This window comes from Sporosarcina luteola (assembly GCF_023715585.1).
Classification (GTDB): Bacteria; Bacillota; Bacilli; order Bacillales_A; family Planococcaceae; genus Sporosarcina; species Sporosarcina luteola_D.
In genome coordinates this window covers 229,883-287,553 of the sequence record NZ_JAMBOK010000002.1, presented here as the reverse complement: position 1 = coordinate 287,553, position 57,671 = coordinate 229,883, and the positions used below count along the sequence as shown (strand labels likewise).

Annotated in this window: 58 protein-coding genes, 1 riboswitch and 2 other annotated features (2 of these 61 running past the window's edge); of the genes, 7 read left to right on the top strand and 51 right to left on the bottom strand. The window is 47.8% G+C overall.

The annotated features are described in order from the left end of the window. The 42 genes from rpmC to M3193_RS11555 all read right to left on the bottom strand — a co-directional run. On the bottom strand, positions 1-141 hold the 5' portion of the coding sequence (gene rpmC / locus M3193_RS11760) for a 50S ribosomal protein L29 (RefSeq protein WP_009499049.1). The gene continues 60 nt to the left of window position 1, outside the view; the window shows 141 of its 201 coding nt (coding positions 1-141); the start codon lies at positions 139-141; its stop codon lies beyond the left edge, outside the window. Continuing rightward, on the bottom strand, positions 131-565 hold the full coding sequence (rplP, locus tag M3193_RS11755) for a 50S ribosomal protein L16 (protein WP_060203427.1): 435 nt from the start codon (positions 563-565) through the stop codon (positions 131-133). The genes rpmC and rplP overlap by 11 nt, the downstream gene beginning before the upstream one ends. A gap of 2 nt (positions 566-567) precedes the next feature. After that, positions 568-1,224 (bottom strand): 30S ribosomal protein S3, encoded by a 657-nt coding sequence (gene rpsC / locus M3193_RS11750; RefSeq protein WP_251627881.1) that lies wholly within the window; start codon positions 1,222-1,224, stop codon positions 568-570. Between the two features lie 3 nt (positions 1,225-1,227). Next, positions 1,228-1,572 carry a 50S ribosomal protein L22 gene (rplV, locus tag M3193_RS11745; protein WP_060203423.1) on the bottom strand — a complete coding sequence of 115 codons (345 nt, stop codon included), beginning with the start codon at positions 1,570-1,572 and terminating at the stop codon, positions 1,228-1,230. Between the two features lie 19 nt (positions 1,573-1,591). Then, entirely contained in the window at positions 1,592-1,870 is a 279-nt protein-coding gene (gene rpsS, locus M3193_RS11740; protein ID WP_147057454.1) for a 30S ribosomal protein S19, read from the bottom strand. Between the two features lie 63 nt (positions 1,871-1,933). Beyond that, a complete protein-coding gene (rplB, locus tag M3193_RS11735; RefSeq protein ID WP_251627879.1) occupies positions 1,934-2,764 on the bottom strand; it encodes a 50S ribosomal protein L2 in 831 nt (276 codons plus the stop codon). Positions 2,765-2,797: 33 nt separating this feature from the next. Beyond that, the gene (gene rplW, locus M3193_RS11730; protein WP_251627877.1) at positions 2,798-3,082 is read right to left on the bottom strand and encodes a 50S ribosomal protein L23; all 285 of its coding nucleotides are present in this window, start codon (positions 3,080-3,082) and stop codon (positions 2,798-2,800) included. After that, entirely contained in the window at positions 3,082-3,705 is a 624-nt protein-coding gene (rplD, locus tag M3193_RS11725) for a 50S ribosomal protein L4 (protein WP_251627876.1), read from the bottom strand. The genes rplW and rplD overlap by 1 nt, the downstream gene beginning before the upstream one ends. A 24-nt stretch (positions 3,706-3,729) precedes the next feature. After that, entirely contained in the window at positions 3,730-4,359 is a 630-nt protein-coding gene (gene rplC, locus M3193_RS11720) for a 50S ribosomal protein L3 (RefSeq protein WP_251627874.1), read from the bottom strand. 40 nt (positions 4,360-4,399) lie between these two features. Beyond that, positions 4,400-4,708, bottom strand: a complete 309-nt coding sequence (gene rpsJ / locus M3193_RS11715) for a 30S ribosomal protein S10 (protein ID WP_060203412.1) — start codon at positions 4,706-4,708, stop codon at positions 4,400-4,402. Between the two features lie 636 nt (positions 4,709-5,344). Continuing rightward, positions 5,345-6,532, bottom strand: a complete 1,188-nt coding sequence (gene tuf, locus M3193_RS11710; protein WP_251627872.1) for an elongation factor Tu — start codon at positions 6,530-6,532, stop codon at positions 5,345-5,347. 127 nt (positions 6,533-6,659) lie between these two features. Next, positions 6,660-8,738, bottom strand: a complete 2,079-nt coding sequence (gene fusA, locus M3193_RS11705) for an elongation factor G (protein ID WP_251627870.1) — start codon at positions 8,736-8,738, stop codon at positions 6,660-6,662. 78 nt (positions 8,739-8,816) lie between these two features. Continuing rightward, positions 8,817-9,287: a 30S ribosomal protein S7 gene (gene rpsG / locus M3193_RS11700; protein ID WP_251627862.1), complete on the bottom strand. Its 471-nt coding sequence runs from the start codon at positions 9,285-9,287 to the stop codon at positions 8,817-8,819. A 41-nt stretch (positions 9,288-9,328) separates the two neighbouring features. Further along, positions 9,329-9,751: a 30S ribosomal protein S12 gene (rpsL, locus tag M3193_RS11695; RefSeq protein WP_251627860.1), complete on the bottom strand. Its 423-nt coding sequence runs from the start codon at positions 9,749-9,751 to the stop codon at positions 9,329-9,331. A gap of 103 nt (positions 9,752-9,854) precedes the next feature. Next, a complete protein-coding gene (locus tag M3193_RS11690; RefSeq protein ID WP_251627858.1) occupies positions 9,855-10,103 on the bottom strand; it encodes a ribosomal L7Ae/L30e/S12e/Gadd45 family protein in 249 nt (82 codons plus the stop codon). Positions 10,104-10,228: 125 nt separating this feature from the next. Then, positions 10,229-13,822 carry a DNA-directed RNA polymerase subunit beta' gene (rpoC, locus tag M3193_RS11685; protein ID WP_285851972.1) on the bottom strand — a complete coding sequence of 1,198 codons (3,594 nt, stop codon included), beginning with the start codon at positions 13,820-13,822 and terminating at the stop codon, positions 10,229-10,231. A 108-nt stretch (positions 13,823-13,930) separates the two neighbouring features. Then, positions 13,931-17,473 (bottom strand): DNA-directed RNA polymerase subunit beta, encoded by a 3,543-nt coding sequence (rpoB, locus tag M3193_RS11680; RefSeq protein ID WP_251627856.1) that lies wholly within the window; start codon positions 17,471-17,473, stop codon positions 13,931-13,933. A 214-nt stretch (positions 17,474-17,687) separates the two neighbouring features. Then, on the bottom strand, positions 17,688-18,296 hold the full coding sequence (locus M3193_RS11675; protein WP_251627854.1) for a class I SAM-dependent methyltransferase: 609 nt from the start codon (positions 18,294-18,296) through the stop codon (positions 17,688-17,690). A gap of 247 nt (positions 18,297-18,543) precedes the next feature. Beyond that, positions 18,544-18,909 carry a 50S ribosomal protein L7/L12 gene (rplL, locus tag M3193_RS11670; RefSeq protein ID WP_251627852.1) on the bottom strand — a complete coding sequence of 122 codons (366 nt, stop codon included), beginning with the start codon at positions 18,907-18,909 and terminating at the stop codon, positions 18,544-18,546. Positions 18,910-18,984: 75 nt separating this feature from the next. After that, positions 18,985-19,485: a 50S ribosomal protein L10 gene (rplJ, locus tag M3193_RS11665; RefSeq protein ID WP_251627850.1), complete on the bottom strand. Its 501-nt coding sequence runs from the start codon at positions 19,483-19,485 to the stop codon at positions 18,985-18,987. Between the two features lie 32 nt (positions 19,486-19,517). Then, positions 19,518-19,663: a sequence feature (ribosomal protein L10 leader region), on the bottom strand. A 46-nt stretch (positions 19,664-19,709) separates the two neighbouring features. After that, positions 19,710-20,408 carry a 50S ribosomal protein L1 gene (gene rplA, locus M3193_RS11660; RefSeq protein ID WP_251627848.1) on the bottom strand — a complete coding sequence of 233 codons (699 nt, stop codon included), beginning with the start codon at positions 20,406-20,408 and terminating at the stop codon, positions 19,710-19,712. A gap of 119 nt (positions 20,409-20,527) precedes the next feature. Continuing rightward, positions 20,528-20,953, bottom strand: coding sequence for a 50S ribosomal protein L11 (gene rplK / locus M3193_RS11655; RefSeq protein ID WP_191693394.1), 426 nt, complete (start codon positions 20,951-20,953; stop codon positions 20,528-20,530). Positions 20,954-21,122: 169 nt separating this feature from the next. After that, positions 21,123-21,656 carry a transcription termination/antitermination protein NusG gene (gene nusG / locus M3193_RS11650; protein WP_251628289.1) on the bottom strand — a complete coding sequence of 178 codons (534 nt, stop codon included), beginning with the start codon at positions 21,654-21,656 and terminating at the stop codon, positions 21,123-21,125. A gap of 158 nt (positions 21,657-21,814) precedes the next feature. After that, complete coding sequence (gene secE, locus M3193_RS11645; protein WP_251627846.1) at positions 21,815-22,000, bottom strand: preprotein translocase subunit SecE; 186 nt, start codon at positions 21,998-22,000, stop codon at positions 21,815-21,817. 40 nt (positions 22,001-22,040) lie between these two features. Further along, positions 22,041-22,190, bottom strand: a complete 150-nt coding sequence (gene rpmG, locus M3193_RS11640; protein WP_251627845.1) for a 50S ribosomal protein L33 — start codon at positions 22,188-22,190, stop codon at positions 22,041-22,043. 137 nt (positions 22,191-22,327) lie between these two features. After that, positions 22,328-22,978 (bottom strand): RNA polymerase sporulation sigma factor SigH, encoded by a 651-nt coding sequence (sigH, locus tag M3193_RS11635; RefSeq protein WP_251627844.1) that lies wholly within the window; start codon positions 22,976-22,978, stop codon positions 22,328-22,330. Between the two features lie 69 nt (positions 22,979-23,047). Continuing rightward, positions 23,048-23,563, bottom strand: coding sequence for an NYN domain-containing protein (locus M3193_RS11630; RefSeq protein WP_251627843.1), 516 nt, complete (start codon positions 23,561-23,563; stop codon positions 23,048-23,050). Further along, the gene (gene rlmB, locus M3193_RS11625; protein ID WP_251627841.1) at positions 23,560-24,318 is read right to left on the bottom strand and encodes a 23S rRNA (guanosine(2251)-2'-O)-methyltransferase RlmB; all 759 of its coding nucleotides are present in this window, start codon (positions 24,316-24,318) and stop codon (positions 23,560-23,562) included. Before rlmB ends, M3193_RS11630 begins: the two co-directional genes overlap by 4 nt. Beyond that, positions 24,315-24,746, bottom strand: coding sequence for a Mini-ribonuclease 3 (locus M3193_RS11620; RefSeq protein WP_251627839.1), 432 nt, complete (start codon positions 24,744-24,746; stop codon positions 24,315-24,317). The genes rlmB and M3193_RS11620 overlap by 4 nt, the downstream gene beginning before the upstream one ends. After that, positions 24,743-26,140: a cysteine--tRNA ligase gene (cysS, locus tag M3193_RS11615; protein WP_251627837.1), complete on the bottom strand. Its 1,398-nt coding sequence runs from the start codon at positions 26,138-26,140 to the stop codon at positions 24,743-24,745. Before cysS ends, M3193_RS11620 begins: the two co-directional genes overlap by 4 nt. Next, positions 26,121-26,789: a serine O-acetyltransferase gene (cysE, locus tag M3193_RS11610; protein ID WP_251627835.1), complete on the bottom strand. Its 669-nt coding sequence runs from the start codon at positions 26,787-26,789 to the stop codon at positions 26,121-26,123. Before cysE ends, cysS begins: the two co-directional genes overlap by 20 nt. Positions 26,790-26,848: 59 nt before the next feature. Next, positions 26,849-27,071: a binding site (T-box leader), on the bottom strand. Between the two features lie 59 nt (positions 27,072-27,130). Further along, positions 27,131-28,594 carry a glutamate--tRNA ligase gene (gene gltX, locus M3193_RS11605; RefSeq protein ID WP_251627833.1) on the bottom strand — a complete coding sequence of 488 codons (1,464 nt, stop codon included), beginning with the start codon at positions 28,592-28,594 and terminating at the stop codon, positions 27,131-27,133. Positions 28,595-28,663: 69 nt separating this feature from the next. Next, a complete protein-coding gene (ispF, locus tag M3193_RS11600) occupies positions 28,664-29,140 on the bottom strand; it encodes a 2-C-methyl-D-erythritol 2,4-cyclodiphosphate synthase (RefSeq protein WP_251627831.1) in 477 nt (158 codons plus the stop codon). Beyond that, entirely contained in the window at positions 29,137-29,835 is a 699-nt protein-coding gene (gene ispD / locus M3193_RS11595; protein WP_251627829.1) for a 2-C-methyl-D-erythritol 4-phosphate cytidylyltransferase, read from the bottom strand. Before ispD ends, ispF begins: the two co-directional genes overlap by 4 nt. 33 nt (positions 29,836-29,868) lie before the next feature. Continuing rightward, positions 29,869-30,969, bottom strand: coding sequence for a PIN/TRAM domain-containing protein (locus M3193_RS11590; protein ID WP_251627827.1), 1,101 nt, complete (start codon positions 30,967-30,969; stop codon positions 29,869-29,871). A 182-nt stretch (positions 30,970-31,151) separates the two neighbouring features. Continuing rightward, a complete protein-coding gene (gene radA, locus M3193_RS11585) occupies positions 31,152-32,522 on the bottom strand; it encodes a DNA repair protein RadA (RefSeq protein WP_251627825.1) in 1,371 nt (456 codons plus the stop codon). Positions 32,523-32,591: 69 nt separating this feature from the next. Then, positions 32,592-35,039 carry an ATP-dependent protease ATP-binding subunit ClpC gene (gene clpC / locus M3193_RS11580; protein ID WP_251627823.1) on the bottom strand — a complete coding sequence of 816 codons (2,448 nt, stop codon included), beginning with the start codon at positions 35,037-35,039 and terminating at the stop codon, positions 32,592-32,594. Between the two features lie 179 nt (positions 35,040-35,218). Further along, complete coding sequence (locus M3193_RS11575) at positions 35,219-36,301, bottom strand: protein arginine kinase (RefSeq protein ID WP_251627821.1); 1,083 nt, start codon at positions 36,299-36,301, stop codon at positions 35,219-35,221. Then, positions 36,291-36,797 (bottom strand): UvrB/UvrC motif-containing protein, encoded by a 507-nt coding sequence (locus M3193_RS11570; RefSeq protein ID WP_251627819.1) that lies wholly within the window; start codon positions 36,795-36,797, stop codon positions 36,291-36,293. The genes M3193_RS11575 and M3193_RS11570 overlap by 11 nt, the downstream gene beginning before the upstream one ends. 84 nt (positions 36,798-36,881) lie before the next feature. Then, positions 36,882-37,352: a CtsR family transcriptional regulator gene (locus tag M3193_RS11565; RefSeq protein WP_251627817.1), complete on the bottom strand. Its 471-nt coding sequence runs from the start codon at positions 37,350-37,352 to the stop codon at positions 36,882-36,884. A gap of 688 nt (positions 37,353-38,040) precedes the next feature. Beyond that, a complete protein-coding gene (locus M3193_RS11560) occupies positions 38,041-38,640 on the bottom strand; it encodes a biotin transporter BioY (RefSeq protein WP_435372045.1) in 600 nt (199 codons plus the stop codon). 129 nt (positions 38,641-38,769) lie between these two features. Beyond that, entirely contained in the window at positions 38,770-38,955 is a 186-nt protein-coding gene (locus M3193_RS11555; protein WP_251627808.1) for a histidine kinase, read from the bottom strand. A 114-nt stretch (positions 38,956-39,069) separates the two neighbouring features. After that, a riboswitch (SAM riboswitch) is annotated at positions 39,070-39,176 on the top strand. Positions 39,177-39,441: 265 nt separating this feature from the next. On the opposite strand from M3193_RS11555, the gene M3193_RS11550 reads away from it, so the two are divergent. The 3 genes from M3193_RS11550 to M3193_RS11540 are packed head-to-tail and all read left to right on the top strand — an operon-like array spanning position 39,442 to position 44,914. Then, positions 39,442-41,289, top strand: coding sequence for a bifunctional homocysteine S-methyltransferase/methylenetetrahydrofolate reductase (locus M3193_RS11550; protein ID WP_251627806.1), 1,848 nt, complete (start codon positions 39,442-39,444; stop codon positions 41,287-41,289). Then, positions 41,282-44,719 carry a methionine synthase gene (metH, locus tag M3193_RS11545; protein WP_251627804.1) on the top strand — a complete coding sequence of 1,146 codons (3,438 nt, stop codon included), beginning with the start codon at positions 41,282-41,284 and terminating at the stop codon, positions 44,717-44,719. The genes M3193_RS11550 and metH overlap by 8 nt, the downstream gene beginning before the upstream one ends. 51 nt (positions 44,720-44,770) lie before the next feature. Further along, positions 44,771-44,914, top strand: coding sequence for a hypothetical protein (locus M3193_RS11540; protein WP_251627802.1), 144 nt, complete (start codon positions 44,771-44,773; stop codon positions 44,912-44,914). A gap of 105 nt (positions 44,915-45,019) precedes the next feature. Here M3193_RS11540 and M3193_RS11535 read toward each other — a convergent pair whose 3' ends face one another. The 5 genes from M3193_RS11535 to M3193_RS11515 all read right to left on the bottom strand — a co-directional run bounded on the left by M3193_RS11535 (position 45,020) and on the right by M3193_RS11515 (position 49,994). Then, positions 45,020-45,283: a hypothetical protein gene (locus M3193_RS11535; protein ID WP_251627800.1), complete on the bottom strand. Its 264-nt coding sequence runs from the start codon at positions 45,281-45,283 to the stop codon at positions 45,020-45,022. A gap of 186 nt (positions 45,284-45,469) precedes the next feature. Further along, a complete protein-coding gene (locus M3193_RS11530) occupies positions 45,470-46,900 on the bottom strand; it encodes a cryptochrome/photolyase family protein (protein WP_251627797.1) in 1,431 nt (476 codons plus the stop codon). A gap of 24 nt (positions 46,901-46,924) precedes the next feature. Further along, positions 46,925-47,605: an ABC transporter ATP-binding protein gene (locus M3193_RS11525; protein ID WP_251627795.1), complete on the bottom strand. Its 681-nt coding sequence runs from the start codon at positions 47,603-47,605 to the stop codon at positions 46,925-46,927. Positions 47,606-47,608: 3 nt separating this feature from the next. Next, positions 47,609-48,673 carry an ABC transporter permease gene (locus tag M3193_RS11520; RefSeq protein WP_251627793.1) on the bottom strand — a complete coding sequence of 355 codons (1,065 nt, stop codon included), beginning with the start codon at positions 48,671-48,673 and terminating at the stop codon, positions 47,609-47,611. A 19-nt stretch (positions 48,674-48,692) separates the two neighbouring features. After that, positions 48,693-49,994 (bottom strand): globin-coupled sensor protein, encoded by a 1,302-nt coding sequence (locus M3193_RS11515; RefSeq protein WP_251627791.1) that lies wholly within the window; start codon positions 49,992-49,994, stop codon positions 48,693-48,695. A gap of 191 nt (positions 49,995-50,185) precedes the next feature. On the opposite strand from M3193_RS11515, the gene M3193_RS11510 reads away from it, so the two are divergent. Beyond that, positions 50,186-51,103 carry a MerR family transcriptional regulator gene (locus M3193_RS11510; protein WP_251627789.1) on the top strand — a complete coding sequence of 306 codons (918 nt, stop codon included), beginning with the start codon at positions 50,186-50,188 and terminating at the stop codon, positions 51,101-51,103. 105 nt (positions 51,104-51,208) lie between these two features. Here M3193_RS11510 and M3193_RS11505 read toward each other — a convergent pair whose 3' ends face one another. Then, positions 51,209-52,462 carry a dicarboxylate/amino acid:cation symporter gene (locus M3193_RS11505; RefSeq protein ID WP_251627787.1) on the bottom strand — a complete coding sequence of 418 codons (1,254 nt, stop codon included), beginning with the start codon at positions 52,460-52,462 and terminating at the stop codon, positions 51,209-51,211. A 154-nt stretch (positions 52,463-52,616) separates the two neighbouring features. Beyond that, on the bottom strand, positions 52,617-52,790 hold the full coding sequence (locus tag M3193_RS11500; RefSeq protein ID WP_251627785.1) for a hypothetical protein: 174 nt from the start codon (positions 52,788-52,790) through the stop codon (positions 52,617-52,619). 202 nt (positions 52,791-52,992) lie between these two features. On the opposite strand from M3193_RS11500, the gene M3193_RS11495 reads away from it, so the two are divergent. Both M3193_RS11495 and M3193_RS11490 read left to right on the top strand, forming a co-directional pair. Further along, positions 52,993-53,385, top strand: a complete 393-nt coding sequence (locus M3193_RS11495) for a thiol-disulfide oxidoreductase DCC family protein (protein WP_251627783.1) — start codon at positions 52,993-52,995, stop codon at positions 53,383-53,385. Between the two features lie 158 nt (positions 53,386-53,543). Next, a complete protein-coding gene (locus M3193_RS11490) occupies positions 53,544-54,485 on the top strand; it encodes an SGNH/GDSL hydrolase family protein (RefSeq protein ID WP_251627782.1) in 942 nt (313 codons plus the stop codon). Here the strand turns inward: M3193_RS11490 and M3193_RS11485 are convergent. Next, entirely contained in the window at positions 54,445-54,807 is a 363-nt protein-coding gene (locus M3193_RS11485; RefSeq protein WP_251627780.1) for a DUF779 domain-containing protein, read from the bottom strand. The two genes, M3193_RS11490 and M3193_RS11485, sit on opposite strands and share 41 nt — an antisense overlap. Positions 54,808-54,847: 40 nt before the next feature. After that, a complete protein-coding gene (adh, locus tag M3193_RS11480; protein WP_251627779.1) occupies positions 54,848-56,389 on the bottom strand; it encodes an aldehyde dehydrogenase in 1,542 nt (513 codons plus the stop codon). Positions 56,390-56,673: 284 nt separating this feature from the next. Here adh and M3193_RS11475 point away from each other — a divergent pair, with 284 nt between their 5' ends. Further along, positions 56,674-57,671, top strand: the 5' portion of a protein-coding gene (locus M3193_RS11475; protein WP_251627776.1) for a S1C family serine protease. It continues 160 nt past the right edge of the window; only the first 998 of its 1,158 coding nucleotides appear in the window; the start codon lies at positions 56,674-56,676; its stop codon lies beyond the right edge, outside the window.

Sequence of the window (57,671 nt, the reverse complement as noted above, 5' to 3'; positions counted from 1 at the left end):
GCGAACTTCACGGATGCGTGCAGTGTTTTCTAATTGTCCTGTCGCTAATTGGAAGCGAAGGTTGAAAAGCTCTTCTTTCAGTGATTTCACTTTTTGCTCGATTTCTGCAGTTGTTAAGTCACGGATTTCTTTAGCTTTCATTAGATTCACCACCAATTTCTTCACGTTTTACAAACTTGCTCTTCACGGGCAGTTTGTGAGATGCGAGACGAAGCGCTTCACGAGCAACCTCTTCTGACACACCTGCGATTTCAAACATTACACGACCTGGTTTCACTACTGCTACCCAGCCTTCTACAGCACCTTTACCGGAACCCATCCGGACTTCAAGAGGCTTTTTCGTATATGGCTTGTGTGGGAAAATGTTGATCCAGACTTTACCGCCACGTTTCATGTAACGAGTCATTGCGATACGAGCGGATTCGATTTGACGGTTCGTGATCCAACCTGATTCAGTTGCTTGCAGGCCAAACTCACCGAACTGCACAGATGCTCCGCCTTTAGTAGTTCCGCGCATTTTACCACGGAATACACGACGATATTTAACGCGTTTAGGCATTAACATAATTAGTTGCCTCCTTCCCCAGAGTTCTTCTTCACTGGAAGGACTTCTCCCCGGTAAATCCATACTTTTACGCCAAGCTTACCATATGTAGTGTCAGCTTCTGCGTGTGCATAGTCAATGTCTGCACGTAATGTATGAAGGGGAACAGTACCTTCACTGTAGTGTTCCGCACGAGCGATATCAGCACCGCCAAGACGTCCGGAAACTTGAGTTTTAATTCCTTTTGCACCAGAACGGATTGTACGTTGAATTGCTTGTTTTTGAGCACGACGGAATGAAACACGGCTTTCCAATTGGCGTGCAATTGATTCTGCAACCAACTTCGCGTCAAGATCAGCACGTTTGATTTCTACAATGTTGATGTGTACACGCTTGCCAGTAATGTCGTTCAACGATTTACGAAGTGCTTCTACTTCAGAACCGCCTTTACCGATCACCATACCCGGCTTCGCAGTGTGGATTGTAATATTGACACGCTTTGCGGCACGTTCGATTTCCACTTTGGAAACTGCAGCTTCGACAAGGCGTTTTTCGATGTACTCACGGATTTTCAAGTCTTCATGTAGAAGATTCGCATAGTCTTTTTCTGCATACCATTTCGAATCCCAATCACGAATGATGCCAACCCGCAAACCATTAGGATGTACTTTTTGACCCACGAATTACCCCTCCTTCTTTTCGGATACCACTACTGTAATGTGGCTAGTACGTTTGTTGATCGCACTTGCACGGCCTTGTGCACGTGGACGGAAACGTTTCATTGTTGGACCTTCATCAACGAAAACTTCGCTGACGATCATGTTCTCAACATCCATCTCATAGTTGTGTTCAGCGTTAGCGATTGCTGATTTCAATACTTTTTCTACAACCGGCGATGCCGCTTTAGGCGTCAGGCGTAGAATCGCGACAGCTTCACCGATTTTCTTGCCCCGGATAAGATCAACGACCAAACGGACTTTGCGAGGAGCAATACGGACTGTGCGGGCAGTAGCTTTTGCTTGTTGCATCAGAATAACCTCCTCTCAATTAACGTCTTGTTTTCTTATCGTCAGCGCCATGACCTTTGTATGTGCGCGTAGGTACGAATTCACCGAGTTTGTGACCAACCATATCTTCAGTCACATAGACAGGTACGTGCTTGCGTCCGTCATATACTGCAATCGTCAATCCGATGAAGGATGGGAAAATTGTGGAACGGCGAGACCAAGTTTTAATGACCTGTTTCTTTTGTGCATCTTTTTGAGCGTCGACCTTTTTTAGTAGATGATCATCTGCAAAAGGTCCTTTCTTCAAGCTGCGGCCCATGGAAAAACCTCCCTCCGTGATGAGTGTACTACGGTCCTCTTACCGAACCGCAGTGTCATCACATTATTTTTTACGGCGACGAACGATAAGTTTGTCGGATTTGTTGTTCTTTTTACGAGTTTTGAAACCAAGAGTTGGTTTACCCCAAGGTGTAACTGGGCTTGGACGACCAATTGGAGTACGTCCTTCACCACCACCGTGTGGGTGATCGTTAGGGTTCATGACAGATCCACGTACAGTTGGACGTTTGCCCATCCAGCGTGAACGACCTGCTTTACCAATGTTGATCAATTCGTGTTGCTCGTTACCTACTTGACCGATTGTTGCACGGCAAGTCGATAGGATCATACGAACTTCTCCTGATTGCAGACGAATGATTACGTATTTGCCTTCACGTCCTAGAAGTTGAGCGGAAGTACCAGCAGAACGTACCAATTGTCCACCTTTACCAGGTTTCATTTCGATGTTATGAATTGTAGAACCCATCGGAATGTTTTCGAGTGGAAGAGCGTTCCCTATGCGGATGTCCGCTTCAGGTCCTGACATGACAGTCATGCCCACTTCCAAACCTTTTGGAGCAAGGATATAACGTTTTTCTCCATCAACATAGTTGATTAGAGCGATATTAGCAGAACGGTTAGGATCGTATTCGATCGTGGCAACGCGTCCTGGAATGCCATCTTTCCGACGTTGGAAATCGATGACACGGTATTGGCGCTTATGGCCTCCACCTTGGTGACGAACAGTAGTCCTACCTTGGTTGTTACGGCCGCCTTTCCGTTTTACCGGTTCAAGCAATGATTTTTCCGGCTTGTCTGTAGTGATCGCAGAGAAGTCAGAGCTAGTCATGTTACGACGTCCGTTGGAGGTAGGTTTGTATTTCTTAATCGCCATTGGTGTTCCCTCCTTTGTTTATTTACGAACCAATTACATTTCGAATAGTTCGATGTCTTTTGAATCAGCAGTCAACGTTACGATAGCTTTGCGGCGTTTGTTAGTGTAGCCGGCATGCTTGCCCATACGTTTGAACTTGCCTTTGTAGTTTTGCACGTTGACTTTCTCAACTTTCACTCCGAAGATTTCTTCGACAGCTTGCTTCACATGTGTTTTGTTAGCGCGCGTATCGATTTCGAAAGTGTACTTTTTAAATTCCATTTGTTCTGAAGAACGCTCGGTAATGACCGGACGCTTTAGGACATCACGTGCTTCCATTAACCAAGCACCTCCTCAATTTTTTGGACTGCATCTTTTGTGATGACAAGCTTGTCATGAGCGACAAGGTCAAGCACATTGATGCCGTTTGCTGTAACAACACTGATTCCAGGAATGTTGCGAGCGGACAATGCCACTGCTTCGTCAAGATCAGCTGTTACGAACAATGCTTTTCTATCGATAGAAAGATCTGCAAGGACCTTTGTGAACTCTTTTGTTTTTGGTGCATCGAATGTAAGAGCGTCCAATACGATGATTTCCTCGTCGCGTACTTTTGTAGAAAGCGCTGAAAGGAGTGCCAAGCGACGAACTTTCTTAGGAAGCTTGTAGCTGTAGCTTCTTTGTGTTGGACCAAATACGATACCGCCTCCACGCCATTGTGGTGAACGGATTGAACCTTGACGTGCACGTCCAGTTCCTTTTTGGCGCCATGGTTTACGGCCACCGCCAGCAACTTCCGCGCGAGTTTTTACTTTATGGTTCCCTTGGCGCAATGATGCACGTTGTTGAACCAATGCTTCAAATAGGACAGCTTCATTTGGCTCGATTCCGAAGATTGCTTCGTTCAACTCGATGTCGCCAACTGAAGAACCTGTCTGACTTAGTACGGATACTTTAGGCATTATGTTTCCTCCTTCCTTTAAGAATTAGTTCCCTTTGATTGCGCTTTTCACTGTGATCAGTGATTTGCGTGCTCCTGGAACATTACCTTTAACTAGTAGCAAGTTGCGCTCAGCGTCAACTCGTACGATTTCAAGGTTTTGGATTGTAATAGTGTCTCCACCAGTACGTCCTGGCAATTTCTTACCTTTGAATACACGCTGTCCGTCAACCGCACCTAGTGAACCCGGTGCACGGTGGAAACGGGAACCGTGACTCATTGGTCCGCGTGAGTATCCGTGGCGTTTGATAACACCTTGGAACCCTTTACCTTTTGATACTCCTGTAATATCGACGATATCGCCTTCAGCGAATGTATCGACTTTGACTTCCTGACCAACTTCATACCCTGCTACGTCAAATCCGCGGAATTCGCGAATGAAGCGCTTAGGTGCCGTTTCAGCTTTTGCAACGTGGCCTTTTTCAGGTTTGTTTGCAAGCTTTTCACGTTTGTCGTCGAATCCAAGCTGGATTGCTTCGTAACCGTCCGTTTCGTTCGTCTTCTTTTGAAGAACAACGTTTGGAGCAGCTTCAATCACAGTCACTGGAATGAGATCGCCGTTTTCAGCAAAGATTTGCGTCATGCCGACTTTTCTCCCTAAGATTCCTTTGGTCATTTGTCACACCTCCTGATTTTAATAAGTTTTATTTTATCAATTAAAGTTTGATTTCAATGTCAACGCCAGATGGCAGATCGAGTTTCATCAACGCATCGACAGTTTGTGGTGTCGGGTTAACGATATCGATAAGACGTTTGTGCGTACGCATTTCGAACTGCTCGCGCGAATCTTTGTACTTATGTACCGCACGAAGAACTGTATAAACAGATCTTTCAGTTGGAAGTGGAATCGGACCTGACACACTTGCACCTGAACGTTTTGCTGTTTCTACAATCTTTTCAGCTGACTGATCAAGGATTCTGTGATCATATGCTTTTAAACGGATACGAATCTTCTGTTTTGCCATTATTTTCCCTCCTTCTCGCCTATTTTCTAGACATTCTCCACGAAAATTTCCCACACACTTGCCATGGCAAAGCGGCCGGGTGTGTCGGCAACCTCTCGCTTCATCGCAGTCAAAGACCAACATTCAACATTATACACAATGAAAAAGAATCCCGCAACCCTTTTGGTGAAATTCTTTTCGCAGCTTTTTTATTATAATAGGATGCTACTCATAATACAACTGTTTTGTGCGATTTTAAGTGAGAACTAGCTGGTTTTTTAGCGAAGTATGGCTCGTTTTTCGATAGGATTTAAATCATCAAGAACATTGGGTATTAAATGGACCTTGGATGTGATGGAATGGATCCTTGTAGAAATGAAAGAATGGACCTTACTCGCGCATTAGAATGGCCATTGTTTAAAAGAATGGACCTGGCACGCGATAGAATGGGCATTGTTCGATTAATTGAGCCTTGATCAAATAAATTAGACCTCGCTAGATTAATGGAGCCTAGACGAAAATCAATAAGTACTCCCCCATTCACCGCGTCTGCAATCCATAATTAACCTACTACTCTTTCGCGCCAAAATGTTTTGACCAACCAAGAAACTTCCTCAAATAAAAAAACCCCGCACCGGTGCGGGGTTTTAAAAGTTATTACTTTTCGATTGTTGCTACAACGCCAGCGCCTACTGTACGTCCACCTTCACGGATTGAGAATTTAGTACCTTCTTCAATCGCGATTGGAGCGATAAGTTCAACTGTCATTTCAACGTTGTCGCCAGGCATAACCATTTCCACGCCTTCTGGAAGTTGGATGATACCAGTTACGTCAGTTGTACGGAAGTAGAACTGTGGGCGGTAGTTAGAGAAGAATGGAGTATGACGTCCACCCTCTTCTTTTGATAGAACGTAAACTTCTGATTTAAATTTAGTGTGTGGAGTGATTGTACCTGGCTTAGCAAGTACTTGTCCACGCTCGATGTCTTCACGGGATACACCACGAAGAAGTGCACCGATGTTGTCGCCAGCTTCTGCATAGTCAAGAAGCTTACGGAACATTTCAACACCTGTTACAGTAGTTGATTTTGGCTCTTCAGTCAAACCGATGATGTCTACAACGTCACCGATTTTAACTACTCCACGCTCAACACGTCCAGTAGCAACTGTACCGCGTCCTGTGATTGAGAATACGTCCTCAACAGGCATCATGAATGGTTTTTCAGTATCACGTGGTGGTGTTGGGATGTACTCGTCAACTGCGTTCATAAGCTCAACGATTTTCTCTTCCCACTCAGGCTCACCTTCTAGAGCTTTAAGAGCAGAACCTTTGATGACAGGAATGTCGTCGCCAGGGAACTCATACTCAGAAAGAAGGTCACGGATTTCCATTTCGACTAGCTCAAGAAGCTCTTCGTCGTCAACCATGTCACATTTGTTCATGAATACAACTAGGTAAGGAACACCTACTTGACGTGAAAGAAGGATGTGCTCACGAGTTTGTGGCATTGGGCCGTCAGCTGCAGAAACAACTAGGATTCCGCCGTCCATTTGAGCAGCACCTGTGATCATGTTCTTAACGTAGTCAGCGTGACCTGGGCAGTCAACGTGCGCGTAGTGACGCTTTGCAGTTTCATACTCGATGTGTGATGTATTGATTGTGATTCCACGCTCTTTTTCTTCTGGCGCGTTATCTACGTCAGCGTAAGATTTCGCTGTTCCACCCATTTTTTTCGAAAGAACTGTTGCGATTGCAGCAGTCAAAGTTGTTTTACCATGGTCAACGTGACCGATTGTTCCAACGTTAGCATGCTCCTTGGAGCGATCGAATTTCTCTTTACCCATTGTGGAATTCCTCCTTAAAAATATGAATGTATTTTAGTTTGTATAAGCATGGATGCTGGAGAAACAATTCCCTCCAACTATCCATATCTTACAAGTAATCAATAATAGAAACAAGGATGAAGTTTAATTATTCACCTTTATTTTTCTTGATGACTTCTTCTGCAACTGATTTCGGAACGTCTTCATAGTGATCGAATGACATGGAGAATACTCCACGGCCTTGTGTATTCGAACGAAGTGAAGTTGCGTAACCGAACATCTCTGCAAGTGGAACCATTGCACGGACAACTTGTGCGTTACCGCGAGCGTCCATACCTTCCACGCGACCGCGGCGTGAAGTGATATCACCCATGATGTCGCCCATGTATTCTTCAGGAATGATGACTTCAACTTTCATCATCGGCTCGAGAAGAACTGGATTACATTTTGCAGCTGCATTTTTAAGTGCCATGGAAGCAGCGATCTTGAACGCCATCTCGTTGGAGTCGACGTCATGGTAAGAGCCATCGAAGAGACGAGCTTTTACGTCGATCAACGGATAACCTGCAAGAACACCATTGTTCAGGGAGTCACGAACACCCGCTTCGACGGATCCGATGTATTCACGAGGAACAACACCACCGACGACAGCATTGATGAATTCGAAACCTTTTCCTTCTTCGTTTGGCGAGAACTCGATCCAAACGTGACCGTATTGACCACGACCACCGGATTGGCGGACGAACTTACCTTCAACTTCCGCAGCAGTGCGGAATGTCTCACGATAAGAAACTTGTGGTGCACCTACGTTTGCATCTACCTTGAACTCACGACGTAGACGGTCAACGATGATATCAAGGTGAAGTTCACCCATACCAGCGATGATGACTTCGCCTGTTTCTTGGTCAGTGTGCGCACGGAAAGTCGGGTCTTCCTCTTGCAGCTTCGCAAGGGCGTTACCCATCTTATCTTGGTCACCTTTAGTCTTCGGTTCGATTGCAACAGAGATAACCGGCTCTGGGAATTCCATGGACTCAAGGATGATCGGTGCTTTGTCGTCACAAAGCGTGTCACCTGTTCCAGTGTCTTTCAAACCGACTGCTGCCGCAATTTCTCCTGAATGAACTTCAGAGATTTCTTCACGGGAGTTTGCGTGCATTTGCAGGATACGTCCTACACGCTCACGCTTGCCTTTTGTAGAGTTCATAACATATGAACCCGACTGAAGGACACCAGAATACACACGGAAGAATGTAAGCTTACCAACATAAGGGTCTGTCATAACTTTGAACGCTAGAGCGGAGAACGGCTCTTCGTCGCTGGAATGACGCTCTTCTTCTTCTTCTGTATCCGGGTTGACACCCATCATTGGAGGAATGTCGATTGGTGATGGCAAGTAGTCGACAACTGCGTCGAGGACTAATTGAACACCTTTGTTTTTGAAAGCCGTACCGCAAACAACAGGGTAGAATTCTACCGCAAGTGTCGCTTTACGGATTGCAGTTTTGATTTCCTCGACTGTCAGCTCTTCGCCGCCGAGGTATTTTTCCATAAGATCTTCATCAAAGTCAACGATTGCTTCGACCAATTTCTCACGGTACTCTTCAGCTTGCTCACGGTATTCTTCCGGAATATCTTCAACTGACGTATCCGTTCCGAGGTCGTTACCGTACATAGTAGCTTTCATTTCGACGAGGTCGATGATGCCGCTGAAATTATCTTCAGCACCAATCGGGAGTTGGATAGGAACCGCATTCGCTTGTAGACGATCATGAAGAGTGCCTACAGAGTAAAGGAAGTCCGCACCCGTTTTGTCCATCTTGTTAACGAAAACAAGACGTGGAACTTTGTAGTTTGTCGCTTGGCGCCAAACAGTTTCTGTTTGCGGCTCAACGCCTGATTGAGCGTCAAGTACCGTTACAGCCCCATCCAATACACGAAGTGAACGTTCAACTTCAACAGTGAAGTCTACGTGTCCTGGTGTATCGATGATGTTAACACGGTGGCCTTTCCATGCAGCTGTTGTTGCAGCAGAAGTGATCGTGATTCCACGCTCTTGCTCCTGCTCCATCCAGTCCATTTGGGAAGCCCCTTCGTGCGTTTCACCAATCTTATGGATCTTACCTGTGTAAAAAAGGATCCGCTCAGTCGTCGTCGTCTTACCAGCGTCGATGTGAGCCATGATACCAATGTTACGAGTATTCTCTAAGGAGAACTCTCTAGCCATTTTGTATAACTCCTTCCGTTTCGGATTAAGGTGTCAATCAATCACGCATAAGCGCGAATATAGATAAACCGTCCGATCTTACCAACGATAGTGAGCGAATGCTTTGTTCGCTTCTGCCATCTTGTGCATTTCTTCACGGCGTTTCACGGAAGCACCTGTATTGTTGGAAGCATCAAGGATTTCATTCGCAAGACGTTCTTCCATCGTTTTCTCACCACGTGAGCGGGAGTAGTTTACAAGGTAACGCAATCCGAGAGTTGTACGGCGCTCTGGACGAACTTCGACCGGAACTTGGTAGTTCGCACCACCGACACGGCGAGCACGTACTTCAAGCACTGGCATAACATTATTCAATGCCGCTTCAAATACTTCTATAGGGTCTTTACCTGAGCGTTCTTGAACAAGTTCAAACGCACCATAGAGGATTTTTTGTGATGTACCTTTTTTACCGTCTACCATCATTTTATTGATTAGACGAGTGACAAGCTTCGAATTGTAAATCGGATCTGGTAATACGTCGCGTTTTGCAACAGGACCTTTACGAGGCATATTGTTTTCCTCCTTTCGAAATAATCATTTCGTTTTCGTAATTAGTTTTTCTTTTCTTTAGGTCTTTTCGCACCGTATTGTGAACGGCTTTGCATACGGCCAGTAACTCCAGCAGTATCAAGCGCTCCACGTACGATGTGGTAACGAACACCCGGTAAGTCTTTTACACGTCCTCCGCGGATAAGAACAACGCTGTGCTCTTGAAGGTTGTGACCTTCACCAGGGATATATGCGTTCACTTCCAAAGTGTTTGTCAAACGAACACGCGCATATTTACGAAGAGCCGAGTTTGGTTTCTTCGGAGTCATTGTACCCACACGAGTACAAACACCTCTTTTTTGTGGCGAGTTGACATTTGTCATCGACTTTTTGAAGCTGTTATAGCTTTTTCCGAGTGCTGGTGCCTTGGAACTGTCCGATTTCGATTTACGAGGTTTACGGACCAATTGGTTAATTGTAGGCATCGGATTTCCTCCTTTCATTGTGCTTTTTGTAAGACCACACATCCAGGTGGTTCATTTTTGGGGTAAAAACAAAGTCTTTGTGTGTTTCATCACACAAAAACTATCATACAGTAATGGCGACGACGGACGCACCGACTTGAATGCCGCATGCCCGACCGAGTTTCTCCCTCGATTCGACATAACTTACTCGGATGCCGTTCTTGGCTGCTTCTCCGATAACCGGTTCGACTAGCTTTCCTTCGACATCTTCCGCAATGACGACTTCCTTCACCACGCCAGATTTTATCGCTTTCACTGTTTGCTTTGTACCGATGATTGTCTTCTTTGCCTGCTCGACTTTTTCATAAGACATTCGTGCATCCTCCAAAGTACAGACATTCAACTATCAACCTTTTGTATATTACCATCTGTGAAGATGCATGTCAACAATTAATAAAAAAGGGGAGAGGAAAATTTCTCTCCCCTTTCATTAATCAATTACTCAATTACCGCTGCTGCCGCCTTTTCTTCTTGTTCCATCTGGATCTGGCGGTAGCGCTGCATGCCCGTTCCGGCTGGAACAAGCTTACCGATGATAACGTTCTCCTTAAGGCCGAGCAATTCATCCGTTTTTCCTTTGATCGCTGCATCTGTTAGGACGCGAGTCGTCTCCTGGAAGGATGCTGCCGACAAGAAGGATTCCGTTTCAAGCGATGCTTTCGTAATACCGAGAATGACCGGACGTGATGTAGCCGGCACTTTCCCGCTTTTCAGCACTTTGGCGTTCGCTTCGGAGAATTGGTGGATGTCGAGCAACGATCCCGGAAGTAGATCCGTGTCACCCGCTTCGATGACACGCACTTTACGAAGCATCTGGCGGACCATCACTTCAACGTGCTTATCACCGATTTCTACACCTTGCATACGGTATACTTTCTGAACTTCTTTTAGAAGGTATTCTTGTACAGTCGCTACATCTTTGACGATGATCAATTCTTTCGGATCGATGGAACCTTCAGTAATGCTGTCCCCACGATCGATTGAATCGCCGACTTGCACTTTCAAGCGGGCATTGTATGGAGCAAGATACTTGCGCGTCTCAACTTCCCCTTGAATTGTAATTTCCTTCTGCCCTTCCCGGATTTCATCAATCTCTGTGACTTCACCTTTAATCTCAGAGATGACTGCTTGCCCTTTCGGATTCCGGGATTCGAAAATCTCCTGGATACGAGGTAGACCGGATGTGATGTCATCCCCAGCAACCCCACCAGTATGGAATGTACGCATCGTAAGCTGTGTACCAGGCTCACCGATTGATTGTGCAGCGATGATTCCGACCGCTTCGCCAACTTCAACCGCTTCCCCTGTTGCAAGGTTGATGCCGTAACATTTTTTACAAATACCGTGTTTTGTATTACAAGTGAACGCAGAGCGGATTGTAACTGTTTCGATGCCTGCATTGATGATTGCTGCTGCAAGATCGGCAGTGACAAGACCATCTTTCGGAACAATCACTTCGCCCGTTTCCGGGTGACGGATCGTCTTCTTCGTATGACGGCCTTCAATACGCTCTTCCAATGTTTCGATGACTTCTGTTCCTTCAGTAAGCGCGCTGATTTGCAGACCTCTGTCCGTTCCACAATCGTCTTCGCGTACGATGACATCTTGCGCAACGTCTACGAGACGACGTGTCAAGTAACCGGAGTCGGCAGTTTTCAACGCTGTATCCGCAAGACCTTTACGGGCACCGTGAGTAGAGATGAAGTACTCGAGTACTGTCAATCCTTCACGGAACGAAGACTTGATTGGCAACTCGATGATCCGTCCTGCCGGGTTGGCCATCAGTCCCCGCATTCCCGCGAGCTGTGTAAAGTTGGACGCGTTACCACGGGCACCTGAGTCACTCATCATGTAAATAGGGTTTGTATTTTCAAGAGAGTCCATCAGTTTATCCTGGATGACGTCCTTGGCATTACTCCAGTAGGAAATGACACGATCATAACGCTCTTCTTCCGTAATTAGGCCACGGCGGAATTGCTGCGTCACTTTATCCACTTTATCTTGAGCTTCTTTCAAGATATCGTCTTTGTTCGGCAATACGACGATATCTGAGATACCGACCGTGATGCCTGCGCGAGTTGAATATTTAAAGCCTAGGTTTTTCATCCGGTCAAGCATTCTCGAAGTTTCCGTAATATGGAACTTCTTGAAGATTTCCGCGATGATATTTCCAAGGATCTTTTTACGGAAAGGAAGGACAATCTCCGCGTTTTGAATATGCTCTCTAATATTTACTGTTCCATCAATGAAATATTTATCCGGCGTTTCAATCTGTAGATTGTGATCTGTCGGTTCATTGATGTATGGGAACGTCTCAGGAAGGATTTCATTGAAAATGAGCTTCCCGATTGTCGTCAATAAAAGCTTGCGATTCTGTTCTTCAGTAAATGTAGGGTTGTTCAACGAACCAGCTTGGACGGCGATTCTCGTATGCAAATGGACATGGCCAGTTTGATATGCAATCAAAGCCTCATTCATATTGCTGAAAATCGACCCTTCGCCGATAGACCCTGCCCTTTCCAACGTAAGGTAGTAGTTGCCCAACACCATATCCTGTGATGGCGTTACGACCGGTTTACCGTCTTTCGGGTTCAGGATGTTTTGCGCTGCAAGCATGAGCAGACGCGCCTCGGCTTGTGCTTCTGCCGAAAGTGGAACGTGAACTGCCATTTGGTCTCCGTCGAAGTCGGCGTTATAAGCCGTACAGACGAGTGGATGAAGTTGGATTGCACGGCCTTCGACCAATAACGGTTCGAATGCCTGGATTCCGAGTCTATGAAGGGTCGGAGCACGGTTCAGTAAGACCGGATGCTCTTTAATGACATCTTCAAGGACATCCCAAACTTCAGAATGCAGTCGTTCGATCTTGCGTTTCGCGCTCTTGATGTTATGGGCGAGTCCGCGTTCGACCAATTCCTTCATAACGAAAGGCTTGAACAATTCAATGGCCATCTCTTTCGGAAGACCACATTGATACATTTTCAGGTTTGGCCCAACAACGATAACCGAACGGCCTGAATAATCGACCCGTTTACCCAAGAGGTTTTGACGGAAGCGACCTTGCTTCCCTTTCAACATATGGGAGAGGGATTTCAACGGACGATTCCCTGGTCCTGTAACCGGACGTCCGCGTCGTCCGTTATCAACGAGCGCATCGACAGCTTCCTGGAGCATACGTTTTTCGTTCTGCACGATGATGCCAGGAGCGCCAAGGTCAAGAAGACGCTTCAAACGGTTATTCCGGTTAATGACTCTCCGGTAAAGATCGTTCAAATCGGAAGTGGCAAAACGACCGCCGTCCAATTGAACCATCGGGCGCAATTCAGGAGGGATGACCGGCAACACTTCGAGAACCATCCATTCCGGACGGTTTCCAGAGTTACGGAAAGATTCGACGACTTCCAAGCGTCTGATCGCACGTGTACGACGTTGACCTTGAACTGTCTTCAACTCTTCCTTCAGACTTTCCGTTTCTTTATCCAAATCAATTGCCATTAGAAGCTGCTCAATCGCCTCTGCACCCATGAGAGCCTGGAATTTCGAGCCGTACTTTTCACGGTAGAGCCTAAACTCCTTCTCGGAAAGCAATTGTTTTCGTTCAAGTGGCGTATCTGCAGGATCGACAACGACGTAAGATGCGAAATAAATGATTTCTTCCAACGCACGTGGTGTCATATCAAGAATAAGGCCCATTCTGCTCGGGATTCCTTTGAAATACCAAATATGCGTTACCGGTGCTGCAAGTTCAATATGTCCCATACGTTCACGGCGCACTTTTTGACGAGTTACTTCAACGCCGCATCGATCACAGACAACGCCTTTGTAACGGACGCGCTTATATTTCCCACAATGACATTCCCAGTCTTTCGTAGGACCGAAGATTCTTTCACAGAACAGACCGTCTTTTTCGGGCTTTAACGTACGATAGTTGATCGTTTCGGGTTTTTTCACTTCACCGTAAGACCAAGAACGAATTTTATCCGGTGAAGCAAGGCCGATTTTCATATACTCAAAATTGTTTACATCTATCAAGGAGCCTACCTCCCTCTTATCTTATCTCCGCGATGGACTCACATCTTTATCAGTAAGATAGAGGAGCGTTCCGAGCTCCCCTATCCAATTGCACAGACTATATTTCAATTAAACCGTTTGATCTTCAGCCATGAGATTCAATGCATCTGTTGGTTGCATATCATCGTCATCATCGAGATCGCGCATTTCAATTTCTTCGAATTCCTCTGTCAGCATCTTCACATCCAAGCCAAGGCTCTGAAGTTCTTTGATCAATACTTTGAACGACTCAGGGACGCCCGGTTGAGGGACGCTTTGCCCTTTGACGATCGCTTCGTACGTCTTCACACGGCCGACAACGTCATCTGACTTGACAGTAAGGATTTCTTGCAGTGTATAAGCGGCACCATAAGCTTCAAGCGCCCATACTTCCATCTCCCCGAAACGCTGACCGCCGAATTGGGCTTTCCCTCCGAGCGGTTGTTGCGTAACAAGCGAGTAAGGTCCAGTCGACCGAGCATGAAGCTTGTCGTCGACCATATGTGCGAGTTTGATCAAATACATGACGCCGACTGATACACGGCTGTCAAATGGCTCGCCTGAACGGCCATCGTAAAGGATCGTCTTTCCGTCACGGTTCATACCCGCTTCTTCCATGGTGCTCCATACATCTTCTTCATTCGCTCCGTCAAATACAGGCGAAGCCATATGAATACCAAGGTTCCGAGCAGCCATTCCAAGATGCATTTCCAATACCTGACCGATATTCATACGGGAAGGTACGCCAAGTGGGTTCAACATGACGTCAATTGGCGTGCCGTCCGGAAGGTATGGCATATCCGATTCAGGCAAGATGCGTGAAATAACCCCTTTGTTACCGTGGCGTCCAGCCATCTTATCCCCTACGGAGATCTTACGCTTCTGGACGATATATGCACGGACGAGCTGATTGACGCCTGGCGGCAATTCGTCTCCGTCTTCACGATTGAACACTTTCACGTCCAAGACGATTCCGCCGGCTCCATGTGGAACACGCAATGAAGTATCACGTACTTCTCGTGCTTTTTCACCGAAGATCGCATGAAGAAGTCTTTCTTCAGCTGTCAGTTCAGTTACCCCTTTTGGCGTCACCTTTCCGACGAGGATGTCACCGTCGCGGACTTCTGCACCAATACGGATAATACCACGGTCATCCAAGTTGCGAAGGGCTTCTTCCCCAACGTTCGGAATATCCCTTGTAATCTCTTCAGGTCCAAGTTTCGTATCCCGTGCTTCCGATTCGTACTCTTCGATATGGATGGATGTAAAGACATCATCTTTCACAAGACGTTCGCTCATGATGATCGCATCTTCATAGTTGTAACCATCCCATGTCATGAAGGCTGTAAGAACGTTTCGGCCCAAAGCAAGCTCCCCGCTGTCCATCGAAGGTCCGTCTGCAAGGATATCGCGCGGTTGTACACGATCTCCAACGCTGACGATCGGACGCTGGTTATAGCATGTCCCTTGGTTGGAGCGGATGAAATTATCGAGACGATAAATCGTCAAGTCGCCCTTCACTTCTTTGCCGTCCACAGTTTCAATGCGGCGGATCCGTATTTCACTCGCCTCGACGTGTTCGACGATGCCGTGGTATTTTGCAATAACCGCAGCTCCGGAGTCACGTGCTGATACGTGTTCCATACCGGTTCCGACTAACGGTGCTTCCGGATTCAACAAAGGTACAGCTTGCCGTTGCATGTTCGCGCCCATCAAGGCACGGTTGGAGTCATCGTTTTCAAGGAACGGAATACATGCTGTCGCTGCAGAGACGACTTGCTTCGGAGATACATCCATATAGTCGATCTGCTCACGTTTGAATACCGTGTTATCCCCTTGGAAACGTCCGACCACTTCTTCGTTGACGTAGGAACCATCTTCGTTAAGCGGCGCATTCGCCTGCGCAACGACATAGTTATCCTCAATATCCGCAGTCAAATAGTCAATTTGGTGAGTAACGCGTCCAGTTTCAGGGTCAACCTTCCGATAAGGAGTTTCAATGAAACCAAACTTATTTACTCTCGCAAACGTTGAAAGGGAGTTAATCAATCCGATGTTCGGCCCTTCCGGCGTTTCAATCGGACACATGCGTCCGTAGTGGGAGTAATGGACGTCACGGACTTCCATGCCCGCACGCTCCCTTGTCAATCCGCCTGGTCCTAACGCTGATAGACGTCGCTTATGCGTCAATTCGGCAAGCGGATTCGTCTGATCCATGAATTGAGACAGCTGAGAGCTGCCAAAGAATTCTTTGATGGAAGCGATGACCGGTCTAATATTGATCAATTGTTGAGGCACAATCGATTGAGTGTCGTTGATGGACATACGTTCTTTTACGACGCGTTCCATACGAGATAGTCCAATACGGAATTGGTTTTGAAGCAATTCGCCGACCGAACGCAGACGACGGTTTCCAAGATGGTCAATATCGTCCGTATTTCCAACTCCATGGAGCAAGTTGAAGAAATAGCTGATGGAAGCGACAATGTCCGCAGGCGTCACATGCTTCACCGACTCATCGATGCTTGCATTCGAGATGACATTGATCTCTTGCTTCTCTTCACTTTTCGGAGCATAGATCTTGATTGTCTGGATTGTGATATCTTCTTCCAAGACACCGCCGACATGTGTTATTTCCTGGATGCCGACACCTTTTTCAAGATGAGGCAGCAAACGATCCAGCGTGCGGCGATCTAGCAGCTGATCTTTTTCAACTAGAATTTCGCCGGTCTCAGGGTCTGCAAGTGTTTCTGCAACAGTTTGGTTGAACAGACGGTTTTGCAGATGAAGTTTTTTGTTCATTTTATAACGGCCGACATTCGCCAAGTCATACCTTTTCGGGTCGAAGAAGCGGGGGTACAGCAAGCTTCTCGCGCTGTCCAACGTCGGAGGTTCACCAGGACGAAGGCGCTCGTAGATTTCAAGCAAGGCTTTTTCCGAAGTTTCCGTATTATCCTTTTCAAGCGTGTTGCGCAAGTACTCATTGTCTCCGATCAGTTCAATGATTTCTTGATCAGTCGAAAATCCGAGTGCTCGAAGAAGGACGGTAATCGGCAACTTACGAGTGCGGTCAATCCGGACATGCACTACGTCTTTTGCGTCTGTCTCGTATTCAAGCCATGCTCCTCGGTTCGGAATGACAGTTGCAGCAAAGCCGCGCTTGCCGTTCTTATCTGTCTTATCATTGAAGTAGACACTCGGGGACCTTACGAGCTGGGATACGATGACCCTTTCCGCACCATTGATGATGAACGTTCCGTTTTCAGTCATAAGCGGGAAGTCACCCATGAAAACGTCCTGTTCTTTCACTTCTTCCGTTTCCTTGTTATGCAAACGCACTTTTACGCGCAACGGTGCTGCATACGTAACGTCACGCTCTTTAGATTCATCAACAGGGTATTTCGGTTCACCAAGTTGATAATCAATGAATTCCAACGAAAGATTACCTGTGAAATCCTGGATTGGAGAAATATCACGGAACATTTCCCGTAATCCTTCTTCCAAGAACCACTCATAAGATGCCGTCTGGATTTCAATCAAATTCGGCAGCTCGAGAACTTCATTGATCCGCGCGAAACTTCTGCGCTGACGGTGTTGACCATACTGAACTAAATGACCTGTCAACTCTTTCACCCCTCAAAACAATATTAGTCCTTTGCGAAATCATAAAAATAGTGTATGATATCGAAAAAAACAAAAAGAAAACGAGTTCTGGCAAGAGCTCATTTTCGGTTTAACAATCTTTTATCCATTGCCAGTATGCCTTAGATTTCCAAATCTTATGCAAAAGGGCACACGACCGCATTATATTATTTATGCATTTTACAATACTAGCACAAGAAAACACTCAGGTCAATGTTTTTTGGGCTTTAAGTATGAAATATCCTTTTTTCTTTTCCACAGTTTCCACGTTTCCGAAGATTTGCGTCAAATGCGCCATTGTGGAGGGAGCCCCTTGCTTCTTCTGAATGACGACCCACAATTCTCCTCCGACAGCCAATTTAGAAAAAGCACCGTCGTAAATTTTGAATACCGTCTCTTTTCCTGCCCGGATTGGCGGGTTCGTCAATATCGCAGCGAAACCCTCTGCCTCTACAGCCGATAATGCATCACTCGAGTAGATTGACACATTCCCTATGTTGTTCAGTTTGGCATTTTCATTGGCAAGCGCCATCGCCCTTTCGTTGACATCGACCATATGGACGTTCCGGTCCGGAAAAGATGCGGCGATCGATAATCCGATAGGTCCATATCCGCAGCCGACATCCAACACAGCCCCTGCCACGATTGGCATTACGAAAGATTCCGCTAGCAGGCGTGAACCGAAATCCACTTCCCTTTTGCTGAAGACTCCCGCGTCCGTCTTGAATCGAAGCCGAGTGTTGCGCAATATTGCTTGCCATTCCTTCGGATCACTTTTCACTATTGGATTTTTAGAGTAGTAATGTTCAGCCATATTGATTCTCCTTCCTCCCGAAAGGTTGCCCATTTATTTCTATTTTCATTATTAGATAGGCTTATTAAAAGTTAATAAAGTAGATATAAAGGAGATTCCGTGATTGCAGCGAAAGCCGTAACGAAGAACGGCTTTTGCGAGTAAAAGCGCAGCGTTACGAGCACTACAAATCAACAGTTTCCGTTTAGATAAAAAAACGAAGAAAAGCCCGTCCAAAATGACGAGCCTTTCTTCATTTATTCAAAAATTACTTAACTTCTACGCCAGCGCCAACTTCTTCAAGTTTCGCTTTCATTTCTTCTGCTTCTTCTTTAGAAACGCCTTCTTTGATTGCTTTAGGAGCGTTATCAACTACTTCTTTCGCTTCTTTCAAGCCTAGGCCAGTGATTTCGCGAACAACTTTGATAACTTTAATTTTTTGGTCTCCTGCAGATGCAAGAACTACGTCGAATTCAGTTTGCTCAGCAGCCGCTTCACCAGCACCTGCTCCGCCCATCATTGCAACTGGAGCTGCAGCTGTTACGCCGAATTCCTCTTCGATAGCTTTTACAAGGTCGTTCAATTCAAGAACTGTCATTTCTTTAATCGCGTCAAGGATTTGTTGATTAGTCATTATATTTTCCTCCTAATAGGTTTTAGTTTGTCGGGAATTATCCCGCAGATTTTCGTTCAGGCTGCTTGAGTAAACTTAAGCGCCTTGTTCCTCTTTTTGCTCTGCAACAGCTTTTGTTGCAAGCGCGAAGTTGCGCATTGGAGCTTGTAGAACGCTGAGTAGCATGGAAAGAAGTCCTTCGCGGGATGGAAGTTCAGCCAATGCTTTGATATCTTCAACAGAAGCGACATTTCCTTCGATCACGCCTGCTTTGATTTCAAGCTTATCGTTCTTCTTAGCGAAGTCGTTAAGGATTTTAGCAGGAGCAACTACATCTTCTGTCGAGAATGCGATTGCGTTTGGTCCTACCAAATGCTCATTCAACCCTTCAAGTCCAGCTGTTTCAGCAGCACGGCGTGACATTGAGTTTTTGTAAACTTTGAAGTCGATGCCTGCTTCACGAAGCTGTTTACGAAGTTCCGTAACCTGGCTCACGTTTAGACCACGGTAGTCGACTACGACAACGGAAACTGCTGATTGCAATTTACCTGAGATCTCTTCAACTATCGCTTGTTTTGCTTCTAATACTTTGCTCATCTTGACACCTCCTGTAAGAATTCGGGTCATTTATACCGATATGAAAAGCCCTCGCGATCCACAAAGTAGACCTCGAGGGCAGAAAAGTCGTCATCTTTAACATAAAGAGCGTCTTGTCCTCGGCAGGATGATTAAGCTGTGAAGCCCCTGCTGTCTACGGTACAAATGATTTATTTTGCAACAAACGAAATCTTACTATAAGATTTCAAGCTTGTCAACGTTTTTTATTTTACAACTACAGTTGACGGATCAACTTTGACCGCAGGACCCATTGTAGTCGTGATATTCACAGACTTCATGTAAGTTCCTTTAGCTGCAGCTGGTTTAGCTTTTTGGATTGTTTCAAAAACAGTTTTGAAGTTTTCTTCAAGCTTTTCGTTGTCGAAAGATGCTTTTCCGATTGGAGCGTGGATAATTCCAGCTTTGTCCGCACGGTATTCAACTTTACCTGCTTTGATTTCCGCAACAGCTTTAGCAACATCAAATGTTACTGTGCCTGTTTTCGGGTTTGGCATTAAGCCTTTCGGTCCCAATACGCGACCGATTTTACCAACTTCGCCCATCATGTCCGGAGTTGCAACGATAACGTCGAAATCGAACCAGCCTTGTTGGATTTTAGTGATGTACTCTGCATCGCCTGCATAGTCTGCACCAGCAGCTTCCGCTTCTTTCAATTTTTCGCCTTTCGCGAAAACTAGAACGCGTTGAGTTTTACCAGTACCGTTCGGAAGCACGACTGCTCCACGGATTTGCTGGTCATTTTTACGAGTGTCGATTCCTAGACGGAATGCGACTTCGACAGTTGCATCGAAGTTGACTGTGCTTGTTTTCTTCGCAAGCTCAATCGCTTCTTTCAAGTCATACACTTGCGTGCGATCTACAAGCTTCGCCGCTTCAGTGAACTTTTTACCTCTTTTAGCCATTAAAATTTCCTCCTCGTTTGTGGTTTTAACGGATTGAACCTCCCACGAATAAGGGTTGCGTGTTCCGAGGAACAAGCGCAACCCCCACTACAAAGAAACAGAACATGGTTTCATCGCGATCAGTCTTCGATCGTGATTCCCATACTGCGTGCAGTACCTTCAACCATTGCCATCGCCGCTTCAACCGATGCTGCGTTAAGGTCTTCCATTTTTTGTTCTGCAATTTCGCGAACTTTATCACGTTTTACAGTAGCTACCTTCTTTTTATTCGGTTCGCCTGAACCTTTTTGAAGATTAGCTGCAACTTTCAGCAATACTGCTGCTGGTGGAGTTTTTGTAATGAATGTGAATGAACGATCCTCAAATACAGTTATTTCAACAGGAATGATTAGACCTGCTTGATCCGCTGTACGTGCGTTGAAATCTTTACAGAATCCCATGATGTTGACACCTGCTTGACCTAGTGCCGGTCCAACCGGTGGAGCTGGGTTAGCTTTACCTGCAGGGATTTGCAATTTCACGATTTTGGTTACTTTTTTAGCCACGAGACACACCTCCTTAAGTCCGTGATGTGGTAATTGGGTTGCCCCTCCCACTCAATATGTGCCTGCCGGTCGCCCGGTAGAATTTGGTTAATCCGTCCAGTCTGTTTTGATTACAGTCTGACCTTTGAAATGATACCACTATTATGCTTGTCTTGCAAGTGGTAATCTCTTATATTTTTTCAACTTGTTCAAAGTCAAGTTCCATGATCGTTTCTCTTCCGAACATGTCGACAGAAACGCGGACCTTCCCTTTGTCCTGATCGATCTCTTCAACTTTCCCTTGGAAGTGCGCGAATGGCCCTTCAAGCACCTCGATCATTTCGCCGATTTGGAAGTCAGCTTCGGCTTTCCGTTCTTTCATGCCCATTTGTTTAAGGATGAAATCGACCTCTTCCGGTAAGAGCGGCGTTGGTTTTGCACCACCGCCTGAAGAACCGATGAAGCCCGTGACTCCAGGCGTGTTCCGGACGACGTACCAGGAATCATCCGTCATGATGATTTCCACGAGGACATACCCCGGGAATGTCTTTTTCATGACTGTCCGCTTTTTACCGTCTTTGAAGTCCGTTTCCTGTTCTTCAGGGATGACGACGCGGAATATTTTATCTTGCATACCCATCGTCTCGACGCGTTTTTCCAGGTTGGCTTTCACCTTGTTTTCATATCCTGAATACGTGTGGACGACGTACCAATTTTTCTCCATTTCCATAATGACGTAGGACTGTGTGTCCGTCCCTCCTTTTCTGAACTGCATTACTCGTATGTTTGCCAAAGGCTCTATAATTTTTTCCGAGAAATGAAAAAACCCGTTCATGTGACAAGACGGGATATTTTTCAACAAGGATTATTCATGCTGTCCTATTATAACGCAATATACCATTCCATTGCTTTTGAAATGCCCAAATCGACTAGACCAAAATAAACTGCCATGAAAACGACTGTCGTGATAACAACGATCGTATAACGTGTCAGTTCTTTCTTTTTCGGCCAGCTGACTTTCCGCATTTCAGAGACGACATCTTTTAAAAAGCCGGTTATCTTACCCATTCAGTCGTAGACCTCCGAATACTAAAATATAGTACTGCCACTAGATTGTTTGTTTATGCTCTGTATGTTCATTGCATTGATTGCAAAACTTCTTCACTGTAAACCGGACTGTTGTCTGTTTATTCCCCGTAGGGATGACGTAGTTTCGTGACCCGCAGCGATCACAGCATAAAATCAGTTTTTTAGACATTTCTTCACCTTGAATTTCCATCGTGCAACTATTGTCGACAGTCTACGTATATAGTCATTGCCTTGCTAAAGAGTACCATCTAATTTTCATGATGTCAACAGGATGGAAATTGATTGGCAGACTGTCACGGACATGCTTCAATGCACGACATCCACTTGCATGTGACGTTCCAGTTTGCGCTTGATGCGCTGGAGTGCATTGTCCACGGATTTGACTTGTCGATTCAATTCGTCCGAAATCTCCTGATAGGATTGACCTTCCAAATAGAGTGATAGGACCTGCTTTTCGAGTCCACTCAACACTTTATTGATTTCCCCTTCCATATGGATGAATTCTTCCTTATGGATCATCAAATCCTCTGGATCATCGAGCACTGATCCGGTGAGGACATCTAGCAATGTACGGTCGGATTCTTCATCGAATACAGGCTTGTCCAAAGATACCGAAGTATTCAGGGGAATGTGCTTCTGCCTTGTCGCCGTCTTGATGGCTGTAATGATTTGCCTGGTGATACACAGCTCAGCAAATGCCCGGAATGAAGCAAGCCGATCCGTTCTGAAATCGCGGATCGCTTTATAGAGGCCGATCATCCCTTCCTGAATGATATCCTCCCGGTCACCGCCCATCATGAAATATGAGCGCGCTTTCATTTTAACGAAAGATTGATATTTGGTAATAAGAAAATCCAGTGCGTCCGTGCTGCCCTCATGAATACGAACTAAAAGCTCTTCATCGGATAGCCCGGTGAAATCAGATGGTCCCCCTTGAACGTAAACATTTCCCGCCAATCACCACACCCCGATTCGTTATTGCCATTTCAATTAGTATACCGTATGGAAAATTTTTACGTCAACCGTTCATTTCATTCCGCGACGCCATTTTTCAAATATTTCTGCCACCTCGTCGGACAGTTGAATCTTGGAGAACGGCCTTTCCTCTTGGATTTCTTTCACTTTTTTTGTGATCAATTTATCGATTTCATTCATTTCAATTTCTAGTTCGCGAGCCGATTTCCGCAGTGCGCCTTGCGCAAAAATGACCCATTGCTCCGTCAAATCGGAGGTGGCTACGTGGATTTGGACCCGGCGCCCGCTCAGCTCGGATACCAACTTTTCGATCCGCTCATCGGCAGTTTCATTTTCACGGGTGAAAACGACTTCGACATTATGCTTCCAGTTCTTCTTTTCAGTCCCCCGCATCAAGTGCGCATCAAACAGGACGATGACTCGCCATCCCGTATGCGCCTTGTATTCGGCCATTCTTTCAATAAGCCGGTCGCGGGCTTCGGCAAGGCTTACAAGCTTCAGCTTACTCAATTCCTGCCATGCCCCGATGATGTTATATCCATCGACGAGCAATATATCCTTTTTCATGACCCCGGCGTTAAGGGCTTGCGTTTCCGTAACACTTCGTACATTAGCAAGGATGCTGCGACAGAGGCATTCAATGATGTTACATGCCCGACCATCGGCAGATGATAGAGGAAGTCACATTTCTCCTTTAAGATGCGGGACATCCCTTTACCCTCGCTGCCGATGATGATGGCAAGTGGCAGGGTGGCATCCATCGAACGATAATCTTGCGAACCTTGAGCGTCCGTCCCAGCAATCCAGACTCCCGCCTTCTTCAATTCTTCCACCGTCTGGGAGAGGTTGTTCACACGGACGACCGGAATATGCTCGATCGCCCCAGTCGAAGCTTTTGCGACAACCCCTGTCAAACCGACAGAGCGCCGTTTCGGGATGATGATGCCGTGCACGCCAGAGGCATCCGCCGTCCTGAGTATCGAGCCCAGATTATGCGGGTCTTCCAGTTCATCCAGGATGAGGAAAAACGGGTCCTCGCCGCGGTCTTTCGCGACCGCAAACAAATCATCGAGCTCTGCATAAGAGTAGGCGGCAACCGAGGCGATGATGCCTTGATGATTCACGTCTAGCATGCCGTCCAGCTTCTGTTTCGGCACCGCTTGGACGATGATTCCCGATTGTTTCGCGAGGGACAAAATCTCCCCGATGCTTTTTTTATTCAACCCTTCGGCAATCCAGATCTTATTCAGTTCCCTGCCGGAACGAAGTGCTTCCACGACTGGGTTTTTGCCGCCGATCAATTCTGATTCCTGATTTGTCATGATGCGCCCTCCTCGTTAGGATTTTCGATGAACTGCATTGTATTCCCAATGATTTCCCCGACCCGTTCAGTTCTCCCAAGCAGATATAAATAACCGAGGACCGCCTCGAATCCGGAACTGTAATTATACGTTACCACGTCTGTATTCTTCGGTACCGAGCCGGACTTCGCATTCCGTCCGCGACGCAGGACCGCTTCCTCCTCTTCGGTCAGGAAGCCTGTTTCCTGCATCATCTTTACAGCGGAGGCCTGCGCTTTTGCGGAGACATACCGCGTCGCCTCTTTATGGAGAATGTTCGGCTTCACGCGGCCAGAGCGCAGCAAGTGCTCGCGGACCGCCTGCTCGTAAACCGCATCCCCCATATAGGCGAGTGCAAGTGCGTTCAGTTGCTTTACATCGATGTCACGCAACGTATACACATCGTTCATCCTCTCTTCCACCGCGTGCCTTGGGCGGTATCCTCCAGGATGATCCCTTTTTCCTTCAATAGATCCCTAATTTCGTCTGCACGGCTGAAATTCCGTTCTTTGCGAGCAGTCAAGCGCTCCTCGATAAGCCCTTCAATTTCCTCGTCCAACAGTTCCTCCCCGTTGAACGGCAAGCCGAGAACTTCCATCAGTCGGTCAAATGCTGAAATGAAATAGTCGAGTACGGCTGTTTGTGTGTTTTTCTCCAATAAATAGACGTTAGCCGTTTTTACGAGTTCGAAAACGGCGGCTATAGCATTTGCCGTATTGAAATCGTCATCCATTGCAGTTTCAAACAGGCGGACGGCCTCATCAACCTTATGCGTCCAGATGTCCTGCTGGTCGCCCAAATCAGCGGACGTGCCCAATCGGTGCTTTAAGTTGTTATACGCCGTTTGGATGCGGTCTAAGCCATTTGCCGCGCTTTCGACGAGATCTTGCGAGAAGTTGACCGGATGACGGTAATGAACGGACAGCATGAAGAAACGGAGCACCTTCGGATCGATCTGTTTCCGGATATCGTGGACGAGAATGAAATTCCCGAGCGACTTCGACATCTTTTCATTATCGATATTAATATAGCCGTTATGCATCCAGTACCGGGCGAACTGCTTCCCAGTCATCGCTTCAGACTGCGCAATTTCATTCTCGTGGTGCGGGAATGTCAGATCCTGCCCGCCCGCATGGATGTCGATCGTATCGCCCAAATGCTCCCTCGCCATGACAGAACACTCGATATGCCAGCCCGGACGACCTTTACCCCACGGGCTCTCCCAAGCAATTTCCCCTTCCTTCGCCGCTTTCCATAAGGCGAAATCGAGAGAATTCTCTTTAATGCCGCTCTCTTCGATGCGCGCACCTACCCTCAGCTCATCGATCGACTGATGGGACAGTTTGCCGTAACCGTCGAACTTGCGCGTCCTGTAATAGACATCACCTTGCGCTTCATAAGCGTAACCTTTTTCAACCAGCACTTTGATGAAAGCGACAATGTCGTCGATATGCTCCGTCACACGCGGATGGGCATCCGCTTTGCCGCAGCCGAGAGCTCCGACATCCTCGAAATACGCATTGATGAAGCGTTCGGTCAATTCCCCGACCTCTTCACCCAGCTCATTCGCCGTGTTGATGATTTTGTCGTCGACATCTGTGAAGTTGGACACATAATTGACGTCATAGCCGCTATACTGCAAATACCTGCGGACTGTATCAAACACGATGACCGGTCTTGCATTCCCGATATGAATGTAGTTGTAGACGGTCGGTCCGCACACATACATTTTTACTTTCCCTTCCTCCAGTGGAATGAAAGGCTCCTTCTTCCGTGTCAATGTATTATATATTTGAATACTCATCGGTTTTCCCTTCTTTCTTCTCAAGTTCTTCAATCCGTCGTTTCAAATATGCAATTTCTTCTTCCAACCGGTTGCACGTATCCGCAACCGGGTCCGGCAAGTTTTGGTGATCATGTTTATCCTTCACCCGTACGCCATTCGTTATGACGACTTTGCCAGGAATTCCGACAACTGTCGAATCGTCCGGTACATCAATCAGAACAACAGACCCTGCACCGATCTTACTGTTATCACCAATTGTAATGGAGCCGAGCACTTTCGCTCCCGAAGCTACAAGTACATTATTGCCAAGAGTCGGGTGACGCTTTCCTTTTTCCTTGCCAGTCCCCCCCAATGTCACACCTTGGTATAAGGTTACGTCATCGCCGATTTCACAAGTCTCACCTATGACGATCCCCATGCCGTGGTCAATGAACAGACGCCTGCCAATCGTCGCGCCCGGATGGATTTCAATGCCTGTGAAAAATCGGCTAATCTGGGAGATGAGCCTTGCCAGAAACAACAGGTTCTTCTTATAGAGCGCGTGTGCGATCCGGTGCGCCCACACTGCGTGGAGGCCGGAATACGTAAGCACCACCTCGAACGTGCTACGCGCGGCCGGATCTTGTTCAAATATGCAATGGATGTCTTCCTTCATCCTACGAAACACTGTTTTTGACCCCCGTTCCAATCTTTCATGAACGCAAAAAGCGCCCCTGTCCATAACTAGACAGAGACGCATCGAATGCGCGGTTCCACTCCGCTTGAAAGGAGGTATAATCCCCTTCCCGCTTGACGCCTGTAACGCTGGCGATGCGTCCGGCCTACTTCTTCGTTCGGCACGGCGCTCAAAGGGGCATTTCCACATTGCAGAGGCACGGGTCACTTGCAGCCGGTGATGACCCTCTCTGAAGAACATGCGATGTGTACTTCTCCTTGTCAAAGCTTTCGTTCTTTTACATGAATGTACGTTAATTGTACCTAGAAAATGCCTAAAGTCAACTAAATCAATTACGACTGAGCGAATTTAGAAACTCGTTCAACCGCTTTTTCCTTTCCGATCAACGCGATGGAATCCGGCAATTCCGGACCGTGCGTCTGCCCCGTCGTTACAACGCGGATCGGCATGAATAGATTCTTCCCTTTATGGCCCGTTTCCTTTTGCACCTCTTTGATGGCTGCTTTAATTGAAGCAGGATCAAATGATTCAAGGGCGGTTAACTGGCGCTGGAAGGATGCCATCACTTCCGGAACTTGTTCGCCCGAAAGGACTTCCTTGGATTGTTCATCATATTCCAAGTGGTCATTGAAGAATTGGGCGGTCAGTTCTACGATTTCTGCACCATAGCTCAACTGCGCCTGGTAAAGGGCGATTAAATCGTGCACCCAGTCGCGCTCTTCTTCCGTCATTTCTTCGCTTACACGTCCTGCTGCTTGAAGATGCGGCAATGTCAATTCGATAACTTCATCCAAGCTGAGCTTCTTCACGTATTGGTTATTCATCCATGTAAGCTTCGTCTTATCGAACATGGATGGCGATTTGGATAGACGGCTTTCGTCGAAAAGCTTGATCAATTCATCACGCGTGAAGATCTCTTCTTCCCCGCCCGGCGACCAGCCGAGCAATGCGAAGAAGTTGAACATCGCTTCCGGCAAATAGCCGAGGTCCTTGTATTGGGAAATGAATTGAATGATCGATTCATCCCGCTTCGAAAGCTTTTTACGATCTTCATTGACAATTAACGTCATATGCCCGAAACGCGGATACTCCCAGCCGAATACATCGTACACCATTAATTGCTTAGGTGTATTCGTCAGGTGCTCTTCGCCGCGGAAGACGTGCGAGATTTTCATCAGATGGTCATCGATGACAACTGCGAAGTTATATGTCGGAATGCCGTTCGCTTTCACTAGCACCCAGTCGCCGACGTCTTTCGATTCGAATGCTACTTCTCCACGAACGAGGTCATCCACTGTATAGGTTACATTTTCAGGCACCCGCATGCGGATTGTGTATGGCATGCCCGCAGCTTCCTTATCAGCAACTTCATCGGCAGTCAGATGGCGGCAAGTCCCGCTATACATCGGCGCTGCGATTCCTGAAGCCTTCTGCTTTTCGCGCTCCGCCTCCAACTCCTCCGTCGTACAGAAACATTTGTAAGCTTGGCCGCCGTCAAGCATATCCTTGGCATATTTCGTGTAGAGGTAAAGGCGCTCCATCTGGCGGTAAGGACCATACTCCCCGCCAATATCGACGGACTCGTCATGATGGATCCCCAACCATTTCAGGTTATCCAGCTGGGAAAGTTCGCCCGCTTCGATATTCCGTTCCGTGTCGGTATCCTCGATGCGGATGATGAATTTCCCCCCATGATGTTTTGCGAATAGGTAATTGAACAATGCTGTCCGGGCTCCGCCGATATGTAAATGGCCGGTCGGACTCGGCGCATAACGTACACGTACTTCTGTTGTCATTTGAGTGCATCTCCGTTCTTGATTAATTCAAGTGTCATTTTATCACTGCTTCGTCCAATTTGAAAGGACTCAATCTTTTAAGAGAAGGATAGTAGCCATTGAGGCGATCCCTTCTTCCCTGCCGACAAATCCAAGTTGTTCGGTTGTTGTCGCCTTGACATTCACCTGTGTCACATCCGCCTTCAGTAATTCTGCAATGCGCGCGCGGATCGTTTCGATATGCGGGGCCATTTTCGGCTTTTGCGCCATGATCGTGCAATCGATATTGCCCAGCCGGTAGCCCTTCGACTCTACGATCTCCCATACTTTTTGAAGAAGGATCGCTGAATCCGCATCCTTGAATGCCTCATCCGTATCGGGGAAATGCCTGCCGATATCCCCCTCCCCGACTGCGCCGAGCGCAGCGTCTGTCACTGTATGCAAGAGCACGTCCGCATCCGAATGCCCTGTCAATCCTCTCTCATAAGGAATGGTAATGCCGCCGATGATCAATGGCCGGCCTTCCTCAAATTGATGCACATCAAACCCTTGTCCTATCCGAATCATTGGAAATCCTCCTGCCGTCTATGTTTCAAGAGGACCTCGCCAAACAGGAGGTCCTCCTTCGTCGTCATTTTAATATTGTCATACGTACTTTCTACAACTCTCACCGGATGCCCCAGCCGTTCCACGATCATCGATTCATCCGTACCGAGGAACCCCTCGGCTTCGGCTTTCTCTGACGCTTTCTTCAAAAGGTCGTAGCGGAACGCTTGCGGCGTCTGGATTGCCCAAAGCTTAGCACGGTCCACTGTCTCCTCGACGATGCCGCCAGGCGCAACCTTCATCGTATCCTTCACTTGGACACCAGCAATTGCGGCGCCATGCTCTTCGGCTACGTTTACAAGCTCACGGATGACATCCCGTTTGATGAAAGGCCTCGCAGCATCATGCACGAGGACAACCCCTCCATTTGGATGAGCCGCAATGCAAGCCGCAACGCTTTGCTGCCGCTCCGCTCCGCCTTCAACGAGTTGTGCCACTTTCGTAATACCGAAACGTTCGAGCATTTCTTCGATATGGAGCTTTTCCTCGCCTTTCACGGAGAGGATCATCCCCGCGCAATCCGGATCCTGTTCGAACACATCCAAAGTGTGTATGAGGATCGGCTTGCCTGCCATCTCCAAGAATAGCTTGTTGACCCCGGCACCCATACGCCGTCCGCTCCCAGCTGCCGGGAGCATCACTGTATATGTCTTCATCTTTGTTCCTCATCTTTCTTCATCAATGCGCTTTTAATGCGCCTTTGCAGTTTTGCCGTTCTTCGGCTTGGCGAAGATCATTCGGCCCGCAGAGGTCTGCAGTACGCTCGTTACGACGACATCAATCGCATTGCCGATATGCGTTCTGCCATCTTCAATCACAATCATCGTGCCATCATCCAAATAGGCGACACCTTGATTATGCTCCTTGCCATCCTTTATAACGACGACATGCATCTCTTCACCGGGAATGACGACAGGCTTCACCGCATTTGCAAGATCATTGATGTTCAATACTGCTACACCGTGCAGATCCGCCACTTTATTCAGATTGAAATCGTTTGTCACGACCTGGCCATTCATGCTTTTCGCAAGACGGACAAGCTTGAGATCAACTTCCGCAACATCAGCGAAATCTTCGTCGGTAATAAAAATGCTCGGTCCGTCATCCGTCTGCAGACGCTTCAGGACATCAAGCCCACGCCGTCCTTTTGTACGCTTTAATGAATCGGATGAATCGGCGATGTGCTGAAGCTCGGTCAATACGAATTGCGGGACGACGAGAAGCCCTTCCAGAAATCCTGTTGACGCGATATCCGCAATCCTTCCGTCAATAATGACACTCGTATCCAGAATCTTATGATGCTTGGAATCCGCCTGTGCCCCTTCTCCGCCATCCCTTTTCTTAGGATTGCCGTTCTTAGCTGCAAAGATCGCGTGGGAAAATTCCTCACGTTTCTTTGATCCAACCTGAAAACCAAGGTATCCAAGAAGGATGGAAAGCACAATCGGCATGATGGATGTGATGAACGGAATTTCCAAAGCACTTAAACCGAAACTTGCAAGAAAGGCAACAAGCAAACCGACCATCAGACCGATCGTTCCGAATAATAAATCGAAAATGGGAGCCTTCAACAGACGGTCTTCCATCCACTTAATGAAATTCACAATCGGGTCCGCGATGAAAAGGCTCAGCAAATATAACAAGAACGCTCCTAGGACAGCAGCTACGTAAGGATTGTCAATCATCGGCTTTGAAGTAAAAGAAGATAAAGTGAATAAGTACGGTAAGAATAATACGCCGAGTGTCCCTCCGATCAGCAGCAGTCCAATTTGAACTACTCTTTTCAACATGTACAACACCTCCATTCCATTTCTGATAACTATACACGTTTTTGATGCTCTTCGCCGTTTTGAGCCATCACAATCAATGTTTTTCCGACAACTATAGGACACGAAAAAGCTTGCGAAGTTCCTCGCGCAGCAAAAACAGGGAAATAGGACTCCCGATAAAAAAGTCCCATCCCTTTTCATTTTTACGAAAACGCGATGTTCAATGCCTCACTTATCGTTTCGACGCCGACGACTTGAATCCCTTCCGGAAAATCCCATCCGCCGATATTCGATGATGGAATGATGACCTTTTCGAACCCAAGCTTCGCCGCCTCCGTCACCCGCTGTTCGATACGGGAAACACGGCGCACCTCACCCGTCAACCCAACCTCTCCGATGAAGCAGTCCGTCACTCCCGCCGCCGCATCCCGATAGCTTGAAACGATGCTGACGAGGACAGCCAAATCAATTGCCGGCTCATCAAGCTTTACGCCGCCGGCAACCTTAATATACGCGTCCTGCGCTTGCAAAAGCATGCCCATCCGCTTTTCAAGGACAGCCATCAGGAGCGATACGCGATTCTGATCGATTCCGGTCGCCATTCGCTTCGGATAATTGAAGCTGGATGGTGTCACAAGCGCCTGGATTTCAACGAGGATCGGACGGGTCCCTTCCATCGAGGCGACGACAGTCGATCCCGCTCCTCCCTGGGACCTTTCCCGTAAAAACAACTCGGAAGGATTCAAAACTTCCTTTAACCCGGATTGCAGCATCTCAAAGATCGCGATTTCATTTGTCGAGCCAAAGCGGTTCTTCACACTTCGCAAGATCCGGTACGTATGATGCCGCTCCCCCTCAAAATAGAGAACAGTATCCACCATATGCTCGAGAAGACGCGGACCTGCAATTTGTCCGTCTTTCGTCACATGGCCGACGATGAAAATGGCGATATTCTGCGTCTTCGCGATACGCATCAGCTCAGCCGTACATTCCCGCACTTGCGAAACACTGCCTGGAGCGGATGTCACTTCGGGATGGTGGATTGTCTGGATCGAGTCTGCAATGACAAATTTCGGTTGCACGTCATTGATCGTTTCATGTATCTTCGCCAAATCCGTCTCCGCATAAATATAAAGTTCATCCGACGCAACGCCGAGACGTTCAGCGCGCAGCTTTGTCTGTCTGATGGACTCCTCGCCAGATATGTAAAGGACGCGCTGCTTTTGATTGGCGAGAAGGGAAGACACTTGCAGGAGCAACGTCGATTTCCCTATACCCGGATCCCCGCCGATCAAGATGAGCGAACCCGGGACGATTCCGCCGCCGAGCACCCGGTTCAGTTCTCCAAGCTCCGTCTTGACCCTCGGTTCTTCCATTGTTTCAATCGCGCTGATCGGCATCGCTTTCTGTTGGATGTTCGCTGTGTGCTGAAACGCACCGCGTGGACCCTTGCTTACAATTTCGACTTCCTCGTCCATCGTATTCCATTCGCCGCAGCCAGGACATCTTCCCATCCACTTCGGCGATTCATACCCACAGTCCCTGCACATGAATTTCGTTTTCCGCTTTGCCATTTGTACCTCCATACACGAAAAGGACAGCCCTTTCCCGTAGATAGCGAACTCTACGGGAGGGCCATCCTATTATTGTTTTTCTGTCACTGCTACTCGATCCGTTTTGACTACGAACTCGCCATCCTCTACATCGACGATGACTTTTCCACCTGTCAGCACGGTTCCACTCAACAACTCTTCTGATAGACGGTCTTCGACATGCTTCTGCAAAGCCCGGCGCAACGGTCGCGCACCGTAATCCGGGTCATAACCCACTTCAGAGATTTTGTGTTTCGCTTCATCCGTCAGCTCGAGCGTAATATCCTGCTCCGCAAGACGCTTCGTCAACTCGTTCGACATGAGGGAGACAATTTCACGCAAGTGTTCCTTCTCAAGCGAGTGGAAGACGATCATTTCATCGACACGGTTCAAGAACTCCGGACGGAACGCTTTTTTCAACGCCTCAAGCATTGTCGATTTCATGCCCTCATAATCGCGTTCCCCATCTTGCAGATTGAAACCGACGTAACGGTTCGATTTCAATGTTTCCGCTCCTACGTTTGACGTCATGATGACGACGGTATTGCGGAAGTCGACTGTACGGCCTTTGGAATCCGTCAATCTCCCATCCTCAAGCACTTGCAATAGAATATTGAAGACGTCAGGATGCGCTTTTTCAATCTCATCGAGGAGGACGACTGAATACGGCTTTCTGCGGACCTTTTCAGTCAATTGACCGCCTTCGTCATAACCGACGTATCCTGGAGGCGATCCGACAAGCCGCGACGTCGCATGCTTCTCCATATACTCGGACATATCGATGCGGATCATCGCATCCTCATCCCCGAACATCGCTTCAGCCAACGCCCTTGCAAGCTCAGTCTTCCCGACACCAGTAGGTCCGAGGAAGATGAATGAGCCGATCGGCCGCTTCGGATCCTTCAACCCTGCGCGGGCTCTCCGGATCGCTCGTGAAATCGCTGTTACGGCTTCCTTCTGCCCGATGACACGTTCATGCAGAAGCTCTTCCATATTCAACAGCTTGGCAGTTTCCGTTTCAGCGATTTTGGCAACCGGAACTCCCGTCCACATTGCGACAACTTCCGCAATGTCGTTCACTGTCACTTCCGATTCCTTTTTCCCTTGCTTCTCTTTCCATTCCGTCTTGGTCTTTTCAAGCTCTTCTTTCATTTTCTGCTCTTTATCGCGGAATGATGCGGCCTTTTCGAATTCCTGGCTTTGCACCGCGGCATTCTTTTCGTGGCGGATCGCCTCGAGCTTCGCTTCAAGCTCCTTCAGATTCGGTGGCGTCGTATACGAACGAAGACGCACTTTCGAGCCAGCTTCATCGATCAAGTCGATTGCTTTATCCGGCAGGAAACGGTCCGAAATGTACCTGTCAGACATCTTCGCAGCCGCCTCGATCGCTTCGTCCGTGATTTTCACACGGTGATGCGCTTCATATCGGTCACGCAAACCTTTGATGATCAAAATCGTTTCTTCAACAGTTGGTTCATCAACTTGAATCGGTTGGAAACGCCTTTCAAGCGCAGCGTCCTTTTCAATATATTTACGGTATTCATCAAGCGTCGTCGCCCCAATGCATTGCAATTCCCCGCGTGCAAGTGACGGCTTCAGGATGTTGGATGCGTCGATCGCCCCTTCAGCTCCTCCAGCCCCGATCAGTGTATGCAATTCATCAATGAATAGAATGATATTGCCGGCCTGACGGATCTCCTCCATCACTTTTTTCATGCGGTCCTCGAATTCGCCGCGGTATTTTGTACCCGCAACAACCGTCCCCATATCCAGTGTCATGACGCGCTTGTCACGTAGGATTTCAGGAACTTCATTGTTGACGATTTGAAGCGCAAGCCCTTCTGCGATGGCGGTTTTACCGACACCCGGCTCACCGATCAGCACAGGGTTGTTCTTCGTACGGCGCGCCAATACTTCGATCACACGTGTAATTTCCTTGCTTCGGCCGATGACCGGATCAAGCGTCCCTTCACGTGCCACTTCTGTCAAATCTCGGGCAAGGCTGTCGAGCGTCGGCGTCGAGGCGGATGAGGAAGTGCCTTGATTGCCGACAGAGCTGTCATTGCTTCCGAGCAATTGGAGCACTTGCTGCCTTGCACGATTCAAGCTGACGCCTGCATTATTCAATACACGGGCAGCCACCCCTTCCCCTTCACGGATAAGTGCAAGCAAAATATGCTCCGTGCCGATATACGAATGGCCGAGCTTCCTTGATTCATCGACAGAAAGCTCAATGACCTTTTTCGCTCTTGGCGTGTAATGAACGATTGGTCCGACTTCCTTCGATCCGGCGCCGACGAGGCTTTCCACCCCTTTTTCAATCGTATCGAAACTGATGTCGATCGCTTCCAATGCTTTCGCTGCGATGCCGCCGCCTTCCCGTATGAGTCCCAATAAAATATGCTCTGTACCGATGGATTCATGTTTCAGTCTGATTGCTTCTTCCTGTGCAAGCTGCAGGACTTTTTGCGCCCGCTGTGTAAAACGATTGAACATCATATTCAATTCCACTCCTTCTATAAGTAACGTCCATCCTGTCCCCACTATTGAAAGTACGGAATAGGAATTCCTCTTACTCTATTCCTATGGATCAAGAAGCAATCCAATTCCACTAAATTGACTTTGACCATCTTTGACGTAAGTATAATAAAAAGAAAAATCCGTTGCAAAAGTATTGCTCAGTTTTCTTTATTATTTTCATTGATTTGTTGTTCAGAACGCAGCCGTTCCCTGAACAGATCGGCTCTGAATATATCTCTTTCTTCCGCTGTCAGATCCGCTCCAGCATATTGCTGAAGGAAACCAGGCTGCATGAAGATCATCAGTTCATTCAAGATCGACATATCTACATCTTCGATGATGCCCAGATCGATGCCAAGACGGACATCCGAAAGGCAACGGGCCGCTTCCCCCGATGGCAGGAGTCTTGCATATGAAATGATGCCGAGCGATCGGAAAAGCTTATTTTCCAATGCGACTCTTGATTTGGAAAGGAGGATTTCTCGAGAGCGCCTTTCATGGGCAATAAGCCGAAGTGCTACATTTTTCAAATCGGCAAGGATCTCTTTCTCCGGTTTGCCCAAAGTTGTCTGATTTGAAACCTGATAAATGTTGCCCGGTGCTTCGCTGCCCTCTCCATAGCTTCCCCGGACAATCATTCCCAGCCTTGCGATTGCCGGTATGATGCGCTCGATCTGCTTTGTGATTGTCAACGCGGGCAAGTGCATCATGACGGACGCCCGCATGCCTGTACCTGTGTTTGACGGACAGCTCGTCAAGTAGCCGAAATCCTCGTCGAAGGCGTATGGGAGTTTATTCTCCAAATAGTTGTCGACTGAATCTGCGTGCTCATAGGCATTCTCCAACTGGAAGCCTGGATAGATGCACTGGATGCGGATATGATCCTCTTCGTTCAGCATGATGCTCAGCGTCTCGTCTTCGGACAGGATGACCGCTCCATGCCGCTTCACGTCCGTCAATTGAGGACTGACCAAATGCTTCTCAACAAGCACTTGCCTTTCGAGACCGGGAAGCTCCGCCATCTTCATATAGGCATACCCTTTTTCGCCGGAAGTAAGCAAGGCGGCCGAAACTTGCGAGTCAACTTTCTCTGCCTCATCGGCAGTGAACGCGATCGGGAATCTGAATCCCCTTAAATTCCGGGCCAAGCGGATCCTCGTCGACATGACGATATCCGAGTGCTCCCCATGAGACGTCATCCAGCCCGTAACTGCGCCTTTCATAAATTTATTAATCGACATCGCTGCCTTCACCTCCATTGCCGCACTCCGCCAAACGCTCTTTCAGCGCATTCGCTTCGTCCCTCAATGCGGCGGCGTCCTCAAATCGTTCCATCTCAATCGCTTCCTGCATTTTCGAACGGATTTCCTCGACCTTTTTCTTCAAGGCGAACCGCTCGTTGAAGGAATCCGGGATTTTCCCTACATGTGTTGTGTGACCGTTATGGAGCTTGCTGAAGACGCGCGGCAATTGCCCCCTGAACGTGTCATAGCACGTCGGACAGCCGAACTTTCCGATGTCGAGGAATTTCCTGAACGTCAACTTGCAGTCGGGGCAAGTCGGACCGTCCGGCATGCTGTCCCTTGACTGCTGAAAAGGCTGTATCGATTCACTCCCACTGAACCAGTGCGATAGGAATTGTTGGATTGACAACGGTTCCTGACTTGGATCAAAATGAAACATTTGTGTTTGAAACGCACATTTCTCGCATAGATGGCGTTCCGACGACCCGCCCATTCCCTCCTGGGTAAAAATTACGGAAGCCGGCCGTTCTTTGCAATTGTCGCATAGCATCTTCTGCCACCTCGTATTCGTAGAATTCTAGTCAAGCTGTCTGTAGATAAGCGTCTGGAGCATTGCCTGCAAAATCCGTCCCCGGATCATGTCGCGTTCAGGCAATGGGTAGTGCAGAGTCGTCCTGTCCACTGCTGCAAGGATGATCCTTGCCTCCCTCTCCGAAACGACCTCTTCATTCAGAAGCCTGTAGATGATCCCTTCGGCCATCGTGTATGTCGCGCCTTGTTGGATTCCTTCTAAAATATGTTCGATCAATTCCTTATGCGAATTCGTTTGGACTCGGTAAATCCGGATGTAGCCTCCGCCGCCTCGCTTCGATTCAACGGCATAGCCTCGTTCCACGGTAAATCGTGTGTTGATGACATAATTTATCTGCGAAGGCACGCACTGAAATTTCTCTGCCACTTCACTCCGTTTGATTTCAATCGTCCCGCTATCTTCTTGTTCGATAATGGCCTTTAAATATCCTTCAATAATGTCGGAAATGTTTCGCATGATGTCACCTCTTTTCTTCGGGTGATAAGTCATTGACTTTGACTATCTTTGACTTAATTGTACATGAAAATACATTCTGCGTGCAATTGATATGCAAATTTAAAAGCGATTGGGGCAAACAGTCATCTTTCTCGCCTCCCGGCAGTCTGTCCTTTTGAATAACCTCTTATTTGTACAGGATGGGATAGTTAACTAAAATCGATACGACTTGGCAGAGAAAGTATTAAGATTATCGGAATGAAGCAAGGTGAGAACATGTATAAGCTTCCAAAAACGCATAAAATGCCTGAAATGCTCATAAACGGCTGGGAAAGTCCATAAAGCGCTGCAGATGCGCCTAAATGCTATCAACTGCGCATAAATCGCTGCAATCACTCATAAACGCTCGTAAAGACGCATAAAAGACAGCCGCCGAATTTCCGGAGGCTGCCTTCAATTTATTCTATATGTATGTTTTTCAGTTCCTTGACTGGCAGGAAGAGCCCGCCTTTTTCGTAAAAGGTGATGGCGAAGTGGTCGCCTCCCTAGATGTAGATCCGTGGACGTATTTTCAGAAGCAACTGTTTTGGAGGCTGACCGCTTCAGTCGAACCGCTTTATTGATGAACTTAGGGAGTTGCGCTTACATCCACAATAAACTATCTGCAATGGTGAAAAATCCAATGCAGATAGCCCGATTGGTCATAAAATCAATGCGCACGCCTTACTTTTAGAACCTTGTACATCCTGTGACCGAAAATCCCCGCAAGTACGGACAGCAAAATATCTTTCGGCAGCGGCAGTACCATCCATGCCCAAGCAACCGCATAACTGAAAGCTTCGGGAGCTGCTGCCCATTGCTTGTATGCAAAGTACATCCAGTTCGTTCCAACTACATAGTTCACGACTAGACCTATAAGCCCTGCAATAATATAGTTGCGTAGGCTACCGTTCTTTTCGACAATTTTCCCCGCAACGTACGCAACCAATATAAAGGATACGATGAAGCCGAAAGTCGGAAGCAAAATGGCCCCGAAGCCCCCATGGAATTTCGCGAAAACCGGCGCGCCCGCCAAGCCGAGCGCCATGTAAACCGTCATCGAAAGAGCACCGAGCCGGCTTCCGAGAAGGAGACCCGCCAAGATGGCGAAAAAGGTTTGCAATGTGATCGGAACTCCCCCTATAACAAGGAACGGTACAAACGACGTAATATTCGCCCCGATCATCATCAATGCTGCAAACATCCCACAATAGACGAGACTGAGCGCGCTCATCCCACTTCTAGTTTTCACTGTAGCTGTTGTTGTCATAATCCACCTCATAATTTTAGTTATCGTAAATAGAATAAAAGTTAACTCAAATTGTGTCAACCTGTTTTTATTTCAAGTTAACCAATCATATAGAAAAGAACCGACAGCATCATCTGCTATCGGTTCGTATTAGCGTTCTTCATCTTCACTTTTCGGAAATAAAAAATGGGCGATTATTCCGCTTAAGACTGCTGCCCCTATTGTTATCCACACTCTGGAGGTTCCCGGTACTTCCTGAAAGTTTTTATGGAGCATCCACCAGGAAATCCCGGCGACAAGAAGTGCGATCGGAATGGAAAATTTAAAAATCCTCAACGTATTCACCTTCTACTTTAAATTCATATGCCAATTCTATCATAATTCTGCTATTGACGTATCAGACATTTAACGATATGATGTTTTAAATTATTCAAACAACTGCATATTTATTTCTTATCAAGAGAAGCTGAGGGACTGGCCCGTCGAAGCTTCAGCAACCAGCCGACTTCGGTCAGGTGCTAATTCCAGCAGGCCCTACTCGGCTTGGCAGATGAGAAGGAGCGAGCATTCGCTTGAAAGCCTTCTTTTTTAGCGAAGGCTTTTTTATTTTTCATTGCAGTCTAAATTTTTCGTCTTGGTAAGTTGTGGTTATGTGTAAGTTTATGGATTTATGCGTTTTTGGAGACGTGTATGCGTAGATTTATTGATTTATGCGCGTCTGCCCGTGGTTATGCGTATCTGTAAGGATTTATGCGTCAGTTTTGCTATTTATGCGTTTTTATAGCGCAGTTCGGGATATGAAGGAAGAAAGGATGATTTCTTATGAGGTTGCTTGATCGGTTGAAAGATAATGTACTGGTGGCGGATGGCGCGATGGGAACGCTGCTTTATTCATATGGCATCGACTTCAGTTATGAGGAATTGAATGTTGAGAAGCCGGAAATCATTGAAAAGATCCACCGGGAATATATCGACGCAGGAGCGGATGTCATCCAGACGAATACATATGGTGCCAATTCCTTGAAGCTTGCCCGTTACGGAATGGAGAGTCGGGTAAAGGAACTCAACGAGGCGGCGATCCGGATTGCGAAGCGCGCCGCGGCACCCGGCAACCAGTATGTGCTTGGGACGATCGGAGGGCTGCGCGGCATCCGGAAAAGCGATGCATCGCTTGCCGAAGTGCTGACAATGGTACGCGAGCAGGCTGATGCCTTGCTTTCAGGCAATCCCGACGGACTATTGCTGGAAACCTATTATGACTTTGAAGAGTTGTCGACAGTCGTCACCGAGCTGCGGAAACTGACGGATCTACCACTCATTGCGCAAGTCGCAATGGATGAGCCGGGCGTATTGCAAAACGGGATGCAGCTGAATGACGCGCTTCATCAGCTCGAAACGCTGGGAGCGGATATCGTCGGCGTCAATTGCCGGCTAGGTCCTTTCCATACAATCCAGGCATTTGAAAAAGTGACGATACCGGACCGTGCATTTTTGTCCGCCGCACCAAATGCAAGTTTGCTAGATGTTGAGGATGGTCGGATCGTTTATGCGTCTGAAGCTGATTATTTCGGTCGCGCAGCCGCGCTCCTTCGGGATGAAGGCGTACGTCTGATCGGCGGGTGCTGCGGAACGACGCCGAAGCATATCGCCGCTGCGAAAAAGCAATTGGCTGGACTGAAGCCCGTGACAGAGAAGACCGTCACGCCGCAGAAGCCGATCATCATCCGGGAAGCGGAGCCTGCAAAACACGAGCCGCTTCACATCAAAGCGAAAACAGAACGGACAATTATCGTGGAACTCGATACGCCACGCCATTTGGAGACGGAACAGTATTTCGTAGGCGCGAACGAATTGCATGCAGCCGGCGTGGATGCCGTCACATTGGCGGACAATTCCCTCGCATCCCCGCGCATCAGCAATATGGCGATGGGATCCATGTTGAAGCATGAGCATCACGTTCGCCCGCTCGTCCACTTAACGTGCCGCGACCATAACTTGATCGGCCTGCAATCCCATCTGATGGGGCTCGACGCGCTCGGAATCCATGATATCCTCGCTGTCACAGGCGATCCGACAAAGGTCGGCGATTTCCCTGGAGCGACAAGCGTCTATGACGTCTCCAGCATGGAGTTGCTGCAGCTCATCAAACAATTGAACGAGGGGATTTCTTTCACGGGAAAGCCACTTCGTAAAAAAGCGAAGTTTTCGGTCGCCGCAGCTTTCAATCCAAACGTCCGCGTCCTCGACCGCGCTGTGCAGCGGCTCGAGAAGAAAATCGAATGCGGGGCGGATTATTTCATTACGCAGCCGGTTTACACGAAAGAGAAAATTGTTGATATATACGAAGCAACGAAGCACCTGGATACGCCGATTTTCATCGGCATCATGCCGCTTACGGGTATACGGAACGCTGAATTCCTGCACCATGAAGTGCCGGGCATCAAGCTATCCGAAGAGGTGCTGGAACGGATGGCTGCCTGCGGCGAAGACCGCGAAAAAGCGACCGCGGAAGGCATCAAAATCGCGAAAGAACTGATCGACACGGCAGCGGAGCTATTCAACGGCATCTACATCATTACACCGTTCCTGCGCTATGACATGTCACTGGAACTGATCAACCATATTAAAGAGCTAGACGCGGAGAAGGAGAGGAAGTTTGTCCATGCCTAAACATCCAATCGAACAACAACTGAAAAACAGAATCCTCATCATAGACGGAGCGATGGGCACAATGCTGCAAGCGGAAGACCTTTCAGAAGACGATTTCGGCGGAGAGGAATATGACGGCTGCAACGAATACTTGAACATTTTACGGCCAGATATTCTGGACAGGATCCACCGTTCCTACTTGGAGGCGGGAGCGGATATCATCTGCACGAACACATTCGGGGGCACCCCCCTCGTACTGGACGAATTCAGCCTTGGCCATCAGGCTTCTGAAATCAACAAAAAGGCTGTGGAAATCGCGAAAAAGTGTGCAGCCGATTTCTCGACAACAGAGTGGCCGCGTTTCGTCGCCGGTGCAATCGGACCGACAACGAAGACGCTATCCGTCACGGGAGGCATTACTTTCGATAAGCTTTCGGATGATTTTTACGTACAGGCGAAAGCATTGATCGAAGGCGGCGCTGATCTTTTATTAATGGAAACGAGCCAAGACATGCTCAATGTGAAAGCGGGAACGATTGGAATCAAGCGGGCCTTCGAAGAAACCGGCATCGAACTGCCTGTCATGATTTCAGGAACGATTGAGCCGATGGGAACGACGTTGGCCGGTCAAAGCATAGAAGCTTTCTATATTTCAATCGAGCATATCAAGCCGCTATCAGTCGGATTGAACTGTGCGACAGGACCTGAATTCATGACCGATCATCTGCGCTCTCTTTCCGATTTGGCGACAAGCTTTGTCACTTGCTATCCAAACGCCGGATTGCCGGACGAGGAAGGTCATTATCATGAATCTCCTGAATCCTTATCCTTGAAGCTGAAAGGATTTGCGGAAAAAGGATGGCTGAATATGGTCGGTGGCTGTTGCGGAACGACGCCTGCCCATATCCGTGCGCTTCGCGAAGCGGTGGATGGTCTCGCCCCGCGCCAGAAACCTGAAGGCGGGCACGAACACGCCGTTTCTGGCATCGAACCGTTATTGTATGAACCATCGATGCGTCCACTGTTGATTGGTGAGCGAACAAATGTCATCGGGTCAAGGAAGTTCAAACGGCTGATTGTCGAAGAAAAATTCGAAGAGGCTGCAGAAGTTGCACGTGCACAAGTTCGTGGCGGAGCCCATGTGCTGGATATCTGCCTTGCAAATCCAGATCGGGATGAGCTTGAAGACATGAAAAAGTTTATGCAGGAAGTCGTCAAGAAGGTGAAAGTGCCTCTTGTCATCGACTCGACGGACGAGAATGTCATTGAAGAGGCATTGAAATTCTCCCAAGGAAAAGCAATCATCAACTCCATCAACTTGGAGGATGGAGAAGAACGATTCGATGCGGTCCTTCCTCTCGTGAAAAAGTTTGGCGCAGCTGTTGTCGTCGGGACGATCGATGAAATCGGAATGGCCGTGTCGCGCGAACGGAAGCTCGAAGTTGCGGAACGTTCCTATGATCTGCTTGTGAACAAATGGGGAATCGCTCCTGAAGACATCATTTTCGATCCACTCGTATTCCCTGTCGGAACAGGTGATGCGCAATACATCGGGTCGGCGGTCGAAACGATCGAAGGCATTCGGCTGATTAAGGAAAAAATGCCTCGTTGTTTGACGACGCTAGGTGTCAGCAACGTCTCCTTCGGGCTGCCCCCTGTCGGCCGGGAAGTGCTGAACGCGGTGTACTTGTATCATTGTACCCAGGCAGGACTCGATTACGCGATCGTCAATACAGAGAAGTTGGAACGGTATGCTTCCATTCCTGAGAATGAAATCAAGCTAGCGAATGATCTGTTGTTCACGACGACGGACCAGACGCTTGCGGATTTCACGGATTTCTACAGGGATAAAAAGAAGGAGAAGACTGAGGACGATATTCCGAAGACAGTCCCTGAACGGCTCGCGTATTATGTCGTCGAAGGGACGAAGGAAGGTTTAATTCCTGACCTTGAAGCTGCGCTTAAGATGTATGACTCACCGCTCGAAGTCATTAACGGACCGTTGATGGAAGGAATGTCGGAAGTCGGCCGGCTGTTCAATGATAACCAGCTGATCGTAGCGGAAGTGTTGCAAAGCGCAGAAGTGATGAAGGCTTCGGTTTCATTCCTCGAGCAGTTCATGGAGAAGAAAGAGGACGATTCCGGTAAAGGGAAGATCATTTTGGCGACAGTCAAAGGGGATGTCCATGATATCGGGAAAAACCTTGTCGATATCATTTTGAGCAATAACGGGTACCGTGTCATCGACATCGGTATTAAGGTGACACCGGCGACGTTGATTGATGTTATTCGCAAGGAGAAGCCGGACATTATCGGATTGTCCGGATTGCTTGTGAAGTCGGCGCAACAAATGGTGATCACCGCGCAGGACTTCAAAGCGGCGGGCATTGATACGCCAGTCATGGTTGGAGGAGCTGCGTTGACACGTAGATTTACGGAGACGAAGATTGCGGCGGAATATGATGGACCTGTCATCTACGCGAAGGACGCAATGCAAGGGTTAGAACTTGCGAATCGATTGCAAGGCGGAGATAAAGAGGCTCTGTTGAATGAACTTGTTGAGAAACAGGAAAAGCGCCTTGAGACGGAGGCGATCCGTGCGACGCGGGACACGGCGGTTGCCGTGTTGCCGAGGCCAGTGAAGACGGTGCGGGAAGATGCGCCTGTTTTCGTGCCATCCGATTTGCGCAGGCGGGTTTTGAGAGATTATTCCGTTTCGCATTTATATCCTTATGTCAATATGCGGACGCTGATCGGGCATCATTTGGGATTGCGCGGCAATGTCGACAAAATGCTTACGAATCGCGAGGAGCGTGCGGTGCAGCTCCATGAAATGGTAACGGGCTTTTTGGAGTCGGGCCATCTGTCCGCTTCGGGCCTGTATCAGTTCTTCCCCGCACAGGCGGATGGTGATGATGTAATCATTTATGATCCGATTGATGCGAAGACGGAGATTGAGCGTTTCACATTCCCTCGTCAAAGCAAGGAGCCGTTCCTTTGCCTCGCCGACTATTTGAAGACGGTCGATAGCGGTGAAATGGACTATGTCGCATTCATGCAAGTGACGGCAGGACATGGTGTGCGTGATTTTGCAAATCAGTTGAAAGCGGAAGGGAAATTCCTTGAAAGCCATGCGTTCCAAGCGACGGCGCTAGAACTCGCGGAAGGGTTCGCGGAGCGTGTCCATCAGGAAATCCGTGATCAATGGGGATTCCCGGACGCAACTGACTTTACGATGCGCGACCGGTTCGCGGCCAAATACCAAGGCCAGCGCTTTTCGTTCGGCTATCCTGCTTGTCCAAACCTCGAAGACCAGGCAAAACTGTTCGGTTTGCTGAAGCCGGAAGACATCGGCGTGCATTTGACGGAGGAATATATGATGGAACCGGAAGCATCGGTGTCAGCAATCGTATTTGCGCATCCGGACGCAAGGTATTTTAATGTAGATTGAAGATTGAAGTCGCCTCCTATGCGGGGCGGCTTTTTTTGTTGGGGTTTGGCGGTGAGAGGCGGCGCTTTGGGCGCGGAGAGCACCACTTTGAGCGCGGATGGCACCGCTTTAGGCGCGGAAAGCACCACTTTGGGCGCGGAAAGCACCAGTTTGAGCACGGGACATCTATTCTTGAGCGCGGACGCCATTTCTTGAGCGCGGAGAGATTTATGTATCAGCTTTTTTCCACCGACGCGATTCAAAAACAAAAAAGCTGTCCCTTTGTCGATGTGCTCGACGCCGGTGACAGCGGTTTTGCTATTAAAACCCTCTTCTCCCGAAGCCGAAGAAGCCTCTGCCCCTTCTACCGAAACCTGGCCCTTGACCAGGAAATACTGGTGCGCCCATTACGTTTTCCGTTGTCTCCGTAAAATAGTGACGCGGCGTGATAACAGGATGCGTCCTATTGACGTTGACAATCGGATGAATATACGGTTGTTCTACCGGGAAGAATTGGTCGTTGAAACGACATTGTGTCGGGCATACGATTGGTTGCAATTGGTTCATTGGAAACATTTGGTTCATTCCGCAAGTTCCTCCGCAGCGCCCTCCACAATGTCCTCCACAGTGTCCATGGTACATCATCATCTTCACTCACCCCCCTCTATCTATTACATGTAAGAATGGACGGGACATACGGGCGAGCGACCATGGACGGAAAAATTCACTAGTCATTTGTTCTATGTGCTTGTCTTTGCCTTTTCAGCATATTTATTTCCTTTTTACTTGTTGAAGAGCTTCTAATGCTCGTTTTCTGGCGGTAGCATGATCGACAATCGGTGAAGGATAGGTCATGCCGATTTGAATGCCCGCCTCCTCGAGAACAGAGTCATGCGCTTCCCACGGTCTGTGGATATACGGGGCTTGCAGACCGGAAAGCTCCGGCACCCATTTCCGTATATACTCGCCATCCGGGTCAAACTTTTCGCTTTGCAGGAACGGGTTGAAAATTCTAAAGTAAGGGGCGGCGTCAATGCCGCATCCAGTTACCCACTGCCATCCCATTGCATTGTTGGCGGTGTCAAAATCGAGGAGAGTATGCTTGAACCAGTCGTAACCCTCTTGCCACGGGATCAGCAGATGCTTGACTAGAAACGAGGCGGTCACCATTCGTACACGGTTATGCATGACACCCGTCTCCCAAAGTTCCCGCATGCCTGCATCGACGAGCGGATAGCCCGTCTGCCCCCTCTTCCATTTCACGAGCTGCTCATCCGTACCTACCCAAGGGAACTCCGCAAATTGTTTTCGCAACGGGAGCCGGGTGATGTCCGGAAAGTGGATGAGTTGGTGGTAAGCAAATTCACGCCATACAAGCTGTTTGAGAAACGTATCAATCGATTGAACTGACATTCCCTGTACTTCCTCATAAATGCCTTTTGCAGAATGCCACATCGCCTTTACACTGATGTTGCCTGCAGCAATGTACGGAGAGAGCATGGAGGAGGTGCCACTTGAGATCAGATCCCTCTCCGTCCCATAATAAAACATGCCATCATCCGAGAATTGTTCCCATTGTTCAATGGCCGCTTGTTCACCAGGGTTCCAATGCTCATGGAATTTCTGATGCCATGGGTTCTTGTCCACGATACATAATGAAGTTAAGCTAAGCGTTTTAATTTCCTGCTCTATTCCTTTCATCCCCTCTGGAACAGGAAGCGGGCGCTCTACATCCTCCTGCATGCACCTCTTCCAAAAGGAAGTGAACACTTTATAAGGTGCGCCTTGTTTATTCACTAGGTCGGGATTGAATAGAAGCTGTCCGTGAAATGACCGGACCTCCATCCCAATCGATTCGAGCTGCGCCGTAATCCTCTTCCCTTTGCTCCGTTCGGCAGGCTCATAACGTTCATTGAAATAAACGGCTTCCGCATCCGCTTCTTCCATCATATCGACAAGCACATCAAACTCATCCCCTGATTTAATAAAGAGCTTCAAGCCATGTGCCTGAAGCCCTTTTTCAAGAGTTGCCACTGAATGATAGAGCCACCATGAGGAGGCTTCACTTTCCGTATATTCCCGCATATCTTCATCAGACCAAATGAAGACAGGAATGACGATTCCTTCTTTCGCCGCCTCCCATAGAGCAGGGTTATCGTGCAGTCGAAAATCCCTTCGAAACCATACAATCGTTCGTTTCATCTATCTCATCCTTCATGACAGGAGTCAATTCTCTTCTTGCAGTTTTAGAACTCCATCGGTCATATAATAAACTTTATCGCAATAGTCGGTCAGACGTGTGTCATGCGTTACCACGATGCTCGTTGTCTTTTTACTTTTCGTTTCCCGCTTCAATAATTCCATCACTTCGTACGCACGGTCGGAGTCAAGAGATGCAGTCGGTTCATCAGCCAAGACGATCGATGGATTGCTATATAACGCTTTTGCGATGGCGACACGCTGGCGCTCGCCCCCCGACAAGTCTGACGGATATTTGCCCCGCAGATCGCCGATGCCCAAATCCTCATAAAGCTGTTCCATCTCTCCAACACTCATATTGCCCTTTTTCACTTTGTTTAATAGCTTCATCTGCTTCGCCACCGTCAGGAACGGTATTAAATTTGAAGCTTGCAGGATGAATCCGATCTCGTTCAACCGTATTTGCGATCGTTCTTTTTCGCTCATCTTTGTGATATTCTGTCCATTCAGGATGACATCCCCGGAAGTTGGGGTAAGCAAGCCTCCAACGAGTGTTAGAAATGTGCTCTTTCCGGATCCGGATGGACCGATAATCGCAATCAATTCTCCACGGTCTGCCTTGAATTCCGTATTCTTCAGCGCTTCCACCTTTTTATGTCCGCTTCCAAATGTCTTTGTCACTTGTTTTAACTCGAGTACAGTAGTCATCATTCATCCTCCAATCGCTTTCAATGGATCTATCCGGACGATCGTCAGTACGGAAAACAGGGCTCCCGCAATGGCAACTGCAATAAGAACTGCGCCGTAGATCAACATCGTCGGCAGATCGAATGAGACGGGGACTGCTGCCGGCAGGAATGCCCCTGTCGTCAACGTCAATGCCATTCCGATGATGACACCGATCGCCGCTAATAGGAAGGTTTGTGCAATGACGGATTTGGACAAGTAAAAACTCGAAATCCCTTGCGCTTTCATCACACCGAACATACTGATTTTCTGGACTGTTAAGACGTAAAGGAAAATGGCTACAATCACTGCCGATATTGCGAATAGGAAATAAATCATGAATGTCAATGTCATATTCTGCTCTGTGTAGCCGGGTAAATTTTGTATGAAGTCTTCTATTTCAATGACTTGCAATGCATCGTCTTGAATGACGTCGCCTTCTCCATTACGAATGACAATCCCATTGATGCGATCATTGTTTGCATCTGCACCCTCTCCATATTTCACCATATGAAACGTTTCGAGATCTGCATAGAGGACAGGTGCCGCATTGAACCTTGCCTTGTCGGTGAAGCCGACAATTGTCAATTTCTCTTCAGATGATGATAAAGAGAGTTCATCTCCAAGGCTGAACCCTTCCTCTTTTAATGAATCATCCGCAATCACTTCATTCTCTCCTGCAAACGGCTTGCCTTCAGTTACTTCCGGCATGAGGAATTCTTCTTTTCGAATTCCAAAGAGCGAGACATTCTTCTTTTGGCTGCCATTCCCGGCAATCGCGTTCAGCTGTCCGATTACCGCGGTTTCATCAGCGTTCACTTCTTCAACCTGATCGAGGAACATGGAGGACTGATAAAGACTCTTATCAGATTCCTCCGTCAAAATAATTGCTGATGCCTTCCATTTATCGACTGATTCCCTATTCAGATCCTTCAAGCCTGTCGCGAGTCCGGATAGGAAGAATACGAGATAAGCGACGAGCATGAGAACACCGGTGATCAGGACAAACCTCAGCTTATTCTTTTTAATTTCATTCCACGCGAGAAACATACTCCACGCTCCTAGTCACTCATAATTGTAAAGCTGTTTGATGAAGACTGTCGGCCGCAGCTGCGACCTTCTTCGTATCGCTTCCTACTTCTTTAATGACGTGGACAAGCGCCGTCACATCCGTTTCAACCCGGCTGATATGCTCATTATTATCCTCAATGGCTTGCAGGATTTTCATAAACTTCATTTTTGATTCTTTAGATCCTTTCATTCCAATGGATACACTTTCTCGTACTTCAGCAATCGTCCCGACGGCCTGGTCCGTTAAGCTAGTGGAGTTGCTGACAAGTTCAGTGATCTGTTCAACAGATTGTTTGGATTGCTCCGCTAATTTACGGACCTCTTGGGCAACAACCGCAAAACCTTTACCGGCATCCCCCGCTCGTGCAGCTTCAATAGATGCATTTAACGCCAGCAAGTTGGTCTGTTCTGCAATCTGTTTCACCATCGCGATAATCTCTATTATTTCATTTGAAGAAACTTTTAACTCTCCGATTAGATTCACCATCTTTTCAGTACTTCCCGAAATGAAGGTAATCTGTGCTTCCAACTGTTCCACCTTCTCATTCCCAAGTGCGGCAAAGCCTTGAATCTTTTTCACATTCTCAACATTGGAATGGATGCTGGACCGAATAATATTCGCATTTGCATCCACTTGGTCAATTGAAGTACTTGTTTCTTCGGTAAGTCCGGCAAGGTCTTCACTAATGGAGGATATTTTTCCCTTTAGCTCAGTTTTCACAATGTCGTATTGCTGTTGCCTTAACTTTTCGTTTTTCTTCTCATATTCCTCCAACACAATCTGCATTTCAAAGTTTATAAGCTTTGACACAGCTGTCATTGCTTGCATTCGCTCATCCCATGCGTCCATATTCTCAGTTATCAGGCGAAGTAGAACTTCCTGGATCCGTTGGAAAGTGCCCATATACCATTTCGGTTCCACCCCCATATTGAAATGAATCTGAGCGATCCTCACTTTCTTCCCGATTACCTCCGCATCAATCCTTCCTTCGAACATTTCCACAATATAGTCGCTTAAAACCTTTTTCAAATGCTCAACATTGGTCCGTTCTTCAATAATTCTACGAAGCGACGGAACGGACAATACCTTCTCATAAAAAACAGCTACGATGTCATCAATCCGTTCTCGGATGATAGGTTGGTATGTATGGAGAATGGCCAAGTCTTTAAGTGTAAATTCAATAAGATCGAGCTGCTTTTTAAGTTCGGGGTAGGCTTGCAACTCGATCACCGCTTGTATGTCTGCATTTCGAACAGTTCGCCCCGTTCCGTTCCTCTTATTCTTCCAAATGAATTTCATACACATTTCCTCCAATAGTTTCCTAACAGTAGTTTTATTATGAAGAGGATAAACCACTTTGTCAAATGATTGTATAATGTATTACAAAAAACATTATACAAGATTTTTGTACAAGGTTGTACGCCCAACGTTGTACAGGAAGATAATATTAGCTATACTTTACGAACAGAACTCTTCCAGGAGGAATCGGGATGACTCCATTAGACAGAAACAGTCGTTATTATATACAACAAGTAGCCGACATGACGGGGCTTTCCAAGCAAGTCATCCGGAAGTGGGAAGAACGGTATTCCATCGTCCACCCTGAACGGTTGGAAAACGGCTATCGGGTTTATAGTGACAAGGATATTAATCTTCTCCTGCAAGTCAAAGTGCTTTCCGAGCAAGGAACACCGATACGTCAAGCTGTGCAAATGGTGGAGTCGGATAAGAGAGATGCCGTCCTATCATCCAAAGAACCACTAGCCCAGCAAGGATTGCTGAATAATTTTGTCCTCCAATTGCTGGAGAAAGGAAATCGCTGCGATGAACTCGAATTGGCGCTTACCCTCCAGCAAGCCTACCACCAAGTGGGATTATCCACTTTCCTAGAACAGGTCGTCATTCCATTTTTGAATGAAGTCGGGAGCAGGTGGGAAAAACGGGAGTGGGATGAATACCAAGAGTCGGTTTCCAGCCTCATCGTCCGGGATTTTTTAGTACAGATCCGTAGAAACTCTCAATATCGGCCAGATGCACCGCTCGTACTTGCGGCATGCCTGCCATACGAACAGCACGAAATTCCGCTTCATATATTGCTGCTGCAGTTCATGCTGAAAGGCTGGCGAACGGTATTGGTCGGAGCGTCTCCTGCGCCCGGCTCCATTGAGGCATTGGTAGAAAAGCTGGATCCGAAGACGGTGATCCTATCCGCCTCCACTACAATCCCTTTTGATAGAGAGCCGGATTTATTGGAGAAGCTTGACGCATTCGCAGCAAGGAGACCTAATAGCCGGTTTTACCTCGGCGGTAAAGGAGCGATAGGAAGCATAACCGCAAAAGACCTTAATGCAATCAGCCTGACAGACGATCTCCAAGAGGTTTGGGAAAGTATTGAATTCGGAGAATAACTCTATGGCTCCTTCATTATCACGCAAAAAACTGTCACAGAAAATCAGCCTAAACTGACTTTTCTGGACAGTCCGAGTTAATGATTCTATTTTTTGCTGATGGAATCAGACGGTCTTCGTACTAGCCTTCACCTGATCATCATCCGGATCGCCAAGTACACCTTCCGTCTGAGCAACAACAACTGCGCATGCTGCATCTCCTGTGATGTTGACAGCTGTGCGCACCATATCAAGCAGGCGGTCGACCCCTAAGACGAGTGCAATTCCTTCGACTGGCAGACCGACAGATGTCAAAACCATCGCCAACATGATCAGCCCTGCGCCCGGCACGGCGGCCGTCCCGATGCTGGCAAGGACTGCGGTGAGGACGACAGTGAGCAACTGCCCCATTGAGAGCTCGATGCCAAAGGCTTGGGCAATGAAAACAACTGCTGCCCCTTGCATGATAGCCGTTCCATCCATGTTAATCGTTGCGCCTAAAGATTGTGTGAAAGAGCTGATCGACTCAGGCACTTTCAGCCTCTCCTGTGCGGTTTTCATGGAAATCGGAAGCGTTGCCGCGGAACTCGCCGTACTGAAGGCGACGACCTGTGCCGGAAAGAAGTTCTTGAAAAACCAGATCGGATTCCGCTTGCCGAGCAAGGACACTGTGCCGCCGTAGACGACGACCGAGTGGATAAGAAGAGCGCCTAGGACAACAATCATATACATTCCCATCGCCCGCAACGCGTCGAACCCTTGACTGCCGACCGCTGAGGCAATCAAGCCGAATGCTCCGTATGGCGCAAACTTCATGACGAAGGTGATCAGATACATGATTAGTTCATTAGCCTGCTCCAGCAATTCAGTGACTCGCTCCACCCGATTGCCGAGCATTGCAATCCCGAATCCTACCAAGGCCGCAAAGAAGATGATCTGAAGCATATTACCTTCCGCCATTGCAGTGATCGGGTTCGTTGGGATGATACCTAACAATGTATCCGTGACAGGCGGCGCTTCTTCAGCTTCATAATTCGCGCCTGACGTATCAAAGTTCTCCCCCGCACCCGGCTTTAGCATGAGGGCCAAGGAAAGGGCAATGACGATGGCGATAGCGGTTGTAGCCAGGAAATACCCTAACGTCTTCCCGCCAATCCTTCCTAACTTCTTAGGATCACCTATGCCAATCGTTCCAAGCGCGATAGAAACGAAGACGACAGGGATGACGAGCATCTTCATGAGGTTCAGGAAGATAATTCCTAACGGCTTGAACAGGAACTTATCCGCTAATACGAAAATTCCAGGGGCAAACAAGTTCAGAATCAGTCCGACAATGATACCGGCAATGAGGGCGATAATAATATTGCGTGCTAACTTCATGACAATTCCTCCTCTATCTATTCCGCGGAAGCACTAAAGTGAAAATGCTGTCTGTCTATCTATCCCTTATTTTCTCAATTTTGAAACTTCAATCCTCGCAAAACAAAAAAGAGCTGTCCCCTTTGATTGGAGACAGCCCTGTAGTTTCACTTTATTATTGATATACTTGCGGCAATTCTCTTGGAGTAAACCCGGCAGTTTCTTTCCTGTTTTTCGCATACTGCGGATAGTGGACAGGTGAACCTTCGTCGATCATCTCAAGCGATGCGATGAAATCAGGATCCTGTCTCAGTTCCATTTCGTACGGATCAATGAATACGCGTTCCATTCAATCACTCTCCTTCATATGGTACCCAAGGCAACTGTGACGTGAAATGAAGACGATAACCGTTCTGGGATAAGTCGCGGGACCGTCCCTCGCTACTATTAGTATACCAAATTTTCCGTCTAAAGTAAAGAATTCCAGATTGCGTTTCTTTTCGCTTAATAAGGATATAATACTACTAAGCATGGCGGAAGGAGACATTACGATGAAGCGAATTGTATTATTCGATGGGGAATGTAACTTTTGCAATTCAAGTGTCCAATTCATAATTAAACGGGATCCTGCTGCCCACTTCCTTTTTTCTTCATTGCAAAGCGAGACCGGCGAAAAGTATGTGAAGCAGTTCAACATTCCGGAGGATGTCGACAGCATCGTGTTGATAGAAAACGGTAAGGCATACACGAAATCGTCCGCGGCTCTCCATATTGCAAAGAAGTTGGACGGCTTATGGCATCTGTTATTTCTATTTATACTCGTCCCACGTAAAATCCGTGACGGCTTTTACGATTATTTTGCCCGCAACCGGTACCAATGGTTCGGCAAAACTGAAGGGGCTTGCATGCTTCCCTCTCCGGATGAAAGGAAACGATTTATTTAACAATATTCCGGTGCTTCTCCTTTTATGAGAGGCATCTTTTTTATTTCTGTATAATTTTTTTACATATCCACATACAATTGGGGAACAACTGCAGGGTGTAAGTAAATTTACTCCAGTCGGCAGTTAAACGAAGAAAAATGGATCCAAAGGGAGGTATTATGGGGAAAAAGTTCATACGTAATGTGTTCACTTTATTGGTGCTTATGCTTTACACGGGTATGTCCCTCCTCCAAACTGTAAGCGCTGAAACCACTGTCGAAGAAAGCATGGCCAAAATTACGGCACCAACATGGGTTGCAGCCTCCAGCTACCTCGCATTAGGCGATTCACTTGCCGCGGGAATGAACCATTCCGGTAAAATCGGTGACGGCTATGCTGATTACCTGGCAGACACCCTGGAAGAAACAGGGCTCTTGAATTCTTTCAATAAAATGTTTGCCATGCCTGGCTATACGACAAAGGATGTACTGAAGGACATTGAAGAAAATGCGGCGCGGGAAGTTGACGGCAAGTCCATCCGACTTCATGACGCGATTGCGAATGCGGGTCTGATTACGATCAGTGCGGGTGCGAATGATGTGCTTGCGCATATGAAAATCGATTCGAAGACGTTTGCTGTCACGTATGACGAGCAGGCGCTTCAGATGGAAATAAAGCAAGTCGGTATGAATCTGATGAAGATCATTACGGAGATCCATACGATCAATCCGGATGCGCAAGTGTATGTGATGGGCTATTACAATCCATACCCTCATCTGCCGGCGGAGATTCAGCCTTTGCTCGTACAGGTGCTTTCCAGTATGAATAAAGCGATTGAGACGGCAGCACAATTGCCGAATGTCGATTGGGTCGAGACGGCTGATGTCGTTGCACAGGATTTCAAGCTCAATTTGCCGAATCCGCAAAATATCCATTTGAGTCCTGATGGATACCAGGCCGTGGCGGAACTATTCTGGAATAAAGTCCAGGCTGATTACCCTTGGATTCCCGCGGATGCTTTTACAGCTGCTTTGATCAGCGACATAAAAGGAAAAGGTTCCGGTCGCCCGGAACCTTTTTCTATGCTTGTTGCTGAAGTTTTTCGTTCTCTTCCGATGTGAAGGCGCGAGACCGTGTAAGGAATCGCTTCCCTTCCACTCCCTCGAGGGAGAACATGCCTCCCCTGCCGTCCACGACGTCGATGATCAGCTGCGTATGCTTCCAATAGTCATATTGGTTTTTATGCATGTAGAACGGCGTGCCGCCGATATGTCCAAGAAGGACGTCCTGATCTCCGAGGATCAGGTCGCCGTCCGGGTAGCACATCGGGGAGGAGCCATCGCAGCAGCCTCCCGATTGGTGGAACATTAGCGGGCCATGCTTTCCCTTCAATAATTCGATCAATTCCAAAGCGGCGTCCGTTGCGAGAACGCGTTCGGGCATCGGCATTCCTCCTTTCATAAAAAAATCCGGGATTTCGCCATTAAAAGAATCCTAATTTGTCTTCGCTATAGCTGACGAGCATATTTTTCGTCTGCTGGTAATGGGATAGCATTTGCAGATGGTTTTCACGTCCAATTCCGGACGCCTTATAGCCTCCGAATGCGGCATGCGCCGGATAGGCATGGTAGCAGTTGGTCCAGACGCGCCCTGCTTCTATGCCGCGTCCGAAGCGATATGCTGTGTTCATGTCGCGTGTCCAGACGCCTGAGCCTAAGCCGTATAATGTATCGTTCGCAATTTCCAACGCTTCTTCCTTCGTCTTGAATGTCGTGACAGAAACGACCGGCCCGAAGATCTCCTCTTGGAAGATACGCATTTTGTTATTCCCTTTAAAGACTGTCGGTTGGACGTAGTAGCCGCCTGCCAATTCTCCGCCAAGCTTATTCTGCTCTCCTCCAACGAGGCATTCGGCCCCTTCCTGCTTCCCGATATCCAGGTATGAAAGGATTTTTTCCAATTGCTCCGTCGAGGCTTGTGCACCCATCATAACTGTTGGGTCAAGCGGGTTGCCGATTTTGATCGCCTTCACACGCTCAAGCGCACGCTCCATGAACTTGTCGTAGATGGACTCCTGGATCAATGCGCGCGAAGGGCATGTGCACACTTCCCCTTGGTTCAAGGCAAACATGACAAAGCCTTCGATCGCTTTATCAAGGAATGCATCATCTTCCGCCATGACGTCCTCAAAGAAGATGTTCGGCGATTTCCCGCCAAGCTCAAGCGTCATCGGAATCAAGTTCTGTGCGGCATATTGCATGATGAGGCGGCCTGTCGTCGTCTCGCCCGTAAATGCGATTTTACCGATTCGCGGGTTCGATGCAAGCGGCTTGCCCGCTTCCAGACCGAAACCGTTGACGACATTGACGACGCCTGCCGGCAGCAGGTCTTCGATCAATTCCATCAATACGAGGATGGATGAAGGGGTCTGCTCGGCCGGCTTCAGCACGACGCAGTTCCCCGCTGCAAGCGCAGGCGCCAGCTTCCAAACCGCCATCAACAATGGGAAGTTCCAAGGGATGATCTGGCCGACAACCCCGATTGGCTCATGGAAATGGTACGCAACTGTATTGTTGTCGATTTGGCTAACGCCGCCTTCTTGTGAGCGGATCGCGGAAGCGAAGTATCTGAAATGATCAATTGCGAGCGGCAAATCGGCATTCAATGTTTCACGCACTGCTTTTCCGTTTTCCCACGTCTCTGCAACGGCAAGCATTTCGAGATTCGCTTCCATGCGGTCTGCGATTTTCAATAGGATATTCGCACGTTCCGTGACCGACGTTTTTCCCCATGCATCCTTAGCGGCATGTGCTGCATCAAGCGCAAGCTCAATATCTTCTGCAGTCGAACGCGCCACTTGTGTAAACACTTTACCTGTGACAGGTGTCGGGTTATCGAAGTATTGCCCATTCACCGGGGCAACCCATTTTCCGCCGATGAAATTATCGTAGCGTTCCTTGAAGTTCACCTTTGCCCCTTCTGTGTTCGGAAATGCATAAACGTGATTTTCTACAGCTTGTACCATGTTCCATTCCTCCCTGTTCTTTATAGATTGCTATTGAAAGTGCAAAAATTGCACGCAAAGCCACCATATGCGCTGGTCTGCAACGCTATTCAATTTGAATGCGCTTACATAAAATAATTAAGGAGTCTGTAAATTCCATTCTATCTGACTAAATAAATTATTGCAAGTTACATAGTTTTTCACTACTCACGGAGATTTTTACCATTTGTTCATCACCCCGTAATAATTTGTTCATACTTTCCCCTTACAATAAAACCAACGAGTATAAGAGAGGGGTTTTATTTATGGCAGATTCATTCGGCAAACGCTTCATCACAACAGTTGGTGCCGGCATATTAGGTTCAGCACTAACGCTTGGCGTCGTCGCGAATACGGACATATTACAGGCAAAAACATACAATGAGGCGACGGCAGGTGTAACAGAGAGTTCAACCTCACCTAATTTAATCCAAACTTCTGCAAACTCTCCAACTTCCCTTTCCGATATGGTGGAGCATGCTTCGAAAGGCATTGTCGGTGTATCGAATTTCAAAACTACAGGGAATCGATTTGCAGGCAGTTCGGAGCTCTCGGAATACGGTACCGGCTCCGGCGTCATCTATAAAATTGAAGGCGATGATGCTTATATCGTGACGAACAATCACGTCGTTGAAGGCGCGGGCAAAATTGAAGTGACATTGCAAGGAGGGGAAAAGGAGACTGCAGAGCTGGTTGGAAGCGATGCACTGACCGACTTGGCCGTCCTGAAGATAAATGCCAAACTAGTCGACACTGCACTTGAGTTCGGGGATTCCGATAAATTGCGCGCGGGCGATCCTGTCGTCGCCATCGGAAATCCGCTAAGCCTGGACTTTTCCGGCACCGTCACGCAAGGCATCATCAGTGCACCCTCCCGTTCCATCGACATTAAAACAACCGCAGGCAACTGGGAAATGAATGTCATCCAAACCGATGCTGCCATCAATCCCGGCAACAGCGGCGGCGCCCTTCTGACAACAGACGGCAAACTGATCGGCATCAACAGTTTGAAAATCGCGGAAAGCGGCGTGGAAGGCCTCGGCTTTGCAATCCCGAGCAACGATGTCGTTCCATTGCTTGAAGAAATTACGAAAAACGGGAAAATCGAGCGGCCGTATATCGGCGTTGGACTCGCAGACTTGGCCGATGTTCCGTATATGTATGTGCAGGATCTTCCGGAAGAAGTGAAAGGTGGCGTCATGGTCGCCAGTGTTGACCCGACATCTGCTGCAGGCAAAGCAGGATTGAAAGAGCAGGACGTCAT

Bases quoted from the DNA above. Each gene is read 5' to 3' on its own strand.
- M3193_RS11520 (WP_251627793.1), bottom strand. From the start codon at position 48,673: ATGTTTCTCGCGTGGAATGAAATTAAAAAGAATAAGCTGAGGTTTGTC.
- rplV (WP_060203423.1), bottom strand. From the start codon at position 1,572: ATGCAACAAGCAAAAGCTACTGCCCGCACAGTCCGTATTGCTCCTCGC.
- M3193_RS11510 (WP_251627789.1), top strand. From the start codon at position 50,186: ATGACTCCATTAGACAGAAACAGTCGTTATTATATACAACAAGTAGCC.
- nusG (WP_251628289.1), bottom strand. From the start codon at position 21,656: ATGGAGAAAAATTGGTACGTCGTCCACACGTATTCAGGATATGAAAAC.
- rpmG (WP_251627845.1), bottom strand. From the start codon at position 22,190: ATGTCTAAAAAACTGATTTTATGCTGTGATCGCTGCGGGTCACGAAAC.
- M3193_RS11485 (WP_251627780.1), bottom strand. From the start codon at position 54,807: ATGCCCGAACGCGTTCTCGCAACGGACGCCGCTTTGGAATTGATCGAA.
- rpsS (WP_147057454.1), bottom strand. From the start codon at position 1,870: ATGGGCCGCAGCTTGAAGAAAGGACCTTTTGCAGATGATCATCTACTA.
- M3193_RS11590 (WP_251627827.1), bottom strand. From the start codon at position 30,969: ATGTTGAAAAGAGTAGTTCAAATTGGACTGCTGCTGATCGGAGGGACA.
- rplB (WP_251627879.1), bottom strand. From the start codon at position 2,764: ATGGCGATTAAGAAATACAAACCTACCTCCAACGGACGTCGTAACATG.
- rpsL (WP_251627860.1), bottom strand. From the start codon at position 9,751: ATGCCTACAATTAACCAATTGGTCCGTAAACCTCGTAAATCGAAATCG.
- M3193_RS11535 (WP_251627800.1), bottom strand. From the start codon at position 45,283: ATGAACCAAATGTTTCCAATGAACCAATTGCAACCAATCGTATGCCCG.
- fusA (WP_251627870.1), bottom strand. From the start codon at position 8,738: ATGGCTAGAGAGTTCTCCTTAGAGAATACTCGTAACATTGGTATCATG.
- rpsG (WP_251627862.1), bottom strand. From the start codon at position 9,287: ATGCCTCGTAAAGGTCCTGTTGCAAAACGCGACGTATTACCAGATCCG.
- secE (WP_251627846.1), bottom strand. From the start codon at position 22,000: ATGGGTAAGATAACCGGCTTTTTAAAAGATGTCGTCTCTGAAATGCGG.
- M3193_RS11525 (WP_251627795.1), bottom strand. From the start codon at position 47,605: ATGACTACTGTACTCGAGTTAAAACAAGTGACAAAGACATTTGGAAGC.
- rplJ (WP_251627850.1), bottom strand. From the start codon at position 19,485: ATGAGCAAAGTATTAGAAGCAAAACAAGCGATAGTTGAAGAGATCTCA.
- M3193_RS11675 (WP_251627854.1), bottom strand. From the start codon at position 18,296: ATGGCTGAACATTACTACTCTAAAAATCCAATAGTGAAAAGTGATCCG.
- M3193_RS11530 (WP_251627797.1), bottom strand. From the start codon at position 46,900: ATGAAACGAACGATTGTATGGTTTCGAAGGGATTTTCGACTGCACGAT.
- gltX (WP_251627833.1), bottom strand. From the start codon at position 28,594: ATGACAACAGAAGTACGTGTACGTTATGCGCCGAGTCCGACCGGCCAT.
- M3193_RS11560 (WP_435372045.1), bottom strand. From the start codon at position 38,640: ATGACAACAACAGCTACAGTGAAAACTAGAAGTGGGATGAGCGCGCTC.
- rlmB (WP_251627841.1), bottom strand. From the start codon at position 24,318: ATGACAAATCAGGAATCAGAATTGATCGGCGGCAAAAACCCAGTCGTG.
- M3193_RS11500 (WP_251627785.1), bottom strand. From the start codon at position 52,790: ATGGAACGCGTATTCATTGATCCGTACGAAATGGAACTGAGACAGGAT.
- rplW (WP_251627877.1), bottom strand. From the start codon at position 3,082: ATGGAAGCACGTGATGTCCTAAAGCGTCCGGTCATTACCGAGCGTTCT.
- rplP (WP_060203427.1), bottom strand. From the start codon at position 565: ATGTTAATGCCTAAACGCGTTAAATATCGTCGTGTATTCCGTGGTAAA.
- rplL (WP_251627852.1), bottom strand. From the start codon at position 18,909: ATGACTAATCAACAAATCCTTGACGCGATTAAAGAAATGACAGTTCTT.
- M3193_RS11565 (WP_251627817.1), bottom strand. From the start codon at position 37,352: ATGCGAAACATTTCCGACATTATTGAAGGATATTTAAAGGCCATTATC.
- M3193_RS11490 (WP_251627782.1), top strand. From the start codon at position 53,544: ATGGGGAAAAAGTTCATACGTAATGTGTTCACTTTATTGGTGCTTATG.
- rpsJ (WP_060203412.1), bottom strand. From the start codon at position 4,708: ATGGCAAAACAGAAGATTCGTATCCGTTTAAAAGCATATGATCACAGA.
- M3193_RS11690 (WP_251627858.1), bottom strand. From the start codon at position 10,103: ATGTCTTATGAAAAAGTCGAGCAGGCAAAGAAGACAATCATCGGTACA.
- M3193_RS11550 (WP_251627806.1), top strand. From the start codon at position 39,442: ATGAGGTTGCTTGATCGGTTGAAAGATAATGTACTGGTGGCGGATGGC.
- M3193_RS11630 (WP_251627843.1), bottom strand. From the start codon at position 23,563: ATGAAAAAGGATATATTGCTCGTCGATGGATATAACATCATCGGGGCA.
- ispD (WP_251627829.1), bottom strand. From the start codon at position 29,835: ATGAAGACATATACAGTGATGCTCCCGGCAGCTGGGAGCGGACGGCGT.
- M3193_RS11570 (WP_251627819.1), bottom strand. From the start codon at position 36,797: ATGGGCGGGTCGTCGGAACGCCATCTATGCGAGAAATGTGCGTTTCAA.
- clpC (WP_251627823.1), bottom strand. From the start codon at position 35,039: ATGATGTTCAATCGTTTTACACAGCGGGCGCAAAAAGTCCTGCAGCTT.
- metH (WP_251627804.1), top strand. From the start codon at position 41,282: ATGCCTAAACATCCAATCGAACAACAACTGAAAAACAGAATCCTCATC.
- rplC (WP_251627874.1), bottom strand. From the start codon at position 4,359: ATGACCAAAGGAATCTTAGGGAGAAAAGTCGGCATGACGCAAATCTTT.
- M3193_RS11575 (WP_251627821.1), bottom strand. From the start codon at position 36,301: ATGTCGATTAATAAATTTATGAAAGGCGCAGTTACGGGCTGGATGACG.
- radA (WP_251627825.1), bottom strand. From the start codon at position 32,522: ATGGCAAAGCGGAAAACGAAATTCATGTGCAGGGACTGTGGGTATGAA.
- rplD (WP_251627876.1), bottom strand. From the start codon at position 3,705: ATGCCTAAAGTATCCGTACTAAGTCAGACAGGTTCTTCAGTTGGCGAC.
- adh (WP_251627779.1), bottom strand. From the start codon at position 56,389: ATGGTACAAGCTGTAGAAAATCACGTTTATGCATTTCCGAACACAGAA.
- rplA (WP_251627848.1), bottom strand. From the start codon at position 20,408: ATGGCTAAAAGAGGTAAAAAGTTCACTGAAGCGGCGAAGCTTGTAGAT.
- M3193_RS11515 (WP_251627791.1), bottom strand. From the start codon at position 49,994: ATGAAATTCATTTGGAAGAATAAGAGGAACGGAACGGGGCGAACTGTT.
- M3193_RS11505 (WP_251627787.1), bottom strand. From the start codon at position 52,462: ATGAAGTTAGCACGCAATATTATTATCGCCCTCATTGCCGGTATCATT.
- ispF (WP_251627831.1), bottom strand. From the start codon at position 29,140: ATGATTCGGATAGGACAAGGGTTTGATGTGCATCAATTTGAGGAAGGC.
- M3193_RS11495 (WP_251627783.1), top strand. From the start codon at position 52,993: ATGAAGCGAATTGTATTATTCGATGGGGAATGTAACTTTTGCAATTCA.
- tuf (WP_251627872.1), bottom strand. From the start codon at position 6,532: ATGGGTAAAGAGAAATTCGATCGCTCCAAGGAGCATGCTAACGTTGGA.
- M3193_RS11620 (WP_251627839.1), bottom strand. From the start codon at position 24,746: ATGAACGATGTGTATACGTTGCGTGACATCGATGTAAAGCAACTGAAC.
- cysS (WP_251627837.1), bottom strand. From the start codon at position 26,140: ATGAGTATTCAAATATATAATACATTGACACGGAAGAAGGAGCCTTTC.